This is a genomic window from Aeromonas sobria, from assembly GCF_006243315.1.
Classification (GTDB): Bacteria; Pseudomonadota; Gammaproteobacteria; order Enterobacterales; family Aeromonadaceae; genus Aeromonas; species Aeromonas sobria_A.
In genome coordinates, this window is record NZ_NKWE01000005.1 from 1 (window position 1) to 49,488 (window position 49,488).

Consider the following 49,488-nt stretch of genomic DNA (forward strand, 5'->3'; position numbering starts at 1 on the left):
GGCGAGGAATTGCGACAAGATACGCCAAAAACACTGGCTCGTTTGTGGCAGCGGTGCAGATCCGCTGCACATACTTGTGGGCCTCGATCTTATGACGACAGTCCCTAATCCCAAGGCGCTGATGTTCGTGGTGGCGCTGCTGCCCCAGTTTGTCGATCCGGATCATGCAGTTTTGCCCCAGTGGGGTTTGATGGCGATGACCACCGTCATAGTCCACTTTTGTGTTTACTGGGGATACGCGGTAGCGGGACATAAGGCGAGCCGTTACTTGCTGGATACGCGCATTCGCCGTTTTTACAATGGTGCCAGCGGTGTGCTGTTTCTGGGCTTTGCTGTGGGCTGGATGTTTGGTTCTTGGTAAATCTGCGCTGATGGTCACCATCGCCGGTATTGCGGCAGGCATGCGCAACACCGGTTGATGAATCCTTGCCAACAGACCTAAAAGGGAAGAACGCATAATATGCGCTCTTTTTTATGGTAAGTTCATCTTGTATATTACATTTCAATAGAGAGTCTTAGATTAGCTTCCAGACTAATGGATGCAAATAGAAAATTATATAACAGCTCACTATTACATCATCACAAGGTAATATAGTAGAACGATATTTAGCCTTGAGAACAATAGTAAACAGAATAAAGGCAAGGTGTATCCAGACTGAGGGGTTATTAGGGAAATAATTAATTGATATTGCACTGAGCGAGATTAGCAGCAGTACTATTCGATAAAGAATTCTATTAATTAATATAAAGGGTGCTGCAACCGCAGCCATCAACGTGAGCATTTCGATCACTAGTGACATGAGGCGCAGGCACCGCTTGCTGACATGCCAATACTGCCAGAAGCCATCATGCCTGCGACACCACTTCCCATGATGGGGCTCAACCTGCCGGTAACGGCACCACCAAATGCACCTGCAGCAATCTCTCTCATGCTTGCATCAGGATTGTTGGCAATGACGCCCATCACCCCCATAACGGCCCCGCCGCCTGCCCATACCAATGCTGGTGCCGCTCTCTTTGAACGTTTATTGGGGCTGACATCTCTTATGACAACAAGATTATCGTGCTCGACACTTGCCACGGCTTCCTTTGAGTTGGTGATCATTAATCTCGTGGTGGTAGAGAGATACTCACCGGGGTAGACAATATTTAAATTGTGAGCGGAATCTTCCAGCTCTATGTAGGTGGTGGCAAGATTTACAATCGTAAATTCCCTGTTTTCATTGCTTATACAATACTTTCCATTCGCATCAAGATAGTAATTTTCGCTCAGTTTTACTGTGTTGCAGTTGGTGAAAGAGCAGGTATTAGCATTAGCACTTGAAATACTGCACAGCAACAGCGCTGTGACAAAGCTGAGTTTCATATCATTCCCCGCAGTGGTTCGTTTGGATATTAATAATTGGTTAAATAAGAATGATTGTCAATTGGTTTTTTGTGGCATGTCATTGATTTTATTGTCAAATTTACTGGTCGCACCGTTTGCCTTGCGGATTGTGGGTGCAGCACTTGCCAATGATGAGCTTGTCGTTGATGAAGGGGGCGGTGGTGGAGGGCGTTTCGCTCAACGCCGGCCAATACCTCTGGGTCATCCTGATAAGTATCGTTACCCCCGATATTGGACTCCGTTATACCGCACTCCAAGGCTCAGTGACGTAGGGTGCAATAAGCGCAGCGCATTGCACCACTCGAAAATGTGTTTTGCATGGAGTCCTCTTGGGGTTGATATGGCAAGCGGTGCAATTCACTTCGTTCATTGCACCCTACGGATGACGAGCGCTGCGTGACCCTCCGGCTTGCATCCCTCACTCTTGAAGCGCAGACTGTTTGGCCTTGTTTTTATGCGATTCGATTCAAGGCATCCATCATGACTCCAGCTATCAACCTGCTGAAGAAGCTCAAGATCCCCCACAAGCTCTATCCCTACGAGTGCGAAGCCCACGACGATTTCGGCAAGCATGCCGCGACCCAGCTCGGGTTGCCGGAGGCGCAGGTGTTCAAGACCCTGGTCGCCCATCACGACAAGCAGGCGGTGGTGGCCATCGTTCCCTCATCCGGCATGTGCAGCCTGAAGCAACTGGCCAAGGCGACCGGCCTCAAGAAGGTGGAGATGATGAAACCGGCGGAAGCGGAAAAGCTGACCTGCTACAAGGTGGGGGGCATCAGCCCGCTGGCCCAGAAGAAGCTGTTGCCCACCGTGCTGGACGAGTCGGCCCTGCAGTTTGACGAGATTTTGGTGAGCGGTGGCAAGCGTGGCCTCTCGGTCGGGGTGGCGCCGCAAGATATGTTGACCCTGATGAAGTGGATCGCCGCCCCTATCGGCGAAGAGTAGCCACTGTTTTTGGGGCCGCCACAAGGTTCATCATTAGGCGGTCAGTGCGGCTGCTGCCGCTGGCGGCAGAGAGCCAGCCAGGCTTCGGCGGTGCGTGACAGATAGCGCTCGCTCGGCCAGATCACCCCGAGTTGCCAGCTCAGTTCAGGCTCCAGCGGCCGCACCACCAGCCCGTCCGGGGTCAGCCGATTGCAGACCGGCTCTGGTAAAAAGGCGATCCCCATGCCGCTGCGCACCATGGCGGTGAGAAAATCCCACTGGCTGCTACGCGCCGCCACTTGCGGCACAAAGCCCGCGTTCTGACATGCCTGCTCCAGTCGCTCGCTCAGGGTGAAGGCCTGGGTATAGAGCAAGAAGGGCTCCTCCTGCAGGGATTCCAGCCGCAGCGGCGTATCGCCGCGCCAGCGGGGCTGATCCGGCAGTACTACCCGGATCGGGTATTGATCCAGCTCCAGCGCGCTGAGGGCGCCCCCCTCTTTGGTCGGCAGCATGGTGATGGCCAGATCCAGCTCTCCCTCCAGCACCGCCTGCTCGATGCGGCGACCGCCGTACTCCACCAGGGTCAGCTCTACCTTGGGATAGAGGGTGCGGTAGGCGCGGATCAGATCCGCATAGACGTGGCCCACCATGGGGGGAATGCCGAGGGTGAGGCGACCGTGTTGCAGGCTCTGCAGATCCGCCAGTTCGGCCTCCAGCTGCTGCATCTCCGCCAGAATGGTCTGGGCGCGGTTGAACAGTACCTGGCCGCTGTCGGTCAGGGTGAAGCGGCGCCCCTCCCGGTTGAGCAGGGGCAGGCCCAGCTCCTCCTCGATATTGCGGATCATCTTGCTGATGGTGGGCTGGGTGACAAACAGTTTTTCAGAGGCTCGGGTGAAGCTCTGCTCTCGCACCAGTTCGACAAAATAGCGCAGGGCGCGAATATCCATGGACTCTCTCTGCTCTGGTTGATAGATGCATGCATTTTTGGCATGAATTTGATAATTTTAATTCATTATTTGAAGGTTTAGCGCATCTCTATACTGTGAACCGGTTCACAGAAAGACGATGATCATGAAAACCCTCTGTTTGCGCTGGTTACAGACTCCCTTCCAGATTGTGTTGCTGGCAGCCATCTGGCTGCTGGCCGATACCGCGGTGCGCACCCTTCATCTGCCACTCCCGGCCAACCTCACCGGCATGCTGTTACTGCTGGCCTGCATCCTGCTCGGGGTGGTCAAGGTCGAGTGGTTCCGTGCCGGGGCCCGCTGGCTGCTGGCGGAGATGCTGCTGTTCTTCGTCCCTGCCGTGGTGGCGGTGGTCAACTATCAGGATCTGCTGTTGCAGGAGGGGTGGCGCATCATGGTGGTGCTGCTGGTGAGTACCACGCTGGTGCTGGGCACCACGGCGCTGGTGGTGGACAGGGTCTATCGCCTTGAACTGAAACTGGCCCGCCGGAGTCGCCGTCATGTCTGATACCTTGCTCGGGCTGCTCTGTTTCGCCCTGACCCTGATCTTCTACTACGCCAGCAAGTGGCTCTATGGCAAGAAGCGCATCCTGCCGCTGATGCCCCTGCTGCTGGCGCCGACCCTGCTGGTAGCCGTGGTGCTGCTGTTCCACATCCCTTATCAGGATTACATGGCCGAGTCTCACTGGTTGCTCTGGCTGTTGGGCCCGGCCACCGTGGCCTTTGCGGTGCCGGTCTACGAGAACCGCCAGCTGGTACGTCGTCACTGGCTGTCGCTGTCGGTGGGGGTGGTCGCCTCGGTCATCATGGCGGTGGGTAGCACAGTGCTGCTGGCGCGCTGGCTGGATCTCTCCGACATGCTGCAACGCAGTCTGGCGATGCGATCCATCACTACCCCCTTTGCGGTGGAGGCGACCCGCGCCATCGGCGGTCAGAGCGATCTCACTGCGCTGTTTGTGGTGCTGACCGGGGTGATCGGCATGGCAGTGGGGGAGAGCGTGCTCACCGTGCTGGCCATTCGCAGTCGTCTTGGCAAAGGGGCGGGTTTTGGTGCCTCGGCCCACGGCGCTGGCACCGCCAAGGCCTATCAGATGGGTAACGAGGAGGGGGTGGTTTCCAGCATGGTGATGATGATCGCTGGTATGGTGACCGTGCTGCTTGCCCCCCTGCTGGGGCGGGTGTTCTGGTAATCCCCGATAGCGGATGGCGCACTACACTCAAACCATCAGGTTGTAGGGATACTGTTTATGACTCCTTGCTGGCGCTTGCTATTTTGCTTGTTGGGTGGCGTTTTGTTACCAATGCCAGCCCTGCAGGCTGCCGCTATTTTTACTCATCCCAGCCCTGAAAGTGATCAGGATACACGGGCACTCTACTACCGTGATGTGCTGCAGCTGGCGCTGGAGAAAACCCTCGATAGCCATGGTGACTACCAGTTGCGGCCTGCCCCGCAGATGAACCGGGTTCGACTTCGTCTTGAGGTCCGGCTGGGCACTTATCCCAACTTCTTCTCGGCCGATAGCCAGCGCACCCCTGATGAAATGCTATTCCTTGATTATGTGCCTTTCCCTGCCGAGCTTGGCATCCTGGGTTATCGTATCTGTTTTGTCAGCCCCCAGCGGGAGCGTGAGGTCGCCAATATCACCCGATTGGAGCAGTTACAAGCATTGCAGCATGGACAGGGACGTGGCTGGCAGGATGTGTTTATTTTGCGGCATGCGGGTATGCAGGTGCAGGAGGTAGACAGTTATGAGCGGTTGTTCAAGTTAGTGTCGCGCGGGCGGATAGACCTGTTTTGTCGTGGTGCCAACGAGCTGTATACCGAGCTGGAGCAGCGCCCGGAGCTGGGGCTGCAGGTCGACAAGCAGGTGCTGATCCATTACCCCTTTCCCCATTTTTTCTACACCAACAAAGATAACAAGCAGGGGGTTATCCGTATTACCAAGGGGCTGCAATTAGCCTGGCTTGATGGATCTTTGCAAAAGCTCTGGGCGAGTTATTTCAGATCCGGCCTTGAGCGGGCCAACTTGCCAGCCCGTCAGCTGTTTGAGCTGGAAAATCCACTATTAACCCCCCTCGGCGTTGACCTTACCCCCTACCAGTATGACCCCATTCGTCAGCAATTCGGCAAGGCGACGCCCTGAGCGAGTAGGCAAAGAAAGGGGAACCTCGCGGTTCCCCTTTTGCATGCTTGCGCGGTAGGCGCTTACAGCATCTGCTTGAGGCGATAGAGCAGATCGAGCGCCTGACGGGGGGTCAGCTCGTCCGGGTGCACCGCTGCCAGCTCTTCCACCACCGGATGGGGCTGCGGGGCGAGGCTCACCGGAGCCGGGCGGCTTTCACCGGCAACGGCCGGGGTGGCGCTTTCCAGCTCGTGCAGCTTGTGGCGGGCCTGCTGGATCACCGATTTCGGTACCCCCGCCAGCGCCGCGACCTGCAGACCGTAGGAGCGGCTGGCCGCCCCCTCCTGTACCGCGTGCATAAAGGCGATGGTGTCGCCGTGCTCCACCGCATCCAGATGGACGTTGGCCAGCCCCTCCATCAACTCCGGCAGACGGGTCAGCTCGAAGTAGTGGGTGGCGAACAGGGTGTAGGCGCCAATCTTGCTCGCCAGCTGCTCGGCGCAGGCCCACGCCAGCGAGAGGCCGTCGTAGGTGCTGGTGCCGCGGCCAATCTCGTCCATCAACACCAGGCTGCGGGCGGTGGCGTTGTTGAGGATGTTGGCGGTCTCGGTCATCTCCACCATAAAGGTAGAGCGACCGGAGGCGAGATCGTCCGACGCCCCGATGCGGGTGAAGATGCGGTCGATGGGGCCGATGCGGGCGCTGTCGGCGGGCACGAAGGCACCGATATGAGCCAGCAGCACGATCAGCGCGGTCTGGCGCATGTAGGTGGATTTACCCCCCATGTTGGGGCCGGTGATGATTAGCATCCGGCGGCTGCGCTGCAGGTTGATCGGGTTGGCGATAAAGGGATCGCTCATCACCTGTTCAACGACCGGATGGCGGCCCGCCTCGATCAGGATCTGCTCCTCATCGATCAGGGTCGGGCAACGGTAGTCGAGGCTCTCGGCCCGCTCCGCTAGGTTGGCCAGCACGTCCAGCTCCGCCAGTGCGGCGGCAGACTCCTGCAGATCGCCGAGGTGAGGCAACAGACCGTCGAGCAGCTCTTCGTAGAGCCGCTTCTCCAGCGCCAGCGCCTGGGACTGGGCGGTGAGTACCTTATCCTCGTACTTTTTCAGCTCGTCGATGATGTAGCGTTCGTTGTTTTTAAGCGTCTGGCGGCGGATGTAGTGGGCGGGCACCAGATGGCTGTTGGCGCGACTCACTTCGATGTAGAAGCCGTGTACCCGGTTGTAGCCCACCTTGAGGGTATTGATGCCAGTCAGCAGCTTCTCCCGCTCCTCGATACGGGCGAGGCTGGCGGTGGCCCCGTCGGCCAGATCCCGCAGCTCGTCCAGCTCCTGATTGAAGCCGTCACGGATCACGCCGCCATCGCGGATCAGCACTGGCGGTACCTCCATCACTGCGCGCTCCAGCAGGTCGAGCAGCTCGGGGAAGGTGCTGGCGCGCTCGGCCAGTTGCTGCACCGCTTCGTGCTGGTTGTCCGCCAACAGGCGCTGCAACTCGGGCAACTGGGCAAACGCCTGACGCAGCCGGGTCAGGTCGCGCGGACGGGCCGAGCGCAGGGCCAGACGAGCCAGTACCCGTTCCACATCGCCGACTTGGCGCAGCAGACCGCCCAGCTCGTCGTAGAGGTTCTGCTCGATCAGCTCCTTGATGGTGCTCTGGCGACCTTTGAGGATCACCCGATCGCGGATCGGCTGGTGGATCCAGCGCTTGAGCAGGCGGCTGCCCATGGGGGTGGCGGTGCGGTCCAGCACCTCGGCCAGGGTATTTTCGTAGCCTCCCGCCAGATTCTGGGTCAGCTCCAGATTGCGGCGGGTGGCGGCGTCCATGATGACAGCGTGATCCGGCTGCTCGAGGCGCACGCTGCGGATGTGGGGCAGGGCTGTGCGCTGGGTGTCTTTGACGTATTGCATCAGGCAACCGGCGGCGCACAGGGCGGTCTCGCTCTTGTCGACCCCAAAGCCCACCAGATCCTGAGTACCGAACTGCTGGCAGAGCAGTTTGCGGGCGGTGCCCAGCTCAAACTCCCACTCGGGGCGGCGACGCAGGCCGCGGCGACCCTCGACGTGGTGCAGGAACTCGAACGATTCGGGATAGAGCAGCTCGGCCGGATTGGTGCGTTGCAGCTCCGCCAGTAACGTCTCTTCCTTGTCGAACTGGTTGATGAAGAAGCGGCCGGAGCCGATGTCCATGGTGCCATAGCCGAAGCGGCGGCCATCGTGGTAGACGGCGGCGATCAGGTTGTCCTGTCGCTCGCTGAGCAGCGCTTCATCGGAGACGGTGCCCGGGGTGATGATGCGGATCACCTTGCGTTCCACCGGCCCCTTGCTGGTGGCGGGATCCCCCACCTGCTCGCAGATGGCGGCGGATTCGCCGAGCTGCACCAGCTTGGCCAGATAGCCCTCGATGGAGTGATAGGGCACCCCCGCCATCGGGATCGGACTGCCCGCCGACTGGCCGCGCTTGGTCAGGGAGATATCGAGCAGCTGGGAGGCCTTGCGGGCATCGTCATAGAACAGCTCGTAGAAGTCGCCCATCCGGTAGAACAGCAGGATCTCCGGGTTCTCGGCCTTGAGGCCAAGGTACTGCTGCATCATGGGCGTGTGGGCGCTCAGATTGGCGCCGGGAGCGGAGCCTGTGGCGCCGCTGGCTTGGTGTTGTGCGGTCATGTTCTGTTCCAGAAGGGGCCTCTGCGGGCCAGTGTCTGCGGTGATGAGCCTTGAGCTTGATGGCGCCATTCTACACATAAGCGCCGCGACGGGGGAGGTCGGGTGTGGCGGCCAGTTTTCACTAATTGGCCTCACTGCGACACATCAGATTCCGTGACGAGGAGGCGGCCATCTGCCTTGTGGCGGTTGCGGGCTGCGGCGGCAGGATCGCATAATGTGCCTCTTTAGCGGATCAGCAGGAGTCGTGATGAAACTGGATGCAGAGATAGAGCACCTTGCCATCGAGCTGGGACGTGACCTCGCTCAGCGTGGCTGGCTGGCGGCGACCGCCGAATCCTGTACCGGCGGCGGGGTGGCCAGCGCCATCACCGACATCGCGGGCAGCTCCGGCTGGTTCGATCGCGGTTTTGTCACCTACACCAACGAAGCCAAGCAGCAGATGCTGGGGGTGAGTGGCGAGAGTCTTGCACAGCATGGCGCGGTGAGCGAAGCCGTGGTGCTGGAGATGGCCCGCGGCGCGCTGGCCCACTCGTCGGCAGCCATCAGTGTGGCCATCAGCGGCATCGCTGGGCCCGGTGGCGCCACCGAGGACAAACCGGTCGGCACTGTCTGGTTCGCTTGGGCCGACCGCAATGGCCGTCACCACTCCCTGCTCGCCCGTTTCGACGGGGATCGCCGACTGGTGCGCCAGCAAGCGGTGAGGCAGGCCTTGTCGGGTTTGTTGGCCCTGCTCAGATAAATTGGGCTTGATACTGTATGAATAGACAGTATACTTAGCCCAACTTCACTTCTTACTCACGATTTCCAGCGGAGATTGGCATGGATCAGAACAAACAGAAGGCACTGGCGGCTGCGCTGGGTCAGATTGAAAAGCAGTTCGGCAAAGGTTCCATCATGCGTCTGGGCGACAGCAAGACCATGGATATCGAAGCCATCTCTACCGGTTCTCTCTCGCTGGACGTGGCGCTGGGCATCGGCGGTCTGCCGTGCGGTCGTATCGTCGAGATCTACGGCCCGGAATCTTCCGGTAAAACCACCCTCACCCTGCAGGTGATTGCGGAAGCCCAGAAGAAAGGCAAGGTCTGTGCCTTTATTGATGCGGAACACGCCCTCGACCCTATCTATGCTGCCAAGCTGGGCGTCAACGTTGACGACCTGCTGATCTCCCAGCCGGATACCGGTGAACAGGCGCTGGAGATCTGCGACATGCTGGTTCGCTCCAACGCCGTTGACGTCATCATCGTCGACTCCGTGGCAGCCCTGACCCCGAAAGCGGAAATCGAAGGGGAGATGGGTGACTCTCACGTCGGCCTGCAAGCCCGTCTGATGTCTCAGGCGCTGCGCAAGCTGACCGCCAACATCAAGAACGCCAACTGCCTGTGTATCTTCATCAACCAGATCCGGATGAAGATCGGCGTCATGTTCGGTAGCCCGGAGACCACTACCGGTGGTAACGCGCTCAAGTTCTACGCCTCTGTGCGTCTGGATATCCGTCGTATCGGTGCCATTAAAGAAGGCGACGAAGTGGTCGGTAACGAGACCCGCGTCAAAGTGGTCAAGAACAAGGTAGCCCCGCCCTTCAAGCAGGCTGAATTCCAGATTTTCTACGGTGTCGGTATCTCCAAAGAGGGCGAGCTGGTGGATCTGGGGGTCAAGCACAAGCTGATCGACAAAGCCGGTGCCTGGTACAGCTACAACGGTGAGAAGATTGGTCAGGGCAAGGCCAACGTGATGAAGCTGTTTGCCGAGAACAAGACGATGGCCGCCGAGATCGAGGTGCGCTTGCGTGAGCTGCTGCTATCCGGTGCGGTTCCCGCCGAAAAATCGGTGGTGGCTGACGAAGAGCTTGAAGATGAAAGCGAACAAGAGTTCGAGTAACAGGAAGGCCGGGCTAACCCCCGGCCTTGTCATTTATGGTCGATGAATCTTCCTCTGCTCACTCCCCTGAACCCGTTGAACTCTCCTTTGAAGAGCTGTTTGCCGCCGCCCGTGCTTTTGCCATGCGCAGTCTGGCCCGCCGCGAGAGCGCCGAGTCTGAGCTGGCTAACCGGCTGCGCCAGCAGGGCTTCAAGGAAGAGGTGATTGCGGCGGTGGTAGACTACTGCCGCGGTTACAACTGGGTCAACGACGAGCGTTACGGCGGCATGGCGGTGCGGGCCGGTGCGGCCAAGGGGCATGGCCCCATCAAGATCCGCTTCGATCTGCGGCGCAAGGGGCTGGATGATGCCCAGATCGATGCCGCATTCGATCAGCCGGAGCTGGACTGGTTCGAGCTGGCGTTGGCCCTGCTCGAGCGGCGAGCACGAGCCGCCGATCTGGGGGATTTCAAGTTGCGGATGAAGTGGCTCAAGTACCTGCTGGGTCGCGGCTTTAATCAGGACCAGGCGCGCTATGCGATCTCCGCCCTGCAAGAGGCGGCTGCAGAGTAGTCGGGGCTAGTGTCTTGTCGCGTGATGCAAGGTCGTGAGGCGATGTTGTGCCCGCCTTATTGTTAGACATATTGAGCACGGGATGGTGTTGCTGTTTCGGCTCGTGCTGATGGAGATCCGCAGTCCATGCCGCGTGTGGTTATTCCTGCGTGCCGGCAGCGATCTTTCCTCTTCCTGGCCCCCCTCGGTGATACCCCTTATTTCACCTTTATAGGATTTTCCCTGCCCATTCAGTGGTTTGGGTGCTGGGTGTGACGAAAGGCCGGTTCTGCCGTGCCACCCGCCTATTTTCCTCTGCTTTTGGCTTGATCTCTGGCTCAAAAAGCCGCTGTTTGCCTCCCTTTTCTTTCTGTACCTATTTATGCGCGCTTTTTCGCCCGTGACAGGCTGGTACGTTTTACTTTGCCCCGCAGAAAACTTACATTAATGCGATTAAAAGTCCGTATTCGAATCAAGCAGGGTTTTCCATGTATATGTCCACGTCAGAGATACGCGCGGCGTTTCTCGAGTATTTCCGTTCTCAGGAACACCAGGTTGTCTCCTCCAGCTCGCTGGTACCGCATAACGACCCGACTCTGTTGTTTACCAACGCGGGTATGAACCAGTTCAAGGATGTGTTCCTTGGCGCCGAGAAGCGTGCCTACAACCGCGCCACCACGTCCCAGCGTTGTGTCCGTGCCGGTGGTAAACACAATGACCTGGAAAACGTCGGCTATACCGCCCGTCACCACACCTTCTTCGAAATGCTGGGCAACTTCAGCTTCGGTGATTACTTCAAGCATGACGCCATCAAGTTTGCTTGGGGTTTCCTGACCGAAGTGCTGCAGCTGCCGAAAGAGCGCCTGCTGGTGACCGTCTACGCGACTGACGATGAAGCGTTCGATATTTGGGAAAAAGAGGTTGGCGTGCCGGCCGATCGCATCGTGCGCATCGGTGACAACAAGGGTGCCCCTTACGCCTCCGACAACTTCTGGGCCATGGGTGATACCGGCCCGTGTGGTCCTTGCACCGAGATCTTCTATGACCACGGCGATCACATCTGGGGTGGCCGTCCTGGCTCGCCGGAAGAGGATGGCGACCGTTTCATCGAGATCTGGAACGTGGTGTTCATGCAGTTCAACCGTCAGGCTGACGGCACCATGGAGCCGCTGCCCCGTCCGTCCGTGGATACCGGCATGGGTCTGGAGCGTATCTCCGCCATCATGCAGGGGGTGCACTCCAACTACGAAATCGACATCTTCCAGGCGCTGATCAAGAAAGCGGCCGAGATCGTTGGTACCACCGATCTCAGCAACCAGTCTCTGCGCGTCATCGCCGACCACATTCGTTCTTGTGCCTTCCTGATCGCAGATGGCGTGATGCCGTCCAACGAAGGTCGTGGCTATGTGTTGCGTCGCATTATCCGTCGCGCCGTGCGTCATGGTCGCAAGCTGGGCGCTACCGAGGTCTTCTTCTTCAAACTGGCTGCCGAACTGGCGGTGCAGATGAAGGATGTGGCGGGTGAGTTGATCGCCCAGCTGCCGCTGGTCGAGCGCGTACTGCGTATCGAGGAAGAGCAGTTTGTCCGCACGCTGGATCGCGGTCTGCTGCTGCTGGAAGATGTGCTGGCCAACCTGGGCGATGCCAAAGTTGTGCCGGGCGAGGTGGTGTTCAAGCTGTATGACACCTACGGCTTCCCGGCTGACCTGACTGCTGACGTGGTGCGCGAGCGCGACATCAGCATCGACGAAGAGGGCTTCACCGTTGAGATGCAGAAGCAGCGTGCTCGTGCCAAAGAGGCCTCCAGCTTCGGCGTGAACTACAACGAGATGCTCAAGCTCGACTTCGAAACCCCGTTTACCGGTTACCAGAGCCTGAGCGAGCGTACTCGTGTGCTTGGTATTTACCAGGGCACCGAAGAGGTGAGTGGTCTGATTGCCGGTGACGAAGCCGTCATCGTGCTGGAGCAGACCCCCTTCTACGCCGAATCCGGTGGTCAGGTAGGTGACAGCGGTACCCTGAAAGTGGACGACGGCATCTTTGCCGTGACCGATACCCTGAAGGCGGGTAAGGCGATCATCCATAAGGGTTACATGGAGCTGGGCACCCTGGAGAAGGGCGCCGAGGTTGAAGCTGTGGTTGATGATGCTCGTCGTCAGGACGTGGCGTTGAACCACTCGGTGACGCACCTGTTGCACGCCGCCCTGCGTCAGTCGCTGGGGGATCACGTGACCCAGAAAGGTTCTCTGGTGGGGGCCGAGCGTATGCGCTTTGACTTCTCTCACTTCGAAGGGCTGACCATGGCGACCATTCGTCGTATCGAAGAGCTGGTCAACGCCCAGATCCGTGCCAACCATGAGATCGACACTCAGGTGATGGATCTGGATGCGGCCAAAGCTGCCGGTGCCATGGCGCTGTTTGGTGAGAAATACGAAGATGACGTGCGTGTGGTGCGCATGGGCGACTACTCCACCGAGCTGTGTGGTGGTACTCACGCCAAGCGCACTGGTGACATCGGCTTCTTCAAAATCATCGCCGAGAGTGGTATCGCCGCAGGCATCCGCCGTATCGAAGCCGTGACTGGTAAGGGCGCCATCGACTTCATGCATCAGCTTGCCGAGCAGTTTGAAGAGGCTGCCGCGCTGGTCAAAGGCGATCAGTTCTCCATCGGCAGCAAGGTGCGCCAGATGTTGGATAAATCCAAGATGATGGAGCGCGAGCTGGAGCAGCTCAAGGCCAAACTGGCGGCTCAGGCCGGTAGTGACCTGCTGAGCCAAGTGATCGAGATCAACGGTCAGAAAGTACTGATTGCCGCGCTGGAAGGGGCTGACCCCAAATCCCTGCGTGGCATGCTGGACGAGCTGAAAAACCGCATGAAGTCCGGTGTCGTGTTGCTGGCAACCAGCGGTGATGACAAGGTCAACCTGATCGCCGGTGTCACCAGCGATTTGACCGGCAAGGTCAAGGCTGGCGAGCTGGTCAATCTGGTTGCCCAGCAGGTGGGTGGCAAGGGCGGTGGCCGTCCGGACATGGCTCAGGCGGGTGGTACTCTGCCGGAAGCTGTGCCTGCGGCGCTGCAATCTGTTCACTCCTGGCTGGAAGAGCGCCTGTAAGCGGGTGAGGTGATCTGTGGCACTCTATGTACAGAAGTACGGCGGCACGTCGGTCGGCACTCTTGAGCGGATCGCGGCGGTAGCGGAGCGGGTTCAACAGACCCGCGCCCAAGGACACGACGTGGTGGTGGTGGTCTCCGCCATGTCGGGCGAAACCAACCGGCTGCTGGGCATGGCCCAGCAGCTGGACCCTGATGCCAACCGGCGCGAGATGGATGTGCTGGTCTCCACCGGTGAGCAGGTCACCATAGCGCTGCTGGCGATCGCCTTGAATCAGCGCGGTTGCCCGGCGGTCTCAATGACCGGTGATCAGGTGCGTATTCATACCGATTCTGCTTATGGCAAGGCGCGTATCACCCACATTGACACCGAACGGGTTCAGACTGAGCTGGGGGCGGGCAAGGTGGTGGTGATCGCCGGTTTCCAGGGTCGTGACGAGCATAACGCCATCACCACCTTGGGCCGCGGTGGCTCCGACACCACGGCGGTTGCCGTGGCGGCGGCCATCAAGGCCGATGAGTGCCAGATATTTACCGATGTGGATGGGGTGTACACCACGGATCCGCGCATTGAGCCCAAGGCCCGGCGTCTCGACACCATCACCTTCGAGGAGATGCTGGAGATGGCCAGCCTGGGGGCCAAGGTGCTGCAGATCCGCTCGGTGGAGTTTGCGGGCAAGTACCGCGTCCCGCTGCGGGTGCTGTCGAGCTTTATCGCTGGAGAGGGAACCTTAATCACATATGGAGGTGAAAGGATGGAAGCTCCCCTGGTATCCGGGATCGCTTTTAACCGCAACGAGGCCAGCCTGACCATTCTGGGCGTGCCTGACCGTCCCACTGTTGCCGCGCAGATCCTCAATCCGATCAGCGACGCCAACATTGATGTCGACATGATTGTGCAGAACACCCTGGGAGATGGCACTGCCGACTTCACCTTTACGGTGAATCGTGATGACTATCGCCGCGCCCGGGCACTGCTGGAGGAGACCGCCACTGCGCTGGGCGCCTCCTGTGTGCAGGGGAATGGCGAGATAGCCAAAGTCTCCATTGTCGGTGTCGGCATGTGGAACCACCCCGGGGTTGCCCGCACCATGTTCAAGGTATTGGGCGAGGAGGGGATCAACATGCAGTTGATCTCGACCTCTGAAATCAAGATCTCTGTGGTAATTGACGAGAAGTACCTGGAGCTGGCAGTGCGGGCCCTGCACGCGGCTTTCGGGTTGGATCAGGCACCCCAGGAGCAGCCCTTGGGCTAACAATCTCTGATTGATTTAGTTTCAACCATTTACCATATCGGTATCTTTGTAAGATAATGTCGCATATCGATATAAAAACAAAACAAGATACAGGAGCAAGCGAATGCTTATTTTGACTCGTCGTGTTGGGGAAACCCTGATGATTGGTGATGAAGTGACTGTCACCGTACTGGGCGTTAAAGGTAACCAGGTCCGTATCGGTGTCAACGCACCGAAAGAGGTCTCTGTGCACCGTGAAGAGATCTACCAGCGTATCCAGGCTGAAAAAGTGCCGGCACAACCCAACTTCTAAGTGGCGGTTGATGACTGTGACAAGGCGACACCTCATGTGTCGCCTTTTGTTTTTCTGATAGCTGACATTGCCCTGCAACGGGCAAAACGGCGCCCTAAGTAGTGATATTGCTTGAATATTCCACGCTTTGGCCAAATGCTGAGCGAACGCACTTTTTTCTCCAAAAAAGTGTTTGACTAAAAATCCCTGTGAAGTATTATCAGCCCCGCAAACGGAGAGGTGGCCGAGAGGCTGAAGGCGCTCCCCTGCTAAGGGAGTATGCGGCTTATACCCGCATCGGGGGTTCGAATCCCCCCTTCTCCGCCATTTGCGCCCGTAGCTCAGCTGGATAGAGTACCTGGCTACGAACCAGGTGGTCGGAGGTTCGAATCCTCCCGGGCGCACCATATTTAGACTCAAGCAAGAGTCATGTGTTGACCATCAGCAAGTCGGCACTTTGAAAAAGGCTTACTGATAAGTAAGCTTTTTTTATCGTTTTAAAACAGAGCGCCCGTAGCTCAGCTGGATAGAGTACCTGGCTACGAACCAGGTGGTCGGAGGTTCGAATCCTCCCGGGCGCACCATATTTGAAAGCAGTATCAAAAAGTTTGTGAGCGCCCGTAGCTCAGCTGGATAGAGTACCTGGCTACGAACCAGGTGGTCGGAGGTTCGAATCCTCCCGGGCGCACCATTTTTGAAAGCACTACTAAAAAGTTTGTGAGCGCCCGTAGCTCAGCTGGATAGAGTACCTGGCTACGAACCAGGTGGTCGGAGGTTCGAATCCTCCCGGGCGCACCATATTTGAAAGCAGTACTAAAAGTTTATGAGCGCCCGTAGCTCAGCTGGATAGAGTACCTGGCTACGAACCAGGTGGTCGGAGGTTCGAATCCTCCCGGGCGCACCATATAGACAGCCTCGACTCAGGTCGTGGCTGTTTTTTTATGGGCGAAATTCACCTCTGCGCTGCGGATCTGCTTCCGTGGTGACGGGTCGTTCACCGTCCTGTCGATCTGCGCTTGCCATCTCCTCTGCTTCGCGTCCCGTTATTGGGTGCCGCTCTTCTGATCGGGGTTATACCCTGTCTCTATTACCGCCTCTGCCTGCGCGCTGTATGTCTGTTGCTGCAACGGGGGATAGCGTGCCATGCCATCGCTCAGGGCGTAACAGCCAACCCCTTGTATCGCCAGCTGTGGTGTTTTACGGGTAATAAAAAAGGATGCCGCAGCATCCTTTTGAGGTGAGAAGGTCAACTCAGCTTTTCAGCCACTTGCGAATACGATTGGCATCGCCGATCGGGGTGCGTTTGCCCACCGAGTTGAGCAGCACGATGGCAAGCTCCTGGCGGTCGGGCTTGGCGCGCATCACCAGACAGCGGCCCGCCTCATCGGTAAAACCGGTTTTGGAGAGGCGCACATCCCAATCCGGGTTTTTCACCAGCGGGTTGGTGTTGTTGAACATCAGGCTATAGGCCGGTGAGCTGAACCGCATTTCCCGGTTCTCATCCTGGGTGAATTGGCGGATCAGCGGTTGGCGATAGGCCGCTGCTGCCAGCTTGCCCAGATCCTGGGCGGTAGAGACGTTACGGGTCGAGAGGCCGGTGGAGTCGTAGAAGTGGGTATTGCGCATCCCGAGCGCTCTTGCCTTGTTGTTCATCGCCCGGACAAAGGCACTGCGGCCACCCGGATAGTGACGCGCCAAAGCGGAGGCCATCCGGTTCTCTGAGGACATCAGCGCCAGATGCAGCGCATCGCGGCGGGTTACCTTGGTGCCCATGCGGACGCGTGAATGGGTGTGTTTGACCCGATCCAGATCGTTCTTGTCAACCGTCAGGGTTTGACCGAGATTCTGTTTGGCATCCAGCACCACCAATGCTGTCATCAGCTTGGTGAGGGAGGCAATGGGGCGCACCTTGGTGGCATTTTTTTGATAGAGGGTCTTGCCTGTGTTGACATCAAGAACCAGCGCGCTGCTGGAGCGAACGTCCAGCTTGGCAGGGTTGGGGGCGGCGTTGACCCCAGGCAATCCCAGCATTCCCATCAAGCCGACAACCAGCGCTACTGCGCGAATCCGATACCGCATACAACCGACTCCATTCCCATCCAAAAAAGGCGCTAGATTCACTCATTTTTGCCCCTGCTTTACAAGGGCCTTTCGAGACTATTTATGCTGTTTGCGCAAAAGCGCGATCAAAAAAGCCCTCAAGTGAGGGCTTTTAGGTTTGGGTAACAGATCAATCTCGTGGCTGTACCGCCCTGCGTTTGCTGATCCAGCGCCAGACCAGCGCCACCATGCCACCCACCAGCAGCACCACCGGCAGATAGATGATGATGTTGAGGAACTGGGATTGGTATTCCGCCGCCAGCTTGGTATGGCTCAGGTAATAACCGAAACCGACCAGCGGGCAGATCCACATGATGGAGCTGATCAGGTTGACGATGAGAAAGCGCCCCTGCGGCAGCTCGGTGGCGCCGACTATGTAGGGGTAGGCGGTGCGCACGAAGGCGATATAGCGAGCGGTGATCAGGGTGATGATCCCGTATTTGTCCAGCAGGTGGTAGACCTTCTGCTGGTGTCGCTCTTCCACATGGGACATCAGCCGGTGGTAGAGCTGGGTGTGGCCGAGGAAGCGCCCTTGCATATAGCCAAGCCAGGTGCCGACAAAGGTGGCAATGATCAACAGCGGGATCACCCCGAGGGGCAATACGTCTTGATAAATCAGCACGCCGGTGAGGATCAGCAGGCTGTCACCGGGTAGAAAGGCGGTAGGGATGAATCCGTTTTCCAATACCAGAAACGTCAAAATCACACCACAGATCATGAAGGCCATCTTGGGATCGGAAAGGGTGTTCAGATCATGATTCATAAAGGCGTGAGCCAGTTGGTAAAACTGCTCCATCTTGCAAACTCCGCAGGTTAGCTGGGTTGATCGGTCAAGGGCATGGCGAGCACCTTGTCGATGCGCAGACCATCCATGTCAACTATCTCCAGTTGCCACTGTTCCAGTGTCACCAGATCTCCGGTTTTTGGAACACGACCAAGGAGCAGCATGATAAGCCCTCCAAGGGTGTGATAGTGATGTTTTTCTTCTTCTGGCAGCCGAACCAGCTCCAGACAGTCCTTCAATTCCGGCAGCGGGATCAGGCCGTCGAGCAGCCAGCTGCCATCGGCACGCTGGAATGCCCAGTTATCAGAGCCATCCTCCTGCTGGAAATCCCCCGCCAGTGCCTCCAGCAGATCCTGCTGAGTGACCAGACCTTGCAGCTCGCCATATTCATCAACCACCAGCACCATGTGCTCGGCATGGGAACGAAAATGGTTGAGCAGCTCCAGGCCGTCCAGAGTCTCGGGCAGCAGGCTACCCTCCTCGGTCAGGGCTGCCAGATCGATAGGCTCCCCCTTGATATAGGCCAGCAGCAGGGTGTTCACGTTGATGATCCCCACCAGTTCCGACAGGCTGCCATTGCAGACCGGGAAGAAGTTGTGGCGGTATTCCACCAGTCGTTGCAGGTTGACCGCCAGTGGCTGGGCCAGATCCAGATAGTGGATATCGCTGCGTGGCACCATCAGTGAGGAGAGGCTGCGTTCGTCAAGCCGAAACACGTTGCGCAGCATGGTGTGCTCGTGGTCCTCGATCACCCCGGCTTCCGACCCTTCCACCAGCATGGCGTGGATCTCCTCCTCGGTGACGTTGCTATTGCCATTCTGGTTGACCCGCAACAGCCGCAGGCCGGCATTGGTTGAAGCTGACAGCAGCCAGACAAAGGGGCGGGTCAGGGTGGCGAGCCAATGCATGGGGCGAGCCACCAGACAGGCGATGCGCTCGGCATTCAGTTGTCCCAGCCGTTTGGGCACCAACTCACCCACCACGATGGAGAGGTAGGTGACAACCACAATGACGATAACGGTAGCGAGCAGGCCGCTACTTTTAGCCGGGAGTCCCCACTCCTGGAGCCAGAGAGAGAAGGGCTGGGCCAGCAGGGACTCGCCATAGATACCGTTGAGCAGGCCGATACTGGTGATGCCGATCTGCACAGCGGAGAGAAAATGGGTTGGATCTTCGCCCAGCTTGAGGGCGATAGCGGCGGAACGGTTGCCTTCACTGGCAAGCTTGCCAAGGCGCGCTTTGCGAGCGGTGACGATGGCGATTTCTGACATGGCAAAAATGCCATTAAGCAAAATCAATCCCAACAGGATCAAGATTTCCATACTGCAGTCGTGCCTCTTAGAGAGAGAAGATCGCAGGCAGTGTAATGAATTTGGCGCAGATGTGCTTGTGAAAGCAGGTGCTGCTGTTCGTTCATTTTATGACGTTGGCTTGGCATGGCTGGCAGAGATGAACCGGATGGGGTGGGCTGATGCAAAAGGGCGGGAAATCCCGCCCTTGGTATGGCCTGTCAGGCTGAGCTGATCAGAACTGCTGGAACCAGCGCTGGATCTGGGCAGGATCCTTGCTCTGGGTCAGGGAGAGCATCAGCAAGATGCGGGATTTTTGCGGGTTGAGGGTGCCAGAGGCCACAAAGCCGTATTTGGCATCATCGATCTCGGCATCCAGAGTGGTGGCGCCGGTCGGTACGCGGGCAGAGCGCACCACGCGGATACCATCCTTGCTCGCTTGGGTCAGGGTATCGAACAGGGTGTGGTAGAGGTTGCCGTTACCCACGCCGGCACTGACGATGCCGTCGAACTTGGCATCGACCATCGCCTTGGCCGGCAGATCGGTGGCGTTGGCATAGTTGTAGACGATGCCCACTTGCGGCAGTTTGTCGAGCTTGCTCACGTCGAACGGGGTCTTGCTGGTGTGCAGGCGGGCTGGGGTGCGCTGATAGTCGATCTTGCCGTTGTGGATGTAACCCAGCGGGCCAAAGTTGGGGGAGGCGAAGGTCTGCACCCCGGTGGTATTGGTTTTGGTGACGTCCCGGGCATCCAGCACTGTGTCGTTCATCGCTACCATCACGCCACGGCCCTTGGAGCTCGGGTCGGAGGCGGTGACCACGGCGTTATACAGATTCAGCGGGCCATCGGCACTCATGGCAGTAGAGGGGCGCATGGCACCAACCAGCACCACCGGCTTGTCGCTCTTGACGGTCAGGTTGAGGAAGTAGGCGGTCTCTTCCATGGTGTCGGTGCCGTGGGTGATGACGATGCCATCCACGTCATCCTTGGCCAGCAGCTCGTTGACCCGCTTGGCCAACTTGAGCCACACCTCGTCGTTCATGTCCTGGGAGCCGATCTTGACCACTTGCTCACCCTGCACATCGGCCACGTTTTTCATCTCGGGCACGGCGGCAATCAGGGTTTCGATGGCGACCTTACCCGCCTCGTAGTTGGACTGGGTAGCAGACTGGCCCGCACCGGCGATGGTGCCGCCAGTGGCCAGAATGTGGACGCTGGGCAGGGCCATCGCCATCGGGGAGAGGGTCAGGCCAACAACGGCGGCGAGCAGGGTCTTGCGGATCGGTAAGGTCATGCGGCAAATCCTTCTGATAGGGGAAATTGCAGCGATTTTGCGCTTTCTGTAGCGGTTTGTTGTGATAAAACTCACCAAAAGACAGGTGAGTACAGATTTTTAACCTGTTTTATACCTCTATAGAGATAAATTAACCTACTTGAAAGCCCTGGGCTTCGATCAGGGCGATCAGCGCGGCTTTGCCCAGATCACTTTCGATCACGGCCTTGCTGCTGGCGAAATCGACGGTAGCCGCAGCGACCGCGCTCTGGGCCAGCAGGGCTTTTTGCAGGCTGGCGGCGCAGCCACCACAGGACATGCCGGACACGGTGAGTTCGATGGTCATGGGGTATCTCCTTTATTGATGAACGCCAGCCTAAAGCTGCCGCCTCCGGCAAGGTCAAGATGTCAGTACATCAACCCCGGGAAGTGCATCAGGGTCGCCCCCGGACTTGCAGTGACCTGCGAGTCCGGGGTCGTGGTGGCGATGATGAGAGTGCCTGCACGCAGTCGCTTCCGGCAAGGTCAAGATGTCAGTACATCAGCCCCAGATAGTTCATCAGAGTTGCCCCCAAGCTGGTGGTGACCAGCGAGCCGAGAGTCGTGACGGCAATGATATTGGCTGCCAATGCACTGTCGCCTCCCATGGCACGGGTCATCACATAGCTGGCGGCGGCGGTCGGGGTGGCGCTGATCAGAAACAGGATGCCGAGCTCCAGATGGCTAAAGCCGAGCAGGGCCGCCCCCATGGTGAAGGCGGCCGGGATCAGGCACAGGCGCATCACCGCAGCCCAGCCAGCCAGCGCAGCCCCACCGCGCAGGGCGTCGAGACTGAGGGAAGCACCGGTACAGAGCAGCGCCAGCGGCAACGTCATGTTGGCGAAGTAGCTGCCGGTGGTGAGCAGCAGTTGCGGCATCTTGATGCCGAGCAGGGTGAATGGCAGCGCTGCCACGATGGCGATGATCAGCGGATTCTTGATGATGCCGAGCAGGATGGGGCGAATCCCCGTGGCGCCGCCCAGACTGCGGGTGAGGGTAATGACAGCGAGAATGTTGTAGAGCACGGTCACCGCGCCAACATAGAAGGCCGCCGCCCCCAGCCCCTCGTGGCCGTAGGCGTTTTGCACATAGGCGAGCCCTATGATGGCGCTGTTGCCGCGAAAGCTGCCCTGCACGAAGATGCCGCGCAGCCGCTGCGCCGTGATAAAACGCCCCGCCAGCAGCTCCAGCAGTAGATAGCTGATAACGGTGGCGAGCAGGCCATAGCCGATAAACCAGAGGCTCGGCATGGTGGCGAAATTGGTACCGAGAATGCTGAGAAAGAGCAGGGCGGGCAGGGTGACCTGAAACACCAGCCGGGAGGCCGACTCGATAAAAGGATCCGGCAGCAATCCCAGCCGCTTGAGCCAGATCCCGAGCAACAGCACCACGCAGATGGGGCCTGTGATGGAGAGGGAGAAGAGCAGACTGGCCAGCAGATCCATGATAGCGTCCTGTGCTGTACCCACGCGCCCTGGTGGCGGGGCAAAAATGCATTCTAACGCCATGGGCTTGTATTCACAGGGGTTAATCACAACAATGTGGGCAATTCCACCGCCTAGCCTCCTGTGAGCCAATTCATGGACAAGAAACTGACCATCCTCGATATCGCCCGACTGAGTGGCGTCGGCAAGTCGACCGTCTCCCGGGTGCTTAATCAGGATCCCAAGGTGAAGCAGGAGACCCGCGAGCGGGTAGAGCAGATCATCGCCGAACACGGCTTTGTGCCGAGCAAGTCGGCGCGGGCCATGCGTAGCCAGAGCCAGCAGGTGGTGGGGATCATCGTCTCGCGCCTCGACTCCAGCTCCGAAAATCAGGCCGTGCGCGGCATGCTGGAGACCCTCTACCAGCGCGGCTACGACGCCGTGCTGATGGAGAGCAAGTTCTCACCCGCCAAGGTGCAGGAGCATCTGGCGGTGCTGGAGCGGCGTGGGGTGGATGGCATTATCCTGTTCGCCTTCAATGACTTGGACTATGCCGCCATGGCGCCGCTGAAAGAGAAGCTGGTGTTGATGGCGCGCGAATACCCCGGTTTTTCCTCGGTCTGCTTCGACGATGCCGGTGCGGTGCGCACCATGCTGGCGCAGCTGGCAAGCCGTGGCGCCCGCGACATCGCTTATCTGGGGGTGGATGCCTCGGATCTCACCACCGGTCAGCGCCGACTCGATGCCTATCTCGCTTACTGCACAGAGCAGGGGTTGAGCCCGCGCAGCGCCCTCGGCGATCTCAGCCTGCAGAGCGGCTACCGGCTGGCGGCCGAGCTGCTCACCCCCACCACCCAGGCTCTGGTCTGCGCCAGCGATACCCTCGCCATCGGTGCGGCAAAATACCTGCAAGAACAAGGACGTAGCGAGGTGCTGGTGACCGGCCTTGGCAACAACCCCATGCTCAGCTTCCTCTTCCCCAACGCCCTCAGTCTCGATCTGGGTTACAAGGGGGCGGGGGAGCAGGCGGCCCGCCAGCTGCTCGGTCAGATCGAGCAGGCGCAGCCGCCGCTGGTGACCATAGCACCCTGCCGAACCCTGTGAGCCCCATCACTTCTGACTGAACAAAAAATGCGCTTTTTGTGATGCTGGCCACGAATTGGGAACGTTCCCATTTCGATCTGGCCAAATTGTCGGCATGCTAAATGGGAACGATACCAAAAACGCTCCGGCCGACAGACTGGCTCAAAAGGGCGATGCAGACCACTATTCAATGGCGTCACAGAGGGAAGACCCATGTCCAAGATCAACGCACAACAGCTTGCCACCCTGATCGACAAGATCGGCGGCAAGGAGAACATCGCCACCGTCAGTCACTGCCTGACCCGGTTGCGCTTCGTCCTGAACGATCCGGCCAAGGCCGACAGCAAGGCCATCGAAACCATCCCGGCAGTGAAGGGAAGCTTCACCCAGGGCGGTCAGTTCCAGGTGGTGATCGGCAACGAGGTGGAGCAGTGGTACAAGGCGCTGACTGAAGAGCTCGGCGTCAGCGGCGGTAGCAAGGAGGCCGCCAAGCAGGCTGCCCGTCATAATATGAATCCGCTGGAGCGGGGCATCTCCCATCTGGCGGAGATCTTCGTCCCCCTGTTGCCCGCCATCATCACCGGTGGTCTGATCCTCGGCTTTCGCAACGTCATCGGCGACATCAAGATGTTCGACGATGGCACGCATACCCTCACCGAGATCAGCCAGTTCTGGGCTCAGGTGCACGCCTTCCTCTGGCTGCTGGGCGAGGCGATCTTCCATTTCCTGCCAGTCGGCGTCTGCTGGTCTGCGGTGAAGAAGATGGGCGGCTCCGAGATCCTCGGTATCGTGCTGGGGGTGACGCTGGTGTCGCCGCAGTTGATGAACGCCTATGGCATCGGCCAGCAAACTCCCGAGGTGTGGGATTTCGGTCTGTTCGTGATCCAGAAGGTGGGTTATCAGGCGCAGGTTATTCCGGCCCTGCTGGCGGGGGTATTCCTAGCCTGGGTGGAGACCAACCTCAAGCGGATCATTCCTGCCTATCTCTATCTGGTGATTGTGCCGTTTGTCTCGCTGCTGCTGGCGGTGATCGTGGCTCACGCTTTTATCGGCCCGTTCGGCCGCTGGATTGGTGAGGGCGTCGGCTTTGCCGCCAAGGCAGCCATGACCGGTTCCTTCGCTCCCATCGGTGCCGCCCTGTTCGGCTTCTTCTATGCGCCGCTGGTCATCACTGGCATCCACCACACCACCAACGCGGTGGATCTGCAGCTGATGCAGAGCATGGGTGGCACGCCAATCTGGCCGATCATCGCCCTCTCCAACATCGCGCAAGCCTCTGCGGTCGTCGGCATCATTCTGATCAGCCGCAAGGAGAACGAGCGGGAAATCTCGGTGCCTGCCGCCATCTCCGCCTACCTCGGGGTGACCGAACCGGCCATGTACGGTATCAACCTCAAGTACAAGTTCCCCATGCTATGCGCCATGGTGGGTTCCAGTCTCGCGGCCCTTATCTGCGGCTTCGCCGGAGTAATGGCCAACGGCATCGGAGTGGGCGGCCTGCCGGGCATCCTCTCCATCCAGCCGCAATACTGGGCCGTTTACTCCCTTGCCATGCTGGTCGCCATCGTGGTGCCTTTGGTACTGACCCTGCTGGTCTACAAGCGCCAGCAAGCCGCTGGCAAGTTGGCCCAAGCCAGCGCCTGACACTGATTATCAGGGCGACCCACGGGTCGCCCTCTCCATTTCATATTCGAGACAAGAGAAAGACCCATGAGCCAAACTCCCTGGTGGCAGAGTGCCGTGATTTACCAGATCTACCCCAAGAGCTTTCAGGATTCCGCTGCCCGTGGCACCGGTGATCTCAAGGGGATCATGGCCCGCCTCGACTATCTCAAGACTCTGGGCGTTGACGCCCTCTGGCTGACCCCGGTCTACGTCTCCCCGCAGGTGGACAACGGTTACGACATCGCCGACTACCTTGCCATCGACCCCGCCTACGGCACCATGGAAGATTTCGAGGCGCTGTTGGCTGCCGCCCACGCGCGCGACATCCGCATCGTGATGGATATAGTGGTCAACCACACCTCCACCGAACACGCCTGGTTCAAATCAGCGCTGGGGGACAAGAACAGCCCCTACCGCGACTACTACATCTGGCAGGATCCGGTGGATGGCGGTGTGCCCAACAACTGGCAATCCAAGTTTGGCGGCAGCGCCTGGGAGCTGGATGCTGCGACCGAGCAGTATTACCTGCACCTGTTTGCCCGCGAGCAGGCGGATCTCAACTGGGAAAACCCGGCGGTGCGCGCCGAAGTCAAAAACATCATCCACTTCTGGGCGAAGAAGGGGATCGATGGTTTCCGTCTCGACGTCATCAACCTCATCTCCAAGGATCAGGCGTTCCCGAGCGACGAGATTGGCGATGGCCGCCGCTTCTATACCGACGGGCCGCGCATCCACGAGTTTTTGCAGGATGTGAGCCGCGATGTGTTCGCGCCGGTGGGGGCCATGACGGTGGGGGAGATGTCCTCTACCTCGCTGGAGCACTGCCAGCGTTACGGCGCGCTGGATGGCTCCGAGCTCTCCATGGTGTTCAACTTCCACCACCTCAAGGTGGATTACCCCAACGGTGACAAGTGGACCAAGGCGCCGTTCGATTTCCTCGAGCTCAAGCGCATCTTCAACCACTGGCAGAGCGGCATGCATGGCAAGGGGTGGTCGGCGCTGTTCTGGTGCAACCACGACCAGCCGCGCATCGTCTCCCGCTTCGGCGACGAGGGCGAACATCGGGTTGTGGCCGCCAAGATGCTGGCCAGCACATTGCACGGCCTGCAGGGCACCCCCTACATCTATCAGGGGGAGGAGATCGGCATGACCAACCCCGGTTATCAGAGCATCGACGACTATCAGGATGTAGAGAGCCGCAACATCTCCGCCATCAAGCAGGCGGAGGGGATGAGTGAGGCCGAGATCCTCGCCATTCTCGGCGCCAAATCCCGTGACAACTCCCGTACCCCGATGCAGTGGAGTGCCGCGTCCAACGCCGGTTTCACCAACGGGACGCCCTGGCTCAAGCCCGCTGCCAACTACCCCGAGATCAACGCCGAGGCGGCGCTGGCCGACCAGAACTCGGTGTTCTGGCACTATCGGGATTTGATCCGTCTTCGCAAGGCGTACCCCATCTTCACCTTGGGGGATTATCAGGAGCTGCTGGCGGGGCATGAGCAAGTCTGGACCTATACCCGCAGTGCCAACGGTCAGACCCTGCTGGTGGTGAGCAACTTCTACGGCGAGCCGGTGGAGTTTGCGCTGCCTGCCGAGCTGCAAGCTGCTGAAGGTCGCCTGCTGCTGGGTAACTACCCCGATAGCCCGGCCCGGCCGCAATCGGGTATGCTGCGCCCTTATGAATCCCTGATCTGGCTGATGGAGTAGTTGATGAGCGAGGTGATGACGAAGGTGGCGGCAATAGTGCGCGGGCCCGAGTGGCAGAAGATGGTGGCGGGGGAGCCCTATGATGCGGGTGATCCCGTGTTGGTGGCGGCCCGTGAACGGTGTCGTGCATTGTTGGGCGAATTGAACCGGGAGTCGACCAGTTCCCCTGGGTGGGATGAGCGCCTCACGCGTTTGCTCGGTAGCCGTGCGGAACGCTGCTTTATTACCCCGCCATTTTTTTGCGACTACGGCGCAAATATCCATGTCGGAGCGAATTTTTACGCCAACTTCAACTGCACCATCCTCGATGTCTGTGAGGTACATATCGGCGACAACGTGCTGCTGGCGCCCGGGGTGCAGATCTACACCGCCGCTCATCCGGTTGCCGTGGCGCCGCGCATCAAGGGGGTGGAGTTTGGCAAGCCGGTGCGGATCGGTCACAACGTCTGGATCGGCGGCAGCACTGTCATCTGTCCCGGCGTCACTATCGGTGACAACAGCGTGATTGGCGCGGGCTCCGTAGTGACCAGAGATATTCCTGCCAATGTGGTGGCGGTAGGTAATCCCTGCAAGGTATTGCGGCCCATGACAGCAGAGGAGCTGATGGAGGGGTAAGCTACGGGGGGTTTAACCGAGGTAATGGAGGAAGTGGATAAATCACTCCCTCAAACGAAAAATGCCCCACCGGAAGGTGGGGCATTTTTATAACAGCGACTAACGTGCCGGCGCGTGTTGATAGCCGCGAATGTTAGATGGCCCAGCCGCCAGCATAGAAGACCACCAGTGCCACGGCGATGATGACGGTACCGACGTTGAGTTTCTTCCACTCGGCAGCGAAGATGCGGCCAACGACCAACGCCACGAAGCCCAGCATGATACCGGTGACGATGTTGCAGGTGAGCACGATGAAGACGGCGCACAGCATACCGGCCAGCGCATCGACCGAGTCACTGAAGTCCAGCTTGGTGACGTTGCCCAGCATCAGCAGGCCGACGTACATCAGGGCCGGTGCGGTAGCGTAGGCCGGTACCAGATAGCTCAGTGGCGACAGGAAAATCATCATCAGGAACAGCACGCCGACCAGCGCAGCGGTCAGACCGGTTTTGCCACCGGCGGCAGTGCCTGCGGCAGATTCGATGTAGACGGCCGCAGGGGCACCACCTACTACACCCGCCACCATGCTGCTGACGGAGTCGGCAGTCAGGGCCTTGCCGCCGCTGATGATGTGGCCACGCTCGTTGATAAGACCCGCCTGACCCGCTACGGCACGAATGGTGCCGGTAGCGTCAAATACGGCGGTCATCACCAGTGCCAGTACGGTCGGAATGACCACCGGATTGAGGGCGCCCAGCAGATCCATGCTGCCAACCAGCGAACCTTTCTCACCAGTCAGGCTCGGCATGGCGAAGAAGCCCTGCCAAGTCACTTTCGGATCGAAGATAAGGCCGAGGATGGAGATGGCGATGATCACCATCAGGATACCGCCCGGCACCTTGCGACGTTCCAGACCGAAGATTGCTGCCAGACCCAGCACCGTCATGATCACCGGGAAAGAGGTGACGTCCCCCAGCTGGACCGGCAGACCGGCCCCTTCATTCTTGATCACCATGCCAACGCCGTTGGTGGCGATTAGCAGCAGGAACAGCCCGATACCGATGCCGGTGCCGTGGGCAATACCGGAGGGGAGGTTATCGAGGATCCACTGGCGCACGCCAGTGATGCTGATCAGGGTGAACAGCACACCCATCAGGAAGATGGCGCCGAGGGCGACCGGAATACTCAGTCCCTGACCGAGTACCAGACTGAACGCGGTAAAGGCGGTGAGGGAGATGGCACAACCGATAGCCATTGGCAGCTTGGCCCACAGCCCCATCAGCAGGGAACCGAAGGCGGCGATCAAACAGGTGGCGACAAAGACCGGGCCCTGCTCAAAACCGGCGGCACCCAGCATGTTCGGTACAACTATGATGCTGTAGACCATGGCCAGGAAGGTGGTCAAACCGGCCAACAGTTCCTGGCGCACACTACTACCGCGCGCAGAAATGGAAAAATAAGAATCCAAAAAGCCACCGGTGGTTCCGTTGGCGGCCATATCTTGCTTTGCCATAACTTATCCTAAAAGTGTGAAGGAAATCGTTTGCTTTTGTGGCGCGCAAAATAGCAAGAATTCGCCGAAAATGCAGTGGGTAACCTGACTTTTTCATCAATATTTTGCATAAAGGGCCCATTCGGAGTTCAAGTGCAGACCCAAAAGGGAGAGAAGTCAGTGTGAAGCGTTGCTGAGGAAGGGGATAGGTGAGAAAAATGGAACAACAAAAAACCCGCCTGAAGCGGGTTTTTTAAATTCTTGCTGAGCGATTAGCGAATGGCATTAGCCACAAGCAATGTGCTCAAGCTTGAATTACAGACCAACTACGTTGGCTGCAGCCGGGCCTTTCTGGCCTTGCTCGATGGTGAACTCAACGCGCTGACCTTCGTCCAGGGTTTTGAAGCTGGTGGACTGGATAGCGGAGAAGTGTACGAACACGTCTTTGCTGCCGTCAGCCGGGGAGATGAAGCCAAAACCTTTTTCAGCGTTGAAGAACTTAACGGTACCAGTCATTTTGTTAGACATAATAATTTCCTTAAATAGTATTTGAAATGCTACAAAATGTAGCAATCGGTGATTTTTCGTCAGCAATACGTATGGGGAGCACTAAAGAAGGAGAATTATTTTGTAAGAATTATCCTAGGATAACGCTTACACTAATCACTGCTTTACTAAAATGACTGCCTAACATAATCAGGTCTGAACTGCCGAACCATCGAGAGAGATTAAAACACGCTCTCATTGTTAAAGCAAACCTTATCTCTATATTAATTTTTTGTAACGAACGTCAGGTTGGCTATTTTTTGGTAAAAGCTATTTATTTCAAGTGTATAGAATGTTTCATTTTAACGGAAACAGCTTCTAAGGAAGCTCAGTTGCGCTTTTTTGTATCGCTAATGTAGCCAGATTTGGCGGTAAAGATGGCGCTCATGATCAGATTGAAATGCTGCACGCGTGTGGGCCGTGGGCGCTTGGGGCCATAAATGAAAATGCCCGCTCAGCACCAAGTGCGAGCGGGCATTTTCACTAAGCAGGGAATTAGCGTTTGCTGCGAAACTTGTTGCTGACTGAATCTATCCAGCTAAAGGTTTCTGGCAGTACCTGATTCTTGGCGCGCTCTTTTGCTTTCTCGCGAGCAAGCTTGGAGGCCGCTTTGGCTGCTTCGGCGCGATCTGCCACAATTTTCAGGCGACCCTCTTCACGGATTTTGTTCCGCTCTCCGTTGGTCAGCTGGTGGTCTGCATTGGCTTGCGCTTTCTGCAATAACAAGGCTATTTCAGCTTTTTCAGCCTCGGTCAGATCTTTCATTTCCAGCTTTTTCACAGCGCGCTCCTGCGGCAGGGGGGTTAGATACCCTAACACAGTTGTGCCGATCACTTCTTATGCAATCGGCATTCCAGCAGCAAAAACACCAGTTAGAGCCCAGTTCCAGAGATTTCGCGGCAACTTTACCGCTTGTTTACCGTGTGTCAGGTGATGGCCAGTGGAGATAGCGCCATCTGCCCGTCTGGTTCGACATGGATCAACACAATGGCGTGAGGTAGTTGCTCTATGATCTCATGTTCGATGCGGTCACATATATCGTGAGCTTCACCAATAGTCATCTCGGTTGGCAGGGTGAGGTGAAAATCAATATGGCGACGACGACCAGCACGGCGGCTGCGCAAATCGTGAAAACCGCTGGAGGCAGGGCAACATTCAGTGATGATGCGGCTGGTCATCTCCAGCTCCTCGTGGCTCATGCTATGGTCGAGCAGGGGGTGGAAGGCTTCATTGAGCATGCTGATCGCCTCCCTGACAATAAAGATGGCGACAGCAATTGCCACCAGTGGGTCGAGGATGGCGAGTGAGTGACCAAACAGACTGGCCAGCCAGATACCGCCAAGACCGATGGCCACTCCGGCGGAGGTGAGAACATCGGCCTTCAGATGAAGTGCATCTGCAGCCAGCGCGACGGACTCCTCTTCTTTCGCCACCTTATATAGGTAGGCAGATACACCACTGTTAACTACCGCTGAAATCACCATGACAAGCACGCCCCAGCCGATACTTTCGATGGCTGCAGGGTGGAGCAGTTTGTCGACTGCCTCGAAAATAATCCACCCTGCGGCCAGCAAGATCAGCAGGGCCTCTATAACACCGGAGACATTTTCAATTTTGTCGTGGCCATAAGGGTGGCGCTCATCGGGAGGAAGGTCGGACTTTTTCACTGCAAACAGGGCGATCAAGGCCGCCACCAGATCCATCGCGGAGTGGATGGCTTCCGAGATGATACTGACCGAGCCACTGGCGATACCAGCCATTACCTTCATGATGATCAGGCTGATATTGGAGCAGACGGATACCATGGCTGCTCTGGTTTTTCTGTTCATGTCACAGCTTCCTGAATAAAAACGGATATTTCGGTGCGGCGCGCATTATATCTGGCTGACCGGAAATAACCTATTCGGTGTTGTAACCTGATGTTTCTGGTGATATTGCGAATGCTTATTAAAATGGTGGCCGATTGAATGGCAATAAATAATGAAAGGGATTTATATTTATCCGTGAAAATATCTCGGTAGTTCGGCCTTAATATCAGTGTGACAACATTTAATAATGCAAATCACTCTTTTTTGGTTTTTCGTATCGAGTCCATTTGGCTTGATGTTCCAAGGGATTGCTCGTAGCTATTTTTTGGTGAGAATGAGGCTGGATCCGGATTCGAGTGGAGGGTATGCTGGTTCTGTTGATGGCCCCTGCCATCACACCAAGCGTACTGAAGTTGATGATTCGGATGGCATGCTGGATCCCTTGTGGCTCCAACTGTCTGGATAACATTTTTGGAGTTTGATGATGAGTAACAAAGAACATCACAACGGCAAAGATGCCAAGAAAAAACCGCAGCTGTCACTGAAAGAGAAACGCGAAGCCAAACGTCAGAAAGCAGATCTGAAAAACGGCAGCGCAATGAAGTAACGCTCCACTACTGCTGTTCCTTCGGAGCCAGTACAAAGCCAGCCCTTACCGGCTGGCTTTTATGTTTGTGGCTCACGGCGTGGCGCCGTAAGCCGCGAAAATCTGGCGATAGCGACCATCCTGGCGCATTGCCTCAAGGCGTTCATCAAACAGGTTGCGGACATCGGCCGCACGGAAGGCAAAGTGATAGACGGTGGGTGGGAAGAGGTCCGCTTGTCTGACCTGATTGCGCTCATAGCGCTCGCCTGTCTGGGCTGCGGCGATCAGCTGGTCCAGATAGTAGTAGAACACCCGCTCCTCCAGTACCACAGCATCGACCCTGCCGCGCATCAACTGATGCACCTGCCCCTGCTGCTTGGCCACTTCCTCATAGTGGGGATTCTGGTTGGCCATGGTGGCGAACGCGCCCCCCAGAATGATCCTTGCCCGTTGAAAGGCGGTGACTCGCTTGGCATGCAGATCGTCCAGGGTACTGATATGGGTGCTGCGCAGGGTGAAGATCCGGTTATGGAACGTAATGACGGGCCGGGTCAGAAAGTGGGGATCAACCATGCCGGGTTTGACGTTGATGATGGCATCCAGCTTTCCTGACTCGAACAGGCGGAAGGTTCGCTCCAGCGGTAGAAATTCAAAGCTGGGCTCATAGCCGCTACCGGCGAACGCCTCTTTCAGCAGATCCAGCTCGATGCCACGGTGAGTGTCTTTGATTACATAGGGGGGAATGGCAAAGCTGACCCCAACCTTGAGTGGCTTGGCCAGTAACTGGCCGGGCAGCAAGCTGGCCAGCAATAGCAATAAAGGGGTGATCAGCTGGATTGCACCTTTCACAACGCGCTCCTGTGCAGAATATCCATCACTGTAAGCGAGGCCGCCATAAAACGTCATATTCCTTTCTGGCTGACTGGTTCAGCCTTGAATGCATAAAAAAAGACCCTGAGTTATCAGGGCCTTTTCAATATTTCTGTTCTTAGAAGGGGATATCGTCGTCGAAATCCATCGGCGGCTCGTTATAAACCGGCGGCGCAGATTGTGGCTGCTGGGCCGGGCGGCCATAACCGCCTTGCGGTTGCTGCATGTTTTGCTGCGGAGCCGGAGCGGGGCGCTGCTGGTTCATCGGCTGCTGGGCAGGCATGCTCTGCTGTGGCTGGCCCCAGTTGCCTTGGCTTTGACCACCCATAGCTTGTCCGGCGCCACCTTGTGGGCGGCCACCCAGCATCTGCATGACACCACTGAAACTGTCCACCAGCACTTCAGTGGTGTAGCGCTCCTGGCCACCCTGATCTTGCCATTTACGAGTCTGCAGCTTGCCTTCTACATAGACTTGGGAGCCTTTCTTCAGGTATTCACCGGCTACTTCGGCCAGTTTGCCCATGAATACCACACGGTGCCATTCGGTACGCTCTTTCTGCTCACCAGTCTGCTTGTCGCGCCAGGATTCGGAGGTGGCCAGAGTAATGTTGGTCACCGCGCCACCACTCGGCATGTAGCGTACTTCCGGGTCTTGCCCGAGGTTACCGATCAGAATGACTTTATTGATGCCTCGACTGGCCATAATTTCTCTTCCACCTTTATATTCCGGCCAGGCAAAGCCTAGGCCAACCAAATGAGTTACCGCGTTTTTTCATGACCATGCCGCTATCGTATTGAACAGCATGGTTTTTCTATACCCGTAGCAGCAATCAGGCTGATGTTTACTTATTACCTGGCTCACGTTTAGCCCCCAATAGTAACAGCTGATGCGTCCCTGCGCACCCTCATCCGTGTGGTGTTGCCGGTTGAGGGGCGGAAGCAGAACGTCTCTTTGGCATGGGTTGGGAAGGCACAGATTCAATCGCAAAAAAGGATGATAGCGATAGATAATGCCTGTCTATTCATCCAGTAGTCGCTATGCCATACTGGCTCGCTCAGGTTTCTGTATCGAGCGTGCAACAAGATGGAAAAAATCGTGGTCCGGGGTGCTCGCACCCACAACCTCAAGAACATCAATCTGACCCTGCCCCGCGACAAGCTGATCGTGGTGACCGGTCTCTCCGGCTCCGGCAAATCCTCGCTGGCGTTCGATACCCTCTATGCCGAAGGGCAGCGTCGCTATGTGGAGTCGCTCTCTGCCTATGCCCGCCAATTCCTCTCTTTGATGGAGAAGCCGGACGTCGATCATATCGAGGGGCTTTCACCGGCCATCTCGATTGAGCAGAAGTCTACCTCCCACAACCCGCGCTCGACTGTCGGCACCATTACCGAGATTTACGACTATCTACGGCTGTTGTTCGCCCGGGTCGGTGAACCCCGCTGCCCGACTCACGAGATCCCACTGGCCGCCCAGACCATCAGTCAGATGGTGGATCAGGTGCTGGCCCAGCCGGAGGGGAGTAAGCTGATGCTGCTGGCCCCAGTGGTGCGGGATCGTAAAGGGGAGCACAGCAAGCTATTGGAAAATCTGGCGGCACAGGGTTATATCCGTGCCCGCATCGACGGCGAGGTGTGCGATCTCTCTGACCCTCCTACGCTGGAGCTACACAAGAAGCATACCATCGAGGTGGTGGTGGATCGCTTCAAGGTGCGCGATGACCTGGCGCTGCGGCTCGCTGAATCATTCGAGACGGCACTGACCCTCTCCGGCGGCATCGTGCTGGTGGTACCCATGGACGGAGAAGAGGGGGTTGCCCCCATGACCTTCTCCGCCAACTTCGCCTGCCCCGAGTGTGGCTACTCCATGTCGGAGCTGGAACCGCGGATCTTCTCCTTCAACAACCCGGCTGGTGCCTGCCCTACCTGTGACGGCCTGGGAGTGCAGCAATATTTCGATCCGGCCAAGGTGATCGGCGATCCTGCCATCAGTCTGGCCAACGGCGCTATCCGCGGTTGGGACAAGCGCAGCTTCTACTACTTCCAGATGCTGAAATATCTCTCCGAACACTACAAGTTCGATCTGGAGACGCCGTGGGAAGATCTGCCGCCAAAGACCCAAGAGGTGATCCTGCGGGGCTCTGCTCGCACCGAGATCGAGTTCCGTTACATGAACGATCGCGGCGACGTGGTGGTGCGCAAGCACCCGTTTGAGGGGATCTTGCACAACATGGAGCGCCGCTATCGGGAGACCGAGTCCAACTCGGTGCGCGAAGAGCTCTCCAAGTACATCGCCAACAAATCCTGTACCAGCTGCGGCGGTAGCCGACTGCGGCAAGAGGCGCGCCACGTGTTTGTGGATAACCGTAACCTGCCCGCCATCGCCGAGCAGTCCATCGGCGATGCACTCGCCTTCTTCGAGGGGCTGAACCTGACCGGTCAGCGCGGTCAGATTGCCGAAAAGATCCTCAAAGAGATCATTGAGCGGCTGGGCTTCCTGGTGAACGTGGGTCTCAACTACCTGAGCCTGTCACGCAGTGCCGAAACCCTCTCTGGCGGTGAAGCCCAGCGCATTCGACTGGCCAGTCAGATTGGTGCCGGGCTGGTGGGCGTCATGTACGTGCTCGATGAACCCTCTATCGGCCTGCACCAGCGCGACAATGAGCGGCTGCTCAAGACCCTCACTCACCTGCGCGATCTGGGCAATACCGTGATCGTGGTGGAGCACGACGAGGATGCCATTCGCCTCGCCGACCACGTGCTCGACATTGGTCCGGGGGCGGGCGTGCACGGCGGCGAAATTGTGGCGCAGGGCACCCCGCAGCAGATCATCGACAACCCAGCTTCACTGACCGGTGACTATCTCTCTGGCCGCAAGCAGATCGCCATCCCTGATGAACGTACCCCGCTGACCGGCAAGTGGTTGAAGCTCAAAGGGGCGAGCGGCAACAACTTGCGCAACGTCAATCTGGATTTGCCGCTCGGGGTGATGACCTGCGTTACCGGCGTTTCAGGCTCCGGCAAGTCGACCCTGATCAATGACACCCTGTTCCGTATTGCGCACCGGGAACTCAACAAGGCGACCGAGTCCACGCCTGCTCCCTATCGCAGTGTTGAGGGGCTGGAGCATCTGGACAAGGTGGTGGATATCGATCAGAGCCCCATCGGCCGTACCCCGCGCTCCAACCCGGCCACCTATACCGGCCTGTTCACCCCGATCCGCGAGCTGCTTTCCGGCACTCAGGAGGCGCGCTCCCGTGGTTATAAGCCCGGCCGTTTCTCCTTCAACGTCAAGGGGGGGCGCTGCGAGGCGTGTCAGGGGGATGGGGTCATCAAGGTGGAGATGCACTTCCTGCCGGATGTCTACGTGCCGTGTGATGTCTGCAAGGGCAAGCGCTATAACCGCGAGACCCTGGAGGTGAAATACAAGGGCAAGAACATCCACGAGATCCTCGACATGACGGTGGAGGATGCCCGCGAGTTCTTCGATCCGGTGCCGGCAGTGGCGCGCAAGTTGCAGACCCTGATGGATGTGGGCCTCTCTTACATTCGCCTTGGTCAGTCAGCGACCACTCTCTCTGGTGGCGAGGCGCAGCGGGTCAAGCTGGCGCGGGAGCTCTCCAAGCGGGACACCGGTCAGACCCTCTATATTCTGGACGAGCCGACCACCGGATTGCACTTCCACGACATCCAGCAACTGCTCAAGGTGCTGCATCAACTGCGGGATCGCGGCAACACCATCGTCATCATCGAGCACAACCTGGACGTGGTGAAAACTGCCGACTGGATCGTCGATCTGGGGCCGGAGGGGGGGGCCGGTGGCGGCCGCATTCTGGTGACGGGGACGCCGGAGGAGATCTGCGGCAATAAAGAGTCTCATACAGCACGTTTTTTACGGCCGCTCTTGACGCGATAAGCCGTTATAATCGAGGGGCCTTTGGCCCCTTTTTTTTATAAAAATCGGTAACATGGAGGCGCGGCTCGTGTGATGCGGGCAGGCTGGCATCACGGTGTCATGGTAAGGGATATATCGAGTTATGGCTCAGGCTCCGCGCACGATTGATCATCAGTTGGCTTACTCCATGTTCCCCATCTGGCTGGGGGCTATCCTGCTGCTATTGTTCCTGCTGGCATGGGCCCAGATCCCGGCGGCCACCCGGATTGAAGAGCAGCGCATGAAGGATCACCTGCTGCGAGTTAGCCGGGTGGTGCAGTCCGATGTCGCTGCTCTGGATGCATTCAGTCGGGATTGGGGCATCTGGGATGATAGCCACCGCTTTATGGGCAACAAAAGCAGGGCGTTCGTCGAATCCAATCTGTTCAATGATATGCCGATGCGGGACTTCAGCCTCAATCTGATGAGCTTCATGGATCTCAGTGGCTACGAGATCTGGACGCGCACCCTGCTGCCCGATGCACCGGGAGTCAACCCGGATCAGTTTCCCTACTTCCTGGATGAACTGAAAAAGCAGTTAAGAGCGCGCTCGGTGGCGCAAGGGGGCATCAATCTGCACGGGATCCGTGCTTCCCAGTGGGGGCCGCTGATGTACTCGTGGCAGCCGATCAGAAATAGTGACGGCTCTGCGCCGTTCAACGGTTTTTTGCTGGTGATGCGTTGGCTCGACACCGCTTATCTCGAGCAGGTATCGCAGCGAACCGAGCTGCCACTGGCGATCTCCCATACCAATCTGGATGTCACTGCCTCCTTCAAACCGTTGAAATCGCAAATGACCTATCGCCTGATTGACCTGGGGCTGGATCGGCTGAGGGGAGAGGTGCGGCTGCTCAACAGCGATAACCTGCCGGTGTTGACGCTGGTCATTGAGGAGGAGCGCAAAGTATTGGGCAGTGTGCTGGAAGGGGCGCTCTGGACCTTTGTGGGCATGCTGTTTATCAGTTTTATCTGCATCATGATCGCCATGTACCGACTCAACAGTATTGTGCTTACCCCGTTGCAGCAGCTGGTGTCGGCGTTGCAGCGCTTTGGTGATCGGCCAGATGCCAATTTGATCCCGTTTATCGACAGCAGTGCCGAAATGGCGACCTTGAGTGGCAAGTTCAGGGAGATGGCCAGCAAGGTAAGCCAGCAACACGATGCGTTGCTGGAGCGATCCTGTCAGATGGAGATGGCGGCGTTCACCGATCCCTTGACCCATTGCTTCAATCGCCGTTATCTGGATGGCTGGTTGCAGGCTAACGGAGCCAAGCCTTGTTTGCTGTTGCTGCTGGATCTCGATCATTTCAAACGGATCAATGATCGATTTGGTCATGACATCGGGGATCTGGTGTTGAAGCAACTGGCAGAACTGTTGCGCAAGCTGGTGGTGAGTGAATCAGAGCCGATTATCCGACTGGGGGGAGAGGAGTTTTTATTGCTGCTGCAGGTGGATGACGAGCAAGAGCTGGCGCTGCGGGTCGAATATCTGCGCCAGCGTGTCGCGCAACACCGTTTTGGCAAGGAGGGGGAGCCATTATGGCTGACAGTGTCACTGGGCTATTGTCGCTATCCCCTGCACCCGGAGTGCCCGGATTCATTCTGGAGCCACAGCTTCAAATTGGCCGATATGGCGCTCTACCAGGCCAAGCAAGGGGGGCGCAATCGGTGGTGCGGTTATGTCGCCAGCTTGTCTGTCAGGGAGGTGATGGACAAGAGCCCGGAACTGCTGGTCGAAGGGAAGGGGCTCACGCTGCGGCACTCCGCAAATCCGGGGTAACCTCGCCGTACCGCTATCAGACAAGCTTTGATCTTGACTACGACTCATTGTGCCGCGTGACAATCGATAGCGTCCTGGCCACTGGCATGGTGTCAAAAATGGTGTCAAAACAGGTTTTTTATGACAGTCCACTGGTGTTTATCGCCATTCCGCCTGCCAATAAGGTGTCGATTATCTACTTCTTTTTGCAATGGCTAATGGTAAAACCGGCATTCCGGGATGACGGTTGCGGCATGCTATATGGGATTCGACGAGAGTGAAGCAGACAGCAAAGATGTGGCAGCAATCGATTTATTTCTGTGCAACCTTTGCTCCAAGTCAATAACTTTGCGTTTACAAGGGCATATAGTCAGCAGGCTTACAGCATCAAATGAAAACAAAAAAAGGGATTACGTGATGAAAAAATTACTTCCTCTGATGATTGCCGCTGCAGTGACCTCTCCTTTCGCCATGGCCCATCAGGCTGGCGATATTCTGGTTCGTGGTGGTTTGGCTGTTGTGTCTCCACAAGACAGTGGTAACAGCTTTGAAATCAATGACAATGCCCAGCTGGGTTTGACTTTGACCTATATGGCTACAGATAACTTCGGCGTGGAGCTGCTGGCTGCGACCCCATTCTCCCATTCAGTGAAGATTGGCGATACCGAAGTGGCTAAGGTCAAACACCTGCCGCCAACCCTGATGGCTCAATACTACTTTGGCGATGCCCAGAGCAAGGTTCGTCCGTACGTTGGTATTGGTGTCAACTACACCAACTTCTTTGACGAGAAAGGTCGTGGCCCTCTGACCAACAGCGATGTGAGCCTGGATGATTCTTGGGGTGTTGCTGGTCAAGTTGGTATCGACATGGCGATCACTGACCGCTGGTTTGTAAACGGTTCTGCCTGGATCATGGATATCGACACTGATGTGCATGTAAACGGTGCAGATGGAATCAAAACCAAGATTGACCCAATGGTCTTTATGGTTGGTGCGGGTTACCGCTTCTAATGATTCGATTCTGACTGCGGTTCTGAATGGATCGCGGAAGATAGCAAAGTACGTCTCTTTCAGCCCGGCTTGTGCCGGGCTTTTTTCGCTTGGCTTATATTTTCCAACTTGTGAGCAATCCGATACAAATCAATTAAATACCCATCGCTTTCTCTCACTTATTCGCCACCCCTGCCGATAGTGACTATGTTCACTCTACCTTCCCCCAATGAGCGAGGATGTCTCCATGGGTTTATCTATTGTGCAGCGGATCATCGCCGGATTTGTGCTGATGTTGCTGTTGCTGATCCTGCTTGGCGTGATCAGTACCTTTAAAATCAAGGGTATAAACGACGGCCTCTCTGCCGTATCTGACCGGGCAACCCCGCTAGTGGTGGCTGTCGCAGGTCTCAAGGGGGCTCTGCAGGATAGCAACCGCTGGGTGCTGGTCTATCGCACCAGTGAAGATGCCGCCCAGTTGCCGCAGTTGGCCAATCAGTTCAAGGAGCAGCAGAACCGCTTCGCCCAGCTTAGTCAGGAGATGGGGAAATTTACCGGCGTGGCAGATGCCCGCGCCCGCTTCCAGCAGGTCGAGAGTGCCACCACGCAATTCTATGGCTTGGCGGATCAGGTGCTGGCCCAGCATCGGCAGTGGGTCAGAGCGCTGGATCAGCGCCACAAGCTGGAGATGGAATTTATCCGCCTTGAGGATACCTACCAGTGGGCAGCAGATTTGCTGCTGCAACAGACTGCCAGCAAACGTTCCATGCGCAACAAGGCGGAACTGATTACCTCCGGCATTGCCCGCGATCTGAAGAATATCCGCCGGGCCGATGCCAAAACCGACCTGAACGAGCTGGAAAAGGTACTCAGCAAGGACATCGAGATGGCGCGCAAGCGTCTGGAAAGGGTGCTGGTGCCGGATGATGTGAAGGCGCGTTTCGTCTCCAATCTGGATCGGATGCAGGAGCTGGCGCTCGGCGCGCAGGGTTTGCTGGCGACCATGCGTCAGGCCCAGCAACTGGAGCTGTCGCTGGCCACGCAGAATCAGCAGCTGGATGCCAGCTTGGCCAACAGCCTGAATTTGCTGGACGAGATGGGTAAGTCTGCAGGGGCCATTGCCAGCGATAGCCGGATCAATGCCGATGCCGCCGTCAGCAGTGCCAGCTTCTGGATCCTGGTCGTCGCCGCGATGTCAGCTGCTGCTGCGCTGGTGATCGGCTATACCACGGCGCGCAGCATTCAGCGCCCGTTGCAGATGATCAACAGGGAGTTGGATTACATGGCGGCCGGTGACATGACTCGCCGCATCAATTACCGCAGCAGTTGCGAGTTTGGCAACCTCTCCCGCTCCATCGACACGCTGGCTGGCAAGACCGGCGAGCTGCTCTCTCAAATCAATGCGGGTTCCCGCCATCTGGTGGATGAGGCGAGCCGCGCCGCCGAGATCAGCGAGCGGGCCATGTCCCGGGTGCAGGAGCAGAAGAGCCAGACCGATCAGGTGGCTGCCGCCATTACCGAGCTGGAAGTGAGCGCCACCGAGGTGGCCCGCTCTACCGATGGCACCAAGCGTGAGGTGGATCTGGCCGATGACGAGGCACGCAGTGGCCGCCAGAAAGTGGCCACCACTCGCAAGATCACCGAGCAGTTGGCTGGCGCTATGGAAGAGGCGGTCGGCATTACCTACAAGCTGGGTGAGTTCAGCAACAATATCGGCAGCATCCTCGATGTGATCCGCAGCATTGCCGAACAGACCAACCTGTTGGCATTGAACGCCGCCATCGAAGCGGCTCGTGCTGGCGATGCCGGGCGCGGCTTTGCGGTGGTCGCAGATGAAGTGCGGGCGCTGGCCAATCGTACCCAGACCTCGACCGAAGAGATCCAGAGGATGATTGAGAACCTGCAAAGCTCCAGCAAGCTGGTGGTCGAGGTGATGGGGCGCAGCCAGGAGCAGACGCAAAGCTGTGTCGAGCAGACCCGCGAAATGGATGTGGCGCTGCAATCCATTGCCGAGCGGATGGGGGCCATCAAGGCGATGGCCGATCAGGTGGCCCATGCCGCTCAGGAGCAGATTTCCGTCAGTCAGGGGGTCGCTCGTCATATCGCCGGTATTGCCGATGTGGCATACGAAACCGAGCGGGAGGCGCGCGAATCCGCCAGCAGCAGCGAAGTGCTGGCTGAGCTGGTCGCCAAACAGCAGCAATTGATCGCACATTTCAAGGTCTAGGAGGGCTTATGTCTAAAAAGTGGATTGGAGCCCTGAGTCTCCTGTTGTGTGGCCAGCTGATGGCCAGCGAGCTGGTGATTGAAAGCTGGCGAACCGATGACAAGGCGCTGTGGGAGCAGAAGATTATCCCGGCGTTTGAAGCGGCGCATCCCGGAATCAAGGTGAGTTTTCACCCGGTGCAGAACGTCAACTACATGCCCACCCTGTGGGAGAGTCTGAAAGGGGGCAAGGCGGGGGACCTGATCACCTGTCGTCCGTTTGATGACTCGCTCGCCCTGTTCAAGGCGGGCCATCTGGCCGAGCTGACCGAAATGGCGGGGATGGAGAACTTCCCGAGTTTTGCCCAGTCACCCTGGCAGACTGACTCCGGTGCCCAGACCTTCTGCGTGCCGATGGCCTCGGTGATCCATGGCTTCTTCTATAACAAGCAGATCTTCAGTGAGCTGGGGCTGACCTTGCCGCAAACCCGCGACCAGTTCTTTGCGGTGCTGGATAAGGTCAAAGCCGATGGCCGCTATGTGCCGCTGGCGATGAGCGGCTCCGAGAGCTGGGTCGCCTCCGAGCTGGGATTCCAGAACATTGGCCCCAACTACTGGAAGGGTGAGGATGGCCGGTTGGCGCTGATCGGCGGGCAGGAGCGGCTGGACAACCCGCAATATGTGAAGGTGTTCGACGAGCTGGCGCGCTGGCGCTCCTACCTCGGTGAAGGGGGCGAGAGCCGTGATTATGCGACCAGCAACGAGCTGTTCACCTCGGGTAAGGCTGCCTTCTACGTGGCTGGATCCTGGGAGATTGCACCCTTCACCGGCAAGGTCGATTTTGGCGTCATGCGTCCGCCGGTGGCCAAACAGGTGGATGGCTGCTTCTTTACCGACCACACCGATATCGGTATGGGGCTGAATCCGGCCAGCAAGAACAAAGAGGGGGCGATGGCCTTCCTGCAGTGGCTCGCCACGCCGCAATTTGCCGAGCTCTATACCAACTCGTTGCCGGGATTCTTCTCACTCTCCAACCACTTCTTCGATGTCACCAATCCGGCGGCCAAAGAGATGATGGAGTGGCGCGATCAGTGTGACTCTACCATTCGGGTGGCGACCCAGATCCTCTCCCGTGGTACGCCCAAGCTGGGGGATGAACTGGCCGAGGTGAGTCAGGCTGTGCTGCTTGGCAAGATGGAGCCCAAGGCTGCCGCGGATCGACTGGAAGGTGGCTTGAAGGGTTGGTACGCCCCTCATCAGGGCAGCAAGGCCAAGAGCGCGGATTGTCAGTGTGATGCAGTGACCCCGGCCCCTGCTGCAGCGCCGGCTGCTGCCTCGGCAGCACCTGCGACCAGTGCGGCTCCCGCCACGGTGGCTCCAGTCGTTACTCCCTCAGCGGCGACGGCGCCATTACCGGCGCCTTCGGTGGAGCAGGCGCTCTCCAATGAGCTGGAAGCGCCGCAGCAATAAGTCATCAGCATTAATAACCAGCGGGAGGCATCAGCCTCCCGTTTTATTTATCAGTGGTTGTCACCTTGTTCGGCGTTATTGTGTGTCGTGGGGCCAGCGACAGAGGCTGCCGATACGGGCTACCGGGGCGAATCCCAGAGAGCGATAAATTCGTTGGGCATGATAGTGCTCGTCGGCCACGATGATCAGCTGTGTGGCGCGGGACAATCCTGCGCGGGCCACTTGACTGAGCAGTTGGCGGCATAACCCCTTGTTGCGCCACGCTTGGTGAGTGCGTACCAACTGGAAGCGCCCCAGCATGCCGCAAAAGAAGAGGCCACAGCTGGCGACCAGTTGCCCCTCTTGCCAGATCCCCCACCACTCCCCAAGCCCATCGGCAATCATGGCCTGATAGAGCGCCTGTCGGGATTGCAGATAGGGAAGATAGCTCTGTTCCGAGTGCCCCTCATCCCGCTCATGGAGTTCGAAGTCGAGCCACTCAGACCAGTCAGCAATGGTGAAGGGGCGTGCCTGAGCCTTGTCCATGTCGTCGTTGGGGAGCGGGCAGCTCTGCTCATCCAGTGCCAGCACCACGCACTCCATGTATTGGTATCCCGTTGCGACAAAACCGGCGATCCGGCTGTTTTGCCCTGCTGCCAGTGGCCACTGAAAGGTGCGGTGCCGCACTCTGGGATCCTGGCCGATCAGCTGATCAAAAGCAGCTTCCAGCCAGCCTTTGTCACGGTCGCTGGGCGGGGTGGGGAGCAGCAGGTAGTTGCCGAAGTAGTAGTCGGGAGCATCCGGTGTGCGAACCGCCCAGAACTGATCGTGCCGAACGACTTCGCCCTGATAGCGATCGAACAGCAAGTCGGTGGCAAAGCCGGGGTGGGTATCCATGATAGTGCTCCTGCAAAGACTCAATTTGTTATCGGCAGGAGTGAGGAATAGATGAAAAAGGGGCCGGAGAAACCTCCGGCCAAACAATCACACGCAGATTCAGAACGTCCAGGACGATCTGGCCCCATCATAACGCGACTGTCGCAAATTTGGGATGGGCACTTTTCGGTTACTTACCGTTAATTTTGTAAATATGATATTCACAGTATTGGGCGACAGGTAAATCTCTGTTGACTTTGTCCCGGTTTCACCATACATATAAAGACGTTTAGACGTCCAAACATCCGTTTTGACGTATGTAAATGGATTGCAGGACAGGGAGAAGAGCAGATGGGATTTCACAGTGCACGTCAGGTTGAGGCGCTCAACCAGAGCTTGGCAGATTTGAATGGCGATATATCGGTCAGTTTCGAGTTTTTTCCGCCCAACAGTGAAGGGATGGAGAATACCCTCTGGCAGTCCATCGAACGGCTGAAAGTGCTGGAACCCAAGTTCGTCTCCGTTACTTATGGCGCCAACTCCGGTACCCGTGATCGCACCCACAAGGTGATCAAGGACATCAAGGAGCGGACTGGCCTGATTGCGGCGCCGCACCTGACCTGTATCGATGCCAGCCGCGACGAGCTGCGCACTATCGCCCGCGACTACTGGAACAGCGGTATTCGTCATATCGTGGCTCTGCGCGGTGATTTGCCGCAGGGGTTGGAGAAGCCGGATATGTATGCCACCGACTTGGTTGCCCTGCTCAAGTCGGAGGCTGACTTCGATATCTCGGTTGCCGCCTATCCGGAAGGGCACCCGGAGGCCAAGAGTGCGCAATCCGATCTGCTCAACCTCAAGCGCAAGATTGATGCCGGTGCCAACCGCGCCATCACCCAGTTCTTCTTCGATGTGGAGACGTATCTGCGCTTTCGGGATCGTTGCGCCGCCATCGGTATCGATGCCGAAATCGTGCCGGGGATCTTGCCGGTCTCCAACTACCAGACGTTGGCCAAGTTTGCCGGTTTCACCAACGTGAAGATCCCGCGCTGGATGCATCAGCGTTTCGAGGGGCTGGATAACGATCAGATGACCCGCAATCTGGTGGGGGCGAGCATCGCCATCGATCAGGTGCGCGTGCTGAGTCAGGAGGGGGTGAAAGATTTCCACTTCTATACCCTGAACCGCTCCGAGCTGACTTATGCCATCTGCCATACCCTGGGGGTTCGTCCCAAGGGCTGACCAGTGGTCACAGCTCCAAACGTAAAAAGCCAATGAGTTGCTCATTGGCTTTTTCGTTATGGCCGATGATCAAGGTTTGGTCGGGCTGATCTCTTTTGGCTCGAGACTGATAACCGCATTACCGGCAGCCCCCGGATACTGGTGATAGACCTGATCCTGTTCCAGTGTGTAGAAGGTATCCAGATAGTCGTCGTTGTTGGTCATCCAGGAGTCGGGCAGCGCCTTGACGATGCGACCACCGAGATCGAAGAAGGGCAGCGCTTCCGGCACTCCACCCGCAGTAAAGCCGAGTTTGAGGGCTTCAATCAGCAGGGCGCTCAGCTCCTTGTAGTTGACGTTGTCATCCTGCTCCATCATCACCATGTCGACGGCACCCCAGCGATAGCGATCCCAGTAAACCAGGATCTGGTTGGGGGTGTAGTCGGTGTTGTCATAGTCGAGGTAGGGCATATCGACAATATCGACCACTGGCTCATCCTGGCTGGGATTGACCCCTGCGACCACCGCATACACTTCGGCCGCGCCGAGCAGCCAGGGCTCCTGATCATCCTTCAATCTGATTTTTTTCAGGATGCTGGTCTTGAGCGGCGCCGTGCTGGCCGCCGCTCGCGGAGCACTTTGCAGATCTGCATCGGCCAGCGCCTTGCGCATCACCTTCAAGCCTGCGTTCTTGGCTTTGACGGGATCCGCTTCGACCACCAGAACAGGCCGGGCCGGTGCCTTGTCCACATCCAGATAGACGGGATTGCCTGCGCTGTCGAACGCTTCAATGGCGCTCCAGCTCTTCTCATCCCCGCTCGGAACATAGGCGACCAGCGGTTCGACGCCCTGTTGCAGTGCGGCTGCCTGATCGGTGTTGGCCAGCCGCAACTGCATCAGTTGCTTGACCTCGCCATCCAGCCCTTGTCGGCTGATGGCCGCCTGGTTGGCATCGGTCGCCTGCCGTTTAAGGCGTGGGTTGGCTTTTTGCAGCAGGTTGGGAAGCGGGCTTTGGTATTGCTGATTGCTCAGCAGGGGCAGCAGGTTTTTCTGCTGAAGGGCGAGCTGGCGAGCCAGCTCCCTGTCCATGTCGGCCGCGTGTGCCGTGCTGACGCCCAAAAGCGCCAACAACATGATGAAAGCCTGATGTTTCATTATTGTTCTCCGTTGCATGAACCTGACAGGGCACCATGTCCGGGAAGAGTGGTGTCCTGACACCACTAAAGGGCAATTAGTTTCATCTGTGAATTAATTTATCTGGATCTTGCGCAGGCCATCACGGTTTGAGGTCTCATTGATTTTCTTGTTGATATAAATGAAGCCAGTGCAAGGCAAGTCCGACGAGCAGACCCCAGCAGGCCGCCGCGATGCCGAGCAGGCTGATCCCGGACGCGGTAATGATGAAGGTAAGCAACGCAGCTTCCCGCGCCTCATCTTGTTGCAGGGCCGAGTGCAGGCTGCTGCCGATGGTGCCTAGCAGGGCCAATCCGGCGACGCAGGTGATCAGTGCAGCCGGGAAGGCGCTAAACAGGGCGGCGACGGTTGCGCCAAAGCAGCCGGTCACAAGATAAAAGCCACCCGCCCAGACTGCAGCAGGCCAGCGGCGCTTGATATCCGGATCGACCTCTTTGCCCATGCAGATGGCGGCGGTGATGGCGGCCAGATTGAAGGCATAGCCGCCAAAAGGGGCGAGCAGCAGGCCGGTCAGGCCGGTCCAGCTGATCAGCGAGGAGGTGGCTGGTTGATAGCCATGGGCCCGCAAGATGGCTACCCCCGGCATGTTTTGCGATGTCATGGTGACAATGAACAACGGCAGCGCGATGCCAAACAGGGCATCAAGGGAGAAGGCTGGCCATGTCCAGACCGGGCTGGCGAGTTGCCAGTGCAGAGTTGCCAGCTGCAACTCCCCCCGCATGCTGCAGATCAGCATCCCCGCTCCCAACGCCAGCACCATGGTATAGCGGGGCCAGAGATGACGCCCCACTAGGAAGGTCAGCAGCAGGGTGCCAAGCAGCAAGGGATCGTGCGGGGCGACCTTGAACAGATTCAGCCCGAATCTGAGCAGCACGCCAGCCAGCATGGCGGCGGCCAGTGGAGCCGGGATATGCCTCATCAAACGGTCGAACCAGCCGCTGATGCCACACAGGGTGATCAGTAGGGACGAGATCACAAAGGCACCGATGGCTTCTGCCAAGGTGAAGTTACCCAGCGTGGTGATCAGCAGGGCCGCGCCCGGAGTGGACCAGGCGGTCAGTACGGGTATGCGGTAATAGAGAGAGAGGCCGATGCAGCTCACTCCCATGCCTATCCCTAGCGTCCAGAGCCAGGAGGCAACTTGGGCTGTATCAGCGCCAGCCGCCGTGGCGGCCTGGATGATCAGGATAACGGAGCTGGTGTAGCCGACCAGCACGGCGATAAAGCCTGCGACCAGGTGGGGGAGGGCGAAGGGCATGACTCTTCCTCTTGGCGTTGTGACGCATTGTGCGTTATTACGTACAATCTGGTTTTGACTATAGCCTTGTGCGCTATAGCGCACAAGGCGCATCGTGCAAGAGTGATAAAGAGGCAGTTATGCAAGAGATGAGTCAGCATCTGGCCACTCGGCTGAAGGGACTGCGCAGCGAGCGAGGCTGGAGCCTGGATGCCGCCGCGCGCGAAACGGGTGTCAGCAAGGCGATGCTGGGGCAGATTGAGCGGGGAGAGTCCAGCCCGACAGTGGCGACGCTGTGGAAGATTGCGACCGGTTTTCGCGTCTCATTTTCCAGTTTCATCGAGCCCATACCAGCTGCGCAGGCAGAGGTGCTCTATCGCACCGCCGATGCCATTCGCCAGCAGCCAGCGGGAGAGGGCATGCAAGTGGCGCCGCTCTTCCCTTATGAAAACCGCTTTGGCTTCGAGTTGCTTGAGCTGACCCTGTTGCCGGGTTATCAGCGTGAATCCGAGCCCCATGAGCCGGGCGTGACCGAGCATGTCATCGTCATCAGCGGCATGATGGAGGTGCTGGTGGAAGGGGAGTGGCGCTCACTGGCGCAAGGGGAGGCGGTGCGCTTTGCTGCTGACCGTCCCCACGGTTATCGCAATCTGGGCATAGCCCCGGCGATTTTCCACAACCTGATCCACTATCCGGTGGCAACGCCCTGAACATGTTCAGTAGTCATCAACCCGGTCGGCCATCTGCCCTGGGGCGGGTCAGGATCGGGGTATAGACCCAGACAAACAGGCCATAAGCAGCGATCCAGGCAAGCGCGCTGAGGTTCCAGCCATGCAAGGTATAAGCAGGCCAGAACAGCGGAATCACCACCCGCATTGTGGCGGCCACGATGATCAGGGCAAATGCGACAGTGATCCTGCGCCCCACCTGCAAGGCTCGACCGCTATGGCCGAGGGATACTCGCGCAATCATGCCCAGGATCATGGTGCCCATGCAGCCTGCGCTGAGCAGGTGGCTGGCCATCGACAGCGTGATGGGCAGCTCCGCACTATGTGCCGCAAGGGCGAGCAGGCCAAGGGGAATAAACAGATAGGCGAGATGGAGTGACCACAGCAGTGGATGCGCAAGGGTCGATGGCAGCTGCCAGCGCAGCTGTCGCCACAGATGCAAGCTCGCCGCCACTATATATAGAGGCACTATATATATGCTGGTGCCCCACTGGGTGGGGAGCAGCAACCAAAGCAGCAAGATAAGCCACTGTGCAGCGAGTGCTGTGTGCTCCAGCCAGAGCAGAGGCGCCGCTTTTTCCTGGCCGGTTGCTCGGGCGGTGAAGAACGGAATCACCCTTCCACCCATCACGGCGATCAGGGTGGTAAACAACAGCACAGTGGTGATCAGCAGATGCTCAACGGTGCTCCACTCTGCATGCCCTAACCAGCTGGCGCCATTGAGCAGGGTCAGTATCAGCAACAGTGGCACGAAGAAGAGGTTGCGCCATTGCCGGGTGATCAAAATAGGCTTGGCAAGGAACCAAGCGCAAAGCGGCAGCCAGAGCAGGTCTGCCACCATCAGGAACATATTCTCCTCACCCAGCCAGGGTAACAACGCCCTTGGCAACATCCACAACCCCACCACCAGTGCCAATGGCCAGCTCCGAACACCGGGATGGGCCGTCCAGTTCTGCACCGCGGTGAGCAGAAAACCTGCGACGATGGCGGCTCCGAAACCAAACAACATCTCATGGCCATGCCACCAGATTGGGTTGGCAATCCCGGGCAAGGTTAGCCAACCGTTGAGCTGCCCCAGCCAGAGCAACATGGCGACGGCAGCAAAAAGAGCCCCGAACAAGAAGAAGGGTCGGAACCCCAAGCGGAACAGCGGGACGATTTGCTCTTCTTTGTGGCTATCGAGGATCTGATGCATGAGGGCATTCCAATTAAGTATTTTAAATGGCAATTATAGGGTGGCTTTTGAAATGTTCAATTTAAATACGGCAATAACCAGATTTGATGGTGTTTTGAGCAAAAAAGGAAAGTGTTGTTTGATATCTGAGCGAACGAGCTTTTTTGCTGAAAAAGCCCTTGTCATCCCGGCGCGGCTCCCTATAATGCGCCCCTACCAGCACGGCGGAACACGCCGGACTGATGAGCTAGCTTCCTGGTGAAGTGGGCGCCGAAAGAAAAGCGAAAACAATCGCTTGACTCTCGAAGTGAGAAGCGTATTATACGCCTCCTTAGCGCGACAA

General features: G+C 57.8%; 42 protein-coding genes, 6 tRNA genes and 1 pseudogene. 30 read left to right on the forward strand and 19 right to left on the reverse strand.

What is annotated here, in order from left to right:
• Both CF137_RS21940 and CF137_RS01655 read left to right on the forward strand, forming a co-directional pair.
• Positions 1–95 (forward strand): annotated as a pseudogene (locus CF137_RS21940) (IS5/IS1182 family transposase); the annotation flags it as partial.
• A 26-nt stretch (positions 96–121) separates the two neighbouring features.
• On the forward strand, positions 122–361 hold the full coding sequence (locus CF137_RS01655; protein ID WP_240038497.1) for a LysE family translocator: 240 nt from the start codon (positions 122–124) through the stop codon (positions 359–361).
• A gap of 429 nt (positions 362–790) precedes the next feature.
• Here CF137_RS01655 and CF137_RS01660 read toward each other — a convergent pair whose 3' ends face one another.
• Entirely contained in the window at positions 791–1,366 is a 576-nt protein-coding gene (locus tag CF137_RS01660) for a hypothetical protein (protein ID WP_139717482.1), read from the reverse strand.
• 501 nt (positions 1,367–1,867) lie between these two features.
• Here CF137_RS01660 and ybaK point away from each other — a divergent pair.
• Positions 1,868–2,332 carry a Cys-tRNA(Pro) deacylase gene (gene ybaK, locus CF137_RS01665; protein ID WP_139717484.1) on the forward strand — a complete coding sequence of 155 codons (465 nt, stop codon included), beginning with the start codon at positions 1,868–1,870 and terminating at the stop codon, positions 2,330–2,332.
• A gap of 41 nt (positions 2,333–2,373) precedes the next feature.
• On the opposite strand, the gene CF137_RS01670 is transcribed toward ybaK, so the two are convergent.
• Positions 2,374–3,258, reverse strand: a complete 885-nt coding sequence (locus tag CF137_RS01670; protein ID WP_139717487.1) for a LysR family transcriptional regulator — start codon at positions 3,256–3,258, stop codon at positions 2,374–2,376.
• A gap of 124 nt (positions 3,259–3,382) precedes the next feature.
• Between CF137_RS01670 and CF137_RS01675 the strand changes: the two genes are divergently transcribed.
• The 3 genes from CF137_RS01675 to CF137_RS01685 all read left to right on the forward strand — a co-directional run bounded on the left by CF137_RS01675 (position 3,383) and on the right by CF137_RS01685 (position 5,420).
• Positions 3,383–3,784 (forward strand): CidA/LrgA family protein, encoded by a 402-nt coding sequence (locus CF137_RS01675; RefSeq protein WP_042021599.1) that lies wholly within the window; start codon positions 3,383–3,385, stop codon positions 3,782–3,784.
• Complete coding sequence (locus CF137_RS01680; protein ID WP_068978977.1) at positions 3,777–4,466, forward strand: LrgB family protein; 690 nt, start codon at positions 3,777–3,779, stop codon at positions 4,464–4,466. The genes CF137_RS01675 and CF137_RS01680 overlap by 8 nt, the downstream gene beginning before the upstream one ends.
• A gap of 111 nt (positions 4,467–4,577) precedes the next feature.
• Positions 4,578–5,420, forward strand: coding sequence for a transporter substrate-binding domain-containing protein (locus CF137_RS01685; protein WP_240038496.1), 843 nt, complete (start codon positions 4,578–4,580; stop codon positions 5,418–5,420).
• 62 nt (positions 5,421–5,482) lie between these two features.
• Here the strand turns inward: CF137_RS01685 and mutS are convergent, their stop codons facing one another.
• Complete coding sequence (gene mutS / locus CF137_RS01690) at positions 5,483–8,074, reverse strand: DNA mismatch repair protein MutS (protein ID WP_139717489.1); 2,592 nt, start codon at positions 8,072–8,074, stop codon at positions 5,483–5,485.
• 247 nt (positions 8,075–8,321) lie between these two features.
• On the opposite strand from mutS, the gene pncC reads away from it, so the two are divergent.
• The 12 genes from pncC to CF137_RS01755 all read left to right on the forward strand — a co-directional run bounded on the left by pncC (position 8,322) and on the right by CF137_RS01755 (position 16,025).
• Positions 8,322–8,813 carry a nicotinamide-nucleotide amidase gene (gene pncC / locus CF137_RS01695; RefSeq protein ID WP_139717491.1) on the forward strand — a complete coding sequence of 164 codons (492 nt, stop codon included), beginning with the start codon at positions 8,322–8,324 and terminating at the stop codon, positions 8,811–8,813.
• 80 nt (positions 8,814–8,893) lie between these two features.
• Complete coding sequence (gene recA, locus CF137_RS01700) at positions 8,894–9,952, forward strand: recombinase RecA (RefSeq protein ID WP_101348139.1); 1,059 nt, start codon at positions 8,894–8,896, stop codon at positions 9,950–9,952.
• Between the two features lie 35 nt (positions 9,953–9,987).
• Complete coding sequence (locus CF137_RS01705; RefSeq protein ID WP_139717494.1) at positions 9,988–10,503, forward strand: regulatory protein RecX; 516 nt, start codon at positions 9,988–9,990, stop codon at positions 10,501–10,503.
• 467 nt (positions 10,504–10,970) lie between these two features.
• Positions 10,971–13,595 carry an alanine--tRNA ligase gene (alaS, locus tag CF137_RS01715; protein WP_139717499.1) on the forward strand — a complete coding sequence of 875 codons (2,625 nt, stop codon included), beginning with the start codon at positions 10,971–10,973 and terminating at the stop codon, positions 13,593–13,595.
• 16 nt (positions 13,596–13,611) lie between these two features.
• Entirely contained in the window at positions 13,612–14,850 is a 1,239-nt protein-coding gene (locus CF137_RS01720; RefSeq protein WP_042021511.1) for an aspartate kinase, read from the forward strand.
• Positions 14,851–14,953: 103 nt separating this feature from the next.
• The gene (gene csrA, locus CF137_RS01725) at positions 14,954–15,142 is read left to right on the forward strand and encodes a carbon storage regulator CsrA (protein WP_042021513.1); all 189 of its coding nucleotides are present in this window, start codon (positions 14,954–14,956) and stop codon (positions 15,140–15,142) included.
• A gap of 213 nt (positions 15,143–15,355) precedes the next feature.
• Positions 15,356–15,448, forward strand: a tRNA-Ser gene (locus CF137_RS01730).
• Between the two features lie 3 nt (positions 15,449–15,451).
• Positions 15,452–15,528: transfer RNA gene (locus tag CF137_RS01735), tRNA-Arg, on the forward strand.
• Between the two features lie 100 nt (positions 15,529–15,628).
• Positions 15,629–15,705: transfer RNA gene (locus CF137_RS01740), tRNA-Arg, on the forward strand.
• A gap of 30 nt (positions 15,706–15,735) precedes the next feature.
• Positions 15,736–15,812, forward strand: a tRNA-Arg gene (locus tag CF137_RS01745).
• Positions 15,813–15,842: 30 nt separating this feature from the next.
• Positions 15,843–15,919: transfer RNA gene (locus CF137_RS01750), tRNA-Arg, on the forward strand.
• Between the two features lie 29 nt (positions 15,920–15,948).
• Positions 15,949–16,025, forward strand: a tRNA-Arg gene (locus CF137_RS01755).
• 347 nt (positions 16,026–16,372) lie between these two features.
• On the opposite strand, the gene pbpG is transcribed toward CF137_RS01755, so the two are convergent.
• From pbpG to CF137_RS01785, 6 genes are all read right to left on the reverse strand, one after another.
• Positions 16,373–17,200 (reverse strand): D-alanyl-D-alanine endopeptidase, encoded by an 828-nt coding sequence (gene pbpG, locus CF137_RS01760; RefSeq protein ID WP_101320461.1) that lies wholly within the window; start codon positions 17,198–17,200, stop codon positions 16,373–16,375.
• Positions 17,201–17,351: 151 nt separating this feature from the next.
• Positions 17,352–18,017 carry a DedA family protein gene (locus tag CF137_RS01765; protein ID WP_101320463.1) on the reverse strand — a complete coding sequence of 222 codons (666 nt, stop codon included), beginning with the start codon at positions 18,015–18,017 and terminating at the stop codon, positions 17,352–17,354.
• Positions 18,018–18,034: 17 nt separating this feature from the next.
• Positions 18,035–19,327, reverse strand: a complete 1,293-nt coding sequence (locus CF137_RS01770) for a hemolysin family protein (RefSeq protein ID WP_139717501.1) — start codon at positions 19,325–19,327, stop codon at positions 18,035–18,037.
• Between the two features lie 202 nt (positions 19,328–19,529).
• Positions 19,530–20,588 carry an L-asparaginase 2 gene (ansB, locus tag CF137_RS01775; RefSeq protein ID WP_098970820.1) on the reverse strand — a complete coding sequence of 353 codons (1,059 nt, stop codon included), beginning with the start codon at positions 20,586–20,588 and terminating at the stop codon, positions 19,530–19,532.
• 130 nt (positions 20,589–20,718) lie between these two features.
• On the reverse strand, positions 20,719–20,913 hold the full coding sequence (locus CF137_RS01780) for a heavy-metal-associated domain-containing protein (protein WP_139717503.1): 195 nt from the start codon (positions 20,911–20,913) through the stop codon (positions 20,719–20,721).
• 187 nt (positions 20,914–21,100) lie between these two features.
• Entirely contained in the window at positions 21,101–22,051 is a 951-nt protein-coding gene (locus CF137_RS01785; RefSeq protein ID WP_139717505.1) for an AEC family transporter, read from the reverse strand.
• 135 nt (positions 22,052–22,186) lie between these two features.
• Between CF137_RS01785 and treR the strand changes: the two genes are divergently transcribed.
• The 4 genes from treR (at position 22,187) to CF137_RS01805 (ending at position 27,100) form a co-directional block, all read left to right on the forward strand.
• Complete coding sequence (gene treR, locus CF137_RS01790) at positions 22,187–23,134, forward strand: trehalose operon repressor TreR (RefSeq protein WP_139717507.1); 948 nt, start codon at positions 22,187–22,189, stop codon at positions 23,132–23,134.
• Positions 23,135–23,326: 192 nt separating this feature from the next.
• Positions 23,327–24,757 (forward strand): PTS trehalose transporter subunit IIBC, encoded by a 1,431-nt coding sequence (treB, locus tag CF137_RS01795; protein WP_139717509.1) that lies wholly within the window; start codon positions 23,327–23,329, stop codon positions 24,755–24,757.
• 66 nt (positions 24,758–24,823) lie between these two features.
• Positions 24,824–26,485, forward strand: coding sequence for an alpha,alpha-phosphotrehalase (treC, locus tag CF137_RS01800; protein ID WP_139717511.1), 1,662 nt, complete (start codon positions 24,824–24,826; stop codon positions 26,483–26,485).
• Positions 26,486–26,488: 3 nt separating this feature from the next.
• Complete coding sequence (locus tag CF137_RS01805) at positions 26,489–27,100, forward strand: sugar O-acetyltransferase (protein ID WP_139717513.1); 612 nt, start codon at positions 26,489–26,491, stop codon at positions 27,098–27,100.
• 133 nt (positions 27,101–27,233) lie between these two features.
• On the opposite strand, the gene CF137_RS01810 is transcribed toward CF137_RS01805, so the two are convergent.
• The 4 genes from CF137_RS01810 to CF137_RS01825 form a co-directional block, all read right to left on the reverse strand.
• Positions 27,234–28,592 carry an NCS2 family permease gene (locus CF137_RS01810; protein ID WP_139717515.1) on the reverse strand — a complete coding sequence of 453 codons (1,359 nt, stop codon included), beginning with the start codon at positions 28,590–28,592 and terminating at the stop codon, positions 27,234–27,236.
• 294 nt (positions 28,593–28,886) lie between these two features.
• Positions 28,887–29,099 (reverse strand): transcription antiterminator/RNA stability regulator CspE, encoded by a 213-nt coding sequence (gene cspE / locus CF137_RS01815; RefSeq protein WP_005316548.1) that lies wholly within the window; start codon positions 29,097–29,099, stop codon positions 28,887–28,889.
• A gap of 513 nt (positions 29,100–29,612) precedes the next feature.
• On the reverse strand, positions 29,613–29,897 hold the full coding sequence (yjbD, locus tag CF137_RS01820; RefSeq protein ID WP_005340165.1) for a DUF3811 domain-containing protein: 285 nt from the start codon (positions 29,895–29,897) through the stop codon (positions 29,613–29,615).
• Between the two features lie 146 nt (positions 29,898–30,043).
• Positions 30,044–30,946: a cation diffusion facilitator family transporter gene (locus tag CF137_RS01825; RefSeq protein ID WP_139717518.1), complete on the reverse strand. Its 903-nt coding sequence runs from the start codon at positions 30,944–30,946 to the stop codon at positions 30,044–30,046.
• Between the two features lie 460 nt (positions 30,947–31,406).
• On the opposite strand from CF137_RS01825, the gene CF137_RS22370 reads away from it, so the two are divergent.
• Positions 31,407–31,532 (forward strand): hypothetical protein, encoded by a 126-nt coding sequence (locus CF137_RS22370; RefSeq protein WP_262364666.1) that lies wholly within the window; start codon positions 31,407–31,409, stop codon positions 31,530–31,532.
• 72 nt (positions 31,533–31,604) lie between these two features.
• Here CF137_RS22370 and CF137_RS01835 read toward each other — a convergent pair whose 3' ends face one another.
• Both CF137_RS01835 and CF137_RS01840 read right to left on the reverse strand, forming a co-directional pair.
• The gene (locus CF137_RS01835; RefSeq protein ID WP_139717520.1) at positions 31,605–32,360 is read right to left on the reverse strand and encodes a substrate-binding periplasmic protein; all 756 of its coding nucleotides are present in this window, start codon (positions 32,358–32,360) and stop codon (positions 31,605–31,607) included.
• Between the two features lie 139 nt (positions 32,361–32,499).
• Positions 32,500–33,084 carry a single-stranded DNA-binding protein gene (locus tag CF137_RS01840; protein ID WP_068979511.1) on the reverse strand — a complete coding sequence of 195 codons (585 nt, stop codon included), beginning with the start codon at positions 33,082–33,084 and terminating at the stop codon, positions 32,500–32,502.
• Positions 33,085–33,465: 381 nt separating this feature from the next.
• Here CF137_RS01840 and uvrA point away from each other — a divergent pair, with 381 nt between their 5' ends.
• The 5 genes from uvrA (at position 33,466) to CF137_RS01865 (ending at position 42,736) form a co-directional block, all read left to right on the forward strand.
• Positions 33,466–36,294 carry an excinuclease ABC subunit UvrA gene (gene uvrA / locus CF137_RS01845; protein ID WP_139717522.1) on the forward strand — a complete coding sequence of 943 codons (2,829 nt, stop codon included), beginning with the start codon at positions 33,466–33,468 and terminating at the stop codon, positions 36,292–36,294.
• 121 nt (positions 36,295–36,415) lie between these two features.
• The gene (locus CF137_RS01850; protein WP_139717524.1) at positions 36,416–38,092 is read left to right on the forward strand and encodes a sensor domain-containing diguanylate cyclase; all 1,677 of its coding nucleotides are present in this window, start codon (positions 36,416–36,418) and stop codon (positions 38,090–38,092) included.
• Between the two features lie 396 nt (positions 38,093–38,488).
• On the forward strand, positions 38,489–39,082 hold the full coding sequence (locus CF137_RS01855) for an OmpW family outer membrane protein (RefSeq protein ID WP_139717542.1): 594 nt from the start codon (positions 38,489–38,491) through the stop codon (positions 39,080–39,082).
• Positions 39,083–39,308: 226 nt separating this feature from the next.
• Positions 39,309–41,288 carry a HAMP domain-containing methyl-accepting chemotaxis protein gene (locus tag CF137_RS01860; protein ID WP_139717526.1) on the forward strand — a complete coding sequence of 660 codons (1,980 nt, stop codon included), beginning with the start codon at positions 39,309–39,311 and terminating at the stop codon, positions 41,286–41,288.
• A gap of 8 nt (positions 41,289–41,296) precedes the next feature.
• A complete protein-coding gene (locus CF137_RS01865) occupies positions 41,297–42,736 on the forward strand; it encodes an ABC transporter substrate-binding protein (protein ID WP_139717528.1) in 1,440 nt (479 codons plus the stop codon).
• 75 nt (positions 42,737–42,811) lie between these two features.
• On the opposite strand, the gene CF137_RS01870 is transcribed toward CF137_RS01865, so the two are convergent.
• The gene (locus tag CF137_RS01870) at positions 42,812–43,612 is read right to left on the reverse strand and encodes a GNAT family N-acetyltransferase (protein ID WP_139717530.1); all 801 of its coding nucleotides are present in this window, start codon (positions 43,610–43,612) and stop codon (positions 42,812–42,814) included.
• Positions 43,613–43,942: 330 nt separating this feature from the next.
• Between CF137_RS01870 and metF the strand changes: the two genes are divergently transcribed.
• Positions 43,943–44,833 (forward strand): methylenetetrahydrofolate reductase, encoded by an 891-nt coding sequence (metF, locus tag CF137_RS01875; protein WP_005340191.1) that lies wholly within the window; start codon positions 43,943–43,945, stop codon positions 44,831–44,833.
• Positions 44,834–44,902: 69 nt separating this feature from the next.
• On the opposite strand, the gene CF137_RS01880 is transcribed toward metF, so the two are convergent.
• Positions 44,903–45,967 (reverse strand): DUF3103 family protein, encoded by a 1,065-nt coding sequence (locus tag CF137_RS01880; RefSeq protein WP_139717532.1) that lies wholly within the window; start codon positions 45,965–45,967, stop codon positions 44,903–44,905.
• Between the two features lie 136 nt (positions 45,968–46,103).
• Positions 46,104–47,264, reverse strand: coding sequence for a benzoate/H(+) symporter BenE family transporter (locus CF137_RS01885; RefSeq protein WP_139717534.1), 1,161 nt, complete (start codon positions 47,262–47,264; stop codon positions 46,104–46,106).
• Positions 47,265–47,383: 119 nt separating this feature from the next.
• On the opposite strand from CF137_RS01885, the gene CF137_RS01890 reads away from it, so the two are divergent.
• Complete coding sequence (locus tag CF137_RS01890; RefSeq protein ID WP_139717536.1) at positions 47,384–47,953, forward strand: helix-turn-helix domain-containing protein; 570 nt, start codon at positions 47,384–47,386, stop codon at positions 47,951–47,953.
• 16 nt (positions 47,954–47,969) lie between these two features.
• Here the strand turns inward: CF137_RS01890 and CF137_RS01895 are convergent, their stop codons facing one another.
• Complete coding sequence (locus CF137_RS01895; RefSeq protein ID WP_139717538.1) at positions 47,970–49,166, reverse strand: NnrS family protein; 1,197 nt, start codon at positions 49,164–49,166, stop codon at positions 47,970–47,972.
• Between the last annotated feature and the right edge of the window lie 322 nt (positions 49,167–49,488).

What these genes read in the sequence shown, in the direction of transcription:
- CF137_RS01655 (WP_240038497.1), top strand. Translation starts at nt 122, where the DNA reads ATGTTCGTGGTGGCGCTGCTGCCCCAGTTTGTCGATCCGGATCATGCA.
- CF137_RS01660 (WP_139717482.1), bottom strand. Translation starts at nt 1,366, where the DNA reads ATGAAACTCAGCTTTGTCACAGCGCTGTTGCTGTGCAGTATTTCAAGT.
- ybaK (WP_139717484.1), top strand. Translation starts at nt 1,868, where the DNA reads ATGACTCCAGCTATCAACCTGCTGAAGAAGCTCAAGATCCCCCACAAG.
- CF137_RS01670 (WP_139717487.1), bottom strand. Translation starts at nt 3,258, where the DNA reads ATGGATATTCGCGCCCTGCGCTATTTTGTCGAACTGGTGCGAGAGCAG.
- CF137_RS01675 (WP_042021599.1), top strand. Translation starts at nt 3,383, where the DNA reads ATGAAAACCCTCTGTTTGCGCTGGTTACAGACTCCCTTCCAGATTGTG.
- CF137_RS01680 (WP_068978977.1), top strand. Translation starts at nt 3,777, where the DNA reads ATGTCTGATACCTTGCTCGGGCTGCTCTGTTTCGCCCTGACCCTGATC.
- CF137_RS01685 (WP_240038496.1), top strand. Translation starts at nt 4,578, where the DNA reads ATGCCAGCCCTGCAGGCTGCCGCTATTTTTACTCATCCCAGCCCTGAA.
- mutS (WP_139717489.1), bottom strand. Translation starts at nt 8,074, where the DNA reads ATGACCGCACAACACCAAGCCAGCGGCGCCACAGGCTCCGCTCCCGGC.
- pncC (WP_139717491.1), top strand. Translation starts at nt 8,322, where the DNA reads ATGAAACTGGATGCAGAGATAGAGCACCTTGCCATCGAGCTGGGACGT.
- recA (WP_101348139.1), top strand. Translation starts at nt 8,894, where the DNA reads ATGGATCAGAACAAACAGAAGGCACTGGCGGCTGCGCTGGGTCAGATT.
- CF137_RS01705 (WP_139717494.1), top strand. Translation starts at nt 9,988, where the DNA reads ATGGTCGATGAATCTTCCTCTGCTCACTCCCCTGAACCCGTTGAACTC.
- alaS (WP_139717499.1), top strand. Translation starts at nt 10,971, where the DNA reads ATGTATATGTCCACGTCAGAGATACGCGCGGCGTTTCTCGAGTATTTC.
- csrA (WP_042021513.1), top strand. Translation starts at nt 14,954, where the DNA reads ATGCTTATTTTGACTCGTCGTGTTGGGGAAACCCTGATGATTGGTGAT.
- pbpG (WP_101320461.1), bottom strand. Translation starts at nt 17,200, where the DNA reads ATGCGGTATCGGATTCGCGCAGTAGCGCTGGTTGTCGGCTTGATGGGA.
- CF137_RS01765 (WP_101320463.1), bottom strand. Translation starts at nt 18,017, where the DNA reads ATGGAGCAGTTTTACCAACTGGCTCACGCCTTTATGAATCATGATCTG.
- CF137_RS01770 (WP_139717501.1), bottom strand. Translation starts at nt 19,327, where the DNA reads ATGGAAATCTTGATCCTGTTGGGATTGATTTTGCTTAATGGCATTTTT.
- ansB (WP_098970820.1), bottom strand. Translation starts at nt 20,588, where the DNA reads ATGACCTTACCGATCCGCAAGACCCTGCTCGCCGCCGTTGTTGGCCTG.
- CF137_RS01780 (WP_139717503.1), bottom strand. Translation starts at nt 20,913, where the DNA reads ATGACCATCGAACTCACCGTGTCCGGCATGTCCTGTGGTGGCTGCGCC.
- CF137_RS01785 (WP_139717505.1), bottom strand. Translation starts at nt 22,051, where the DNA reads ATGGATCTGCTGGCCAGTCTGCTCTTCTCCCTCTCCATCACAGGCCCC.
- treR (WP_139717507.1), top strand. Translation starts at nt 22,187, where the DNA reads ATGGACAAGAAACTGACCATCCTCGATATCGCCCGACTGAGTGGCGTC.
- treB (WP_139717509.1), top strand. Translation starts at nt 23,327, where the DNA reads ATGTCCAAGATCAACGCACAACAGCTTGCCACCCTGATCGACAAGATC.
- treC (WP_139717511.1), top strand. Translation starts at nt 24,824, where the DNA reads ATGAGCCAAACTCCCTGGTGGCAGAGTGCCGTGATTTACCAGATCTAC.
- CF137_RS01805 (WP_139717513.1), top strand. Translation starts at nt 26,489, where the DNA reads ATGAGCGAGGTGATGACGAAGGTGGCGGCAATAGTGCGCGGGCCCGAG.
- CF137_RS01810 (WP_139717515.1), bottom strand. Translation starts at nt 28,592, where the DNA reads ATGGCAAAGCAAGATATGGCCGCCAACGGAACCACCGGTGGCTTTTTG.
- cspE (WP_005316548.1), bottom strand. Translation starts at nt 29,099, where the DNA reads ATGTCTAACAAAATGACTGGTACCGTTAAGTTCTTCAACGCTGAAAAA.
- CF137_RS01825 (WP_139717518.1), bottom strand. Translation starts at nt 30,946, where the DNA reads ATGAACAGAAAAACCAGAGCAGCCATGGTATCCGTCTGCTCCAATATC.
- CF137_RS22370 (WP_262364666.1), top strand. Translation starts at nt 31,407, where the DNA reads ATGATGAGTAACAAAGAACATCACAACGGCAAAGATGCCAAGAAAAAA.
- CF137_RS01840 (WP_068979511.1), bottom strand. Translation starts at nt 33,084, where the DNA reads ATGGCCAGTCGAGGCATCAATAAAGTCATTCTGATCGGTAACCTCGGG.
- uvrA (WP_139717522.1), top strand. Translation starts at nt 33,466, where the DNA reads ATGGAAAAAATCGTGGTCCGGGGTGCTCGCACCCACAACCTCAAGAAC.
- CF137_RS01850 (WP_139717524.1), top strand. Translation starts at nt 36,416, where the DNA reads ATGGCTCAGGCTCCGCGCACGATTGATCATCAGTTGGCTTACTCCATG.
- CF137_RS01855 (WP_139717542.1), top strand. Translation starts at nt 38,489, where the DNA reads ATGAAAAAATTACTTCCTCTGATGATTGCCGCTGCAGTGACCTCTCCT.
- CF137_RS01860 (WP_139717526.1), top strand. Translation starts at nt 39,309, where the DNA reads ATGGGTTTATCTATTGTGCAGCGGATCATCGCCGGATTTGTGCTGATG.
- CF137_RS01865 (WP_139717528.1), top strand. Translation starts at nt 41,297, where the DNA reads ATGTCTAAAAAGTGGATTGGAGCCCTGAGTCTCCTGTTGTGTGGCCAG.
- CF137_RS01870 (WP_139717530.1), bottom strand. Translation starts at nt 43,612, where the DNA reads ATGGATACCCACCCCGGCTTTGCCACCGACTTGCTGTTCGATCGCTAT.
- metF (WP_005340191.1), top strand. Translation starts at nt 43,943, where the DNA reads ATGGGATTTCACAGTGCACGTCAGGTTGAGGCGCTCAACCAGAGCTTG.
- CF137_RS01880 (WP_139717532.1), bottom strand. Translation starts at nt 45,967, where the DNA reads ATGAAACATCAGGCTTTCATCATGTTGTTGGCGCTTTTGGGCGTCAGC.
- CF137_RS01885 (WP_139717534.1), bottom strand. Translation starts at nt 47,264, where the DNA reads ATGCCCTTCGCCCTCCCCCACCTGGTCGCAGGCTTTATCGCCGTGCTG.
- CF137_RS01890 (WP_139717536.1), top strand. Translation starts at nt 47,384, where the DNA reads ATGCAAGAGATGAGTCAGCATCTGGCCACTCGGCTGAAGGGACTGCGC.
- CF137_RS01895 (WP_139717538.1), bottom strand. Translation starts at nt 49,166, where the DNA reads ATGCATCAGATCCTCGATAGCCACAAAGAAGAGCAAATCGTCCCGCTG.